Source organism: uncultured Cellulomonas sp. (genome assembly GCF_947494015.1).
In the GTDB taxonomy this organism is placed as follows: domain Bacteria; phylum Actinomycetota; class Actinomycetes; order Actinomycetales; family Cellulomonadaceae; genus Pengzhenrongella.
Genome location: NZ_CANLTL010000016.1, coordinates 1 through 57,218, shown reverse-complemented (window position 1 = coordinate 57,218; position 57,218 = coordinate 1). Strand labels below are relative to the sequence as shown.

52 protein-coding genes and 3 pseudogenes (1 of these 55 running past the window's edge) are annotated in these 57,218 nt (G+C 70.8%); 31 read left to right on the top strand and 24 right to left on the bottom strand.

Features of this window, described 5'->3' with window-relative positions:
• From Q0840_RS16195 to Q0840_RS16155, 10 genes are all read left to right on the top strand, one after another.
• Positions 1-349, top strand: partial view of a hypothetical protein gene (locus Q0840_RS16195; protein WP_298461277.1) — the 3' portion only. Its footprint begins 65 nt before the window's first position; the window shows 349 of its 414 coding nt (coding positions 66-414); the start codon falls outside the window, past its left edge; the stop codon is at positions 347-349.
• Positions 350-1,775: 1,426 nt separating this feature from the next.
• Positions 1,776-2,534: a hypothetical protein gene (locus tag Q0840_RS16190; RefSeq protein ID WP_298461274.1), complete on the top strand. Its 759-nt coding sequence runs from the start codon at positions 1,776-1,778 to the stop codon at positions 2,532-2,534.
• Between the two features lie 173 nt (positions 2,535-2,707).
• Positions 2,708-3,082 (top strand): hypothetical protein, encoded by a 375-nt coding sequence (locus tag Q0840_RS16185; RefSeq protein ID WP_298461271.1) that lies wholly within the window; start codon positions 2,708-2,710, stop codon positions 3,080-3,082.
• The gene (locus Q0840_RS16180) at positions 3,079-3,960 is read left to right on the top strand and encodes a hypothetical protein (RefSeq protein ID WP_298461268.1); all 882 of its coding nucleotides are present in this window, start codon (positions 3,079-3,081) and stop codon (positions 3,958-3,960) included. Before Q0840_RS16185 ends, Q0840_RS16180 begins: the two co-directional genes overlap by 4 nt.
• Positions 3,961-3,983: 23 nt before the next feature.
• Positions 3,984-4,343 carry a holo-ACP synthase gene (gene acpS / locus Q0840_RS16175; protein WP_298461265.1) on the top strand — a complete coding sequence of 120 codons (360 nt, stop codon included), beginning with the start codon at positions 3,984-3,986 and terminating at the stop codon, positions 4,341-4,343.
• Positions 4,336-4,704 (top strand): helix-turn-helix domain-containing protein, encoded by a 369-nt coding sequence (locus Q0840_RS19105; protein ID WP_367183143.1) that lies wholly within the window; start codon positions 4,336-4,338, stop codon positions 4,702-4,704. The genes acpS and Q0840_RS19105 overlap by 8 nt, the downstream gene beginning before the upstream one ends.
• Positions 4,701-5,822, top strand: a complete 1,122-nt coding sequence (locus Q0840_RS16170) for an ImmA/IrrE family metallo-endopeptidase (protein WP_298461262.1) — start codon at positions 4,701-4,703, stop codon at positions 5,820-5,822. Before Q0840_RS19105 ends, Q0840_RS16170 begins: the two co-directional genes overlap by 4 nt.
• On the top strand, positions 5,822-6,493 hold the full coding sequence (locus Q0840_RS16165; protein ID WP_298461259.1) for a C1 family peptidase: 672 nt from the start codon (positions 5,822-5,824) through the stop codon (positions 6,491-6,493). The genes Q0840_RS16170 and Q0840_RS16165 overlap by 1 nt, the downstream gene beginning before the upstream one ends.
• A gap of 10 nt (positions 6,494-6,503) precedes the next feature.
• Entirely contained in the window at positions 6,504-7,103 is a 600-nt protein-coding gene (locus Q0840_RS16160) for a hypothetical protein (protein ID WP_298461256.1), read from the top strand.
• A gap of 16 nt (positions 7,104-7,119) precedes the next feature.
• On the top strand, positions 7,120-8,112 hold the full coding sequence (locus Q0840_RS16155; RefSeq protein ID WP_298461253.1) for a thymidylate synthase: 993 nt from the start codon (positions 7,120-7,122) through the stop codon (positions 8,110-8,112).
• Here Q0840_RS16155 and Q0840_RS16150 read toward each other — a convergent pair.
• From Q0840_RS16150 to Q0840_RS16115, 8 genes and pseudogenes are all read right to left on the bottom strand, one after another.
• Positions 8,084-9,142 (bottom strand): nucleotide kinase domain-containing protein, encoded by a 1,059-nt coding sequence (locus tag Q0840_RS16150; protein WP_298461250.1) that lies wholly within the window; start codon positions 9,140-9,142, stop codon positions 8,084-8,086. The genes Q0840_RS16155 and Q0840_RS16150 overlap by 29 nt on opposite strands.
• Positions 9,143-9,343: 201 nt before the next feature.
• A pseudogene (locus Q0840_RS16145) lies at positions 9,344-9,592 on the bottom strand (glutaredoxin family protein); the annotation flags it as partial.
• Between the two features lie 14 nt (positions 9,593-9,606).
• A complete protein-coding gene (locus tag Q0840_RS16140; protein WP_298461247.1) occupies positions 9,607-10,005 on the bottom strand; it encodes a hypothetical protein in 399 nt (132 codons plus the stop codon).
• On the bottom strand, positions 10,002-10,562 hold the full coding sequence (locus Q0840_RS16135) for a hypothetical protein (RefSeq protein WP_298461245.1): 561 nt from the start codon (positions 10,560-10,562) through the stop codon (positions 10,002-10,004). The genes Q0840_RS16140 and Q0840_RS16135 overlap by 4 nt, the downstream gene beginning before the upstream one ends.
• Before the next feature lie 85 nt (positions 10,563-10,647).
• Positions 10,648-10,917: a hypothetical protein gene (locus Q0840_RS16130; protein WP_298461243.1), complete on the bottom strand. Its 270-nt coding sequence runs from the start codon at positions 10,915-10,917 to the stop codon at positions 10,648-10,650.
• Positions 10,918-10,920: 3 nt separating this feature from the next.
• A complete protein-coding gene (locus Q0840_RS16125) occupies positions 10,921-11,316 on the bottom strand; it encodes a DUF6573 family protein (RefSeq protein WP_298461240.1) in 396 nt (131 codons plus the stop codon).
• 484 nt (positions 11,317-11,800) lie between these two features.
• The gene (locus Q0840_RS16120) at positions 11,801-12,841 is read right to left on the bottom strand and encodes a DUF4192 domain-containing protein (protein WP_298461236.1); all 1,041 of its coding nucleotides are present in this window, start codon (positions 12,839-12,841) and stop codon (positions 11,801-11,803) included.
• Positions 12,842-13,358: 517 nt separating this feature from the next.
• Positions 13,359-14,957: a ParB N-terminal domain-containing protein gene (locus Q0840_RS16115; protein ID WP_298461233.1), complete on the bottom strand. Its 1,599-nt coding sequence runs from the start codon at positions 14,955-14,957 to the stop codon at positions 13,359-13,361.
• Positions 14,958-15,564: 607 nt separating this feature from the next.
• Between Q0840_RS16115 and Q0840_RS19100 the strand changes: the two genes are divergently transcribed.
• Complete coding sequence (locus Q0840_RS19100; protein ID WP_367183146.1) at positions 15,565-16,125, top strand: restriction endonuclease; 561 nt, start codon at positions 15,565-15,567, stop codon at positions 16,123-16,125.
• A 208-nt stretch (positions 16,126-16,333) separates the two neighbouring features.
• On the opposite strand, the gene Q0840_RS16105 is transcribed toward Q0840_RS19100, so the two are convergent.
• Positions 16,334-17,077, bottom strand: a complete 744-nt coding sequence (locus Q0840_RS16105) for a DUF6308 family protein (protein ID WP_298461227.1) — start codon at positions 17,075-17,077, stop codon at positions 16,334-16,336.
• Between the two features lie 303 nt (positions 17,078-17,380).
• Here Q0840_RS16105 and Q0840_RS16100 point away from each other — a divergent pair, with 303 nt between their 5' ends.
• A complete protein-coding gene (locus Q0840_RS16100; protein WP_298461224.1) occupies positions 17,381-18,508 on the top strand; it encodes a hypothetical protein in 1,128 nt (375 codons plus the stop codon).
• A gap of 187 nt (positions 18,509-18,695) precedes the next feature.
• Here the strand turns inward: Q0840_RS16100 and Q0840_RS16095 are convergent, their stop codons facing one another.
• Complete coding sequence (locus Q0840_RS16095; RefSeq protein ID WP_298461222.1) at positions 18,696-19,712, bottom strand: DUF4192 domain-containing protein; 1,017 nt, start codon at positions 19,710-19,712, stop codon at positions 18,696-18,698.
• Between the two features lie 535 nt (positions 19,713-20,247).
• On the opposite strand from Q0840_RS16095, the gene Q0840_RS16090 reads away from it, so the two are divergent.
• Positions 20,248-20,592, top strand: a complete 345-nt coding sequence (locus tag Q0840_RS16090) for an Lsr2 family protein (protein WP_298461220.1) — start codon at positions 20,248-20,250, stop codon at positions 20,590-20,592.
• 385 nt (positions 20,593-20,977) lie between these two features.
• On the opposite strand, the gene Q0840_RS16085 is transcribed toward Q0840_RS16090, so the two are convergent.
• The 11 genes from Q0840_RS16085 to Q0840_RS16035 all read right to left on the bottom strand — a co-directional run bounded on the left by Q0840_RS16085 (position 20,978) and on the right by Q0840_RS16035 (position 31,264).
• A complete protein-coding gene (locus Q0840_RS16085; protein ID WP_298461217.1) occupies positions 20,978-21,919 on the bottom strand; it encodes an ArdC-like ssDNA-binding domain-containing protein in 942 nt (313 codons plus the stop codon).
• A 539-nt stretch (positions 21,920-22,458) separates the two neighbouring features.
• On the bottom strand, positions 22,459-22,788 hold the full coding sequence (locus tag Q0840_RS16080) for a hypothetical protein (RefSeq protein ID WP_298461214.1): 330 nt from the start codon (positions 22,786-22,788) through the stop codon (positions 22,459-22,461).
• Between the two features lie 31 nt (positions 22,789-22,819).
• Positions 22,820-23,206, bottom strand: a complete 387-nt coding sequence (locus tag Q0840_RS16075) for a hypothetical protein (RefSeq protein ID WP_298461211.1) — start codon at positions 23,204-23,206, stop codon at positions 22,820-22,822.
• Positions 23,206-23,862 (bottom strand): ParA family protein, encoded by a 657-nt coding sequence (locus Q0840_RS16070; protein ID WP_298461208.1) that lies wholly within the window; start codon positions 23,860-23,862, stop codon positions 23,206-23,208. Before Q0840_RS16070 ends, Q0840_RS16075 begins: the two co-directional genes overlap by 1 nt.
• A gap of 231 nt (positions 23,863-24,093) precedes the next feature.
• Entirely contained in the window at positions 24,094-25,806 is a 1,713-nt protein-coding gene (locus Q0840_RS16065) for a MarR family transcriptional regulator (RefSeq protein ID WP_298461205.1), read from the bottom strand.
• Positions 25,807-26,116: 310 nt separating this feature from the next.
• Positions 26,117-26,350, bottom strand: coding sequence for a hypothetical protein (locus tag Q0840_RS16060; protein ID WP_298461203.1), 234 nt, complete (start codon positions 26,348-26,350; stop codon positions 26,117-26,119).
• Positions 26,351-26,430: 80 nt separating this feature from the next.
• A complete protein-coding gene (locus Q0840_RS16055; RefSeq protein ID WP_298461199.1) occupies positions 26,431-27,879 on the bottom strand; it encodes a chromosome partitioning protein ParA in 1,449 nt (482 codons plus the stop codon).
• A complete protein-coding gene (locus tag Q0840_RS16050) occupies positions 27,876-29,399 on the bottom strand; it encodes a hypothetical protein (protein ID WP_298461196.1) in 1,524 nt (507 codons plus the stop codon). The genes Q0840_RS16055 and Q0840_RS16050 overlap by 4 nt, the downstream gene beginning before the upstream one ends.
• Entirely contained in the window at positions 29,396-30,442 is a 1,047-nt protein-coding gene (locus Q0840_RS16045; protein ID WP_298461193.1) for a M23 family metallopeptidase, read from the bottom strand. The genes Q0840_RS16050 and Q0840_RS16045 overlap by 4 nt, the downstream gene beginning before the upstream one ends.
• Positions 30,442-30,984 (bottom strand): hypothetical protein, encoded by a 543-nt coding sequence (locus tag Q0840_RS16040; protein WP_298461189.1) that lies wholly within the window; start codon positions 30,982-30,984, stop codon positions 30,442-30,444. Before Q0840_RS16040 ends, Q0840_RS16045 begins: the two co-directional genes overlap by 1 nt.
• 28 nt (positions 30,985-31,012) lie before the next feature.
• The gene (locus Q0840_RS16035; protein ID WP_298461187.1) at positions 31,013-31,264 is read right to left on the bottom strand and encodes a helix-turn-helix domain-containing protein; all 252 of its coding nucleotides are present in this window, start codon (positions 31,262-31,264) and stop codon (positions 31,013-31,015) included.
• A 165-nt stretch (positions 31,265-31,429) separates the two neighbouring features.
• Here Q0840_RS16035 and Q0840_RS19095 point away from each other — a divergent pair, with 165 nt between their 5' ends.
• The 11 genes and pseudogenes from Q0840_RS19095 to Q0840_RS15980 all read left to right on the top strand — a co-directional run.
• Entirely contained in the window at positions 31,430-32,173 is a 744-nt protein-coding gene (locus Q0840_RS19095; RefSeq protein ID WP_367183142.1) for a DUF6668 family protein, read from the top strand.
• The gene (locus Q0840_RS16025; RefSeq protein ID WP_298461185.1) at positions 32,170-32,451 is read left to right on the top strand and encodes a hypothetical protein; all 282 of its coding nucleotides are present in this window, start codon (positions 32,170-32,172) and stop codon (positions 32,449-32,451) included. The genes Q0840_RS19095 and Q0840_RS16025 overlap by 4 nt, the downstream gene beginning before the upstream one ends.
• 56 nt (positions 32,452-32,507) lie before the next feature.
• A complete protein-coding gene (locus Q0840_RS16020) occupies positions 32,508-33,206 on the top strand; it encodes a hypothetical protein (protein WP_298461183.1) in 699 nt (232 codons plus the stop codon).
• Entirely contained in the window at positions 33,203-34,657 is a 1,455-nt protein-coding gene (locus Q0840_RS16015; protein WP_298461181.1) for a hypothetical protein, read from the top strand. The genes Q0840_RS16020 and Q0840_RS16015 overlap by 4 nt, the downstream gene beginning before the upstream one ends.
• 4 nt (positions 34,658-34,661) lie before the next feature.
• Complete coding sequence (locus Q0840_RS16010) at positions 34,662-36,152, top strand: SCO6880 family protein (RefSeq protein WP_298461178.1); 1,491 nt, start codon at positions 34,662-34,664, stop codon at positions 36,150-36,152.
• Between the two features lie 11 nt (positions 36,153-36,163).
• Entirely contained in the window at positions 36,164-37,876 is a 1,713-nt protein-coding gene (locus tag Q0840_RS16005; protein ID WP_298461175.1) for a hypothetical protein, read from the top strand.
• Positions 37,876-39,939: a type IV secretory system conjugative DNA transfer family protein gene (locus Q0840_RS16000; RefSeq protein WP_298461172.1), complete on the top strand. Its 2,064-nt coding sequence runs from the start codon at positions 37,876-37,878 to the stop codon at positions 39,937-39,939. Before Q0840_RS16005 ends, Q0840_RS16000 begins: the two co-directional genes overlap by 1 nt.
• On the top strand, positions 39,936-40,397 hold the full coding sequence (locus tag Q0840_RS15995; RefSeq protein ID WP_298461169.1) for a DUF4913 domain-containing protein: 462 nt from the start codon (positions 39,936-39,938) through the stop codon (positions 40,395-40,397). The genes Q0840_RS16000 and Q0840_RS15995 overlap by 4 nt, the downstream gene beginning before the upstream one ends.
• A gap of 329 nt (positions 40,398-40,726) precedes the next feature.
• Positions 40,727-41,057 (top strand): annotated as a pseudogene (locus Q0840_RS15990) (PadR family transcriptional regulator).
• 291 nt (positions 41,058-41,348) lie between these two features.
• Positions 41,349-41,963 (top strand): hypothetical protein, encoded by a 615-nt coding sequence (locus Q0840_RS15985; RefSeq protein WP_298461166.1) that lies wholly within the window; start codon positions 41,349-41,351, stop codon positions 41,961-41,963.
• A gap of 134 nt (positions 41,964-42,097) precedes the next feature.
• Positions 42,098-42,275, top strand: a pseudogene (locus Q0840_RS15980) (IS3 family transposase); the annotation flags it as partial.
• Between the two features lie 55 nt (positions 42,276-42,330).
• Here Q0840_RS15980 and galE read toward each other — a convergent pair.
• Positions 42,331-43,299: a UDP-glucose 4-epimerase GalE gene (galE, locus tag Q0840_RS15975; protein ID WP_298461163.1), complete on the bottom strand. Its 969-nt coding sequence runs from the start codon at positions 43,297-43,299 to the stop codon at positions 42,331-42,333.
• A gap of 92 nt (positions 43,300-43,391) precedes the next feature.
• Entirely contained in the window at positions 43,392-44,090 is a 699-nt protein-coding gene (locus Q0840_RS15970; protein WP_298461160.1) for a TSUP family transporter, read from the bottom strand.
• Between the two features lie 291 nt (positions 44,091-44,381).
• On the opposite strand from Q0840_RS15970, the gene galT reads away from it, so the two are divergent.
• Together galT and galK are read left to right on the top strand one after the other, a co-directional pair.
• A complete protein-coding gene (galT, locus tag Q0840_RS15965) occupies positions 44,382-45,533 on the top strand; it encodes a galactose-1-phosphate uridylyltransferase (protein ID WP_298461157.1) in 1,152 nt (383 codons plus the stop codon).
• Positions 45,530-46,780 (top strand): galactokinase, encoded by a 1,251-nt coding sequence (galK, locus tag Q0840_RS15960; RefSeq protein WP_298461154.1) that lies wholly within the window; start codon positions 45,530-45,532, stop codon positions 46,778-46,780. Before galT ends, galK begins: the two co-directional genes overlap by 4 nt.
• A 200-nt stretch (positions 46,781-46,980) precedes the next feature.
• Here the strand turns inward: galK and Q0840_RS15955 are convergent, their stop codons facing one another.
• Positions 46,981-47,997 (bottom strand): LacI family DNA-binding transcriptional regulator, encoded by a 1,017-nt coding sequence (locus Q0840_RS15955; protein ID WP_298461151.1) that lies wholly within the window; start codon positions 47,995-47,997, stop codon positions 46,981-46,983.
• 258 nt (positions 47,998-48,255) lie between these two features.
• Here Q0840_RS15955 and Q0840_RS15950 point away from each other — a divergent pair, with 258 nt between their 5' ends.
• The 5 genes from Q0840_RS15950 to Q0840_RS15930 all read left to right on the top strand — a co-directional run.
• Positions 48,256-49,140 (top strand): carbohydrate ABC transporter permease, encoded by an 885-nt coding sequence (locus Q0840_RS15950; RefSeq protein WP_298461420.1) that lies wholly within the window; start codon positions 48,256-48,258, stop codon positions 49,138-49,140.
• 107 nt (positions 49,141-49,247) lie between these two features.
• Positions 49,248-50,075, top strand: a complete 828-nt coding sequence (locus Q0840_RS15945; RefSeq protein WP_298461417.1) for a carbohydrate ABC transporter permease — start codon at positions 49,248-49,250, stop codon at positions 50,073-50,075.
• A gap of 66 nt (positions 50,076-50,141) precedes the next feature.
• Entirely contained in the window at positions 50,142-51,476 is a 1,335-nt protein-coding gene (locus Q0840_RS15940) for a sugar ABC transporter substrate-binding protein (RefSeq protein WP_298461147.1), read from the top strand.
• Between the two features lie 82 nt (positions 51,477-51,558).
• On the top strand, positions 51,559-53,607 hold the full coding sequence (locus Q0840_RS15935) for a beta-galactosidase (RefSeq protein ID WP_298461146.1): 2,049 nt from the start codon (positions 51,559-51,561) through the stop codon (positions 53,605-53,607).
• A 296-nt stretch (positions 53,608-53,903) separates the two neighbouring features.
• A partial coding sequence (locus tag Q0840_RS15930) for a glycoside hydrolase (protein ID WP_298461144.1) occupies positions 53,904-57,218 on the top strand: 3,315 nt, incomplete at its 3' end.

The following is a 57,218-nucleotide window of genomic DNA, read 5'->3' as shown; positions in this document are numbered from 1 at the left end:
CGTGACCCCGGCTGCTCAGGCATGGACCGCCGGTGGAGGAAATCTCCTCTACGAGTTCACCGACCAGCGCGAGAAGACCACCATCGCCGCCGCAACAAGGTCGGTCTCCGGATATGACGAAATGGTGACCGACGCGCAGGAGAACTGCGCTGCACACGCAGCCTACTACAAGCGGTACAACTACCTTTCCCCGACGACGGTGTTGCTCCAGATCGGGATGACGAATCAGAATCTGTGCGGCTATCGCGGAACTGGAGGGTATATGGGCAGCCAGGGCAACGTCACCGTGTTCGGCAACTTCAAGGCTGTGACTTCTGTGTACCCGCTGTACCACCAGATCCGGGGCTGATCGTCCCTCAGCAGGCACGACGTAGGTTCCGAGAGCATTCGTCGATCTGCCCTCACATCACATCCTGACGTCACCGCCGGTAGGCGTTCGCGCCGTCGATGGATGCTGCGGTGGCCCAGGATCGGCACCCGATGGGTGTTGGCGACCGCGAGAACACGAGCGGGCAGCCGGGTCGCCGGCGTGAGCGTGCGACTGGTCGAACGACGTGCGCCACAAAGGCGTGGTGACTGTCGCGCCTGGCGGCTCGCTCGGTGCGTCGATCAGGCTGATAGGCAGGAAACCCCTCTCGCCGCCGGCAGGGCGCTCCGTTGCGTCCTGCCGTAGCGGCGGGTAGCGCCGCGTTCGAGCCACCACACCAGCCGCCAGGCGTCGACGGGCGAGCTCTGGCGACGCTGGGCAGGACCGGCCGCACGGGGCACGGGGCACGGGGCACGGGGCACGGATCAGACCTTGTCGGCGACGAGCGTCCCAGGCGGCGGCCAGGTCGGTCACGTCGTCAACTCGTGGGTGCTCGAGCACGAGGGACGCCCGCCGCCGGAATCGCGGGGCGTTCTTCGACGCGACCACGTCGTCGTCGTCCAAGTCGGACGGTCTCTCTAGCTCGTCGCTGGCCGGTGGCGGTGGCGTCGATGGGGTCGCGTCATGGTGACCGAGCCCAAGCAGCCGTGGTGACAGGCGACCCGGACCGCGAAGGCCGGGTTCTGGCTCGGGGGATTCTGGTTGCTGTTCGACCTGTTCGAGTGGTTGACGCTCGTTCCCGATGGCCGGCCCCTTTGGCGATGGCATGCCTCTTCACCTTGCTCGGAGCGGGCTACGTCGCAAGCTCAATCGCGCTGCTTCGCCGGCCGGCGTGCTGCTCAGACGGTGCCGCGCGCCTGACGCGCTCGGCGGCAAAGACGATTCGTCTTCGGCGGTCTTGAGACGCTGGCGCAGGTGGGGCGGCGCTGAGGTGTCGGCCAGGGGAGTGGCCTCGGAAGAGCCACGGGCTGTTGGGGTGGGCGGCTGTCTGGTCGTGCCCCGGCTCGGTGAGGAGCTGGCGCAGCGGTCCGTCGAGCGGCGGGGGCAGGGTGATCGGACTCTGACCGACGGTGACGGTGACCAGTTCCTCGTTGACGCGTGCGTTGTCCCAGGTGGAGCGGACCACGTCCTCGATCTGTTGGCCTAGGACCAGCCACTTACACCCCCTTCTGGTGATCCTGCATCTTTTTTGGCCGCCCGCATCGGCATCAAGCAGCGGATCACCGGCGAGGTGGGCGCTGGCGATGGTGTCGAGAGCCTCGTCGACCGCTGTCCTCAGTCGGCTCGTGGCTAGCCCCTCGTGCGATCGAAGGACTTCCGGGCAAAGTGAAGCCGCCGTGGCGCCTAGGGCGCCTCCGGCGGCTTCCGAACCCACGAGGGGAATCTGCACTCAGGCTAGCATGCCAGCGTGCTGACGCTCCCATCTCAGGCCGAGCAATCTGCGTTCGTCGCTTCGCTCGCTCCGCAGCGGCTCCGCGCGTTCAGACGAGCGACCGGGGGCAACGACCGTCGAGCGGTCGAGCTGTACCTGATCGACGCGGAGCTGGCCTCACTGATGCACGGCACCATCCGGGGCGTGGAAGTGTTGCTGCGGGAGCGGATGCACCGCAGCCTAGTTGCCGCGTTCGACGACCGGTGGTACCTGACTCTGCAATCCCAGTTTGACCTCAAGACGAAGCGGAAGATCGACGAGGCCGTCACCCTCGTCGGCCGGAACAACGCCGGCAAGGTGATCGCGCAGTTGATGTTCGGCGCCTGGACGGGGCTGCTCAACGCAGGAGGCCCCATGACAGGCGTTCGCAACGCTGCGATCGCCGACTACGAGACCGCTCTGTGGAGCCCCGCCCTCCGCAACGCCTTCATCGGCTCGCCTACACGAACCCACGTCCACGCCCTTGCGCAGAGCCTGAACTGGGCGCGCAACCGGATCAACCACTGCGAGCCCGTTGTCTTCGGCTTCCCTCAGCAGGGTCAAGGAGCGCCGGGCCGCCAGCAGCGCAAGTCCCCCGAACGCGTGGTCGCAGACGCGCGCACGTTGCTCACCCTCCTCGACGTGGATGTGGCCGCGTGGATGACTCGATGGCACCCGCTCGACCGGTTGATGCGTGATCCACTCGCCCAGGATGCACTCCCCCGGACCTCGCCAACCATCGACCTGCTCACCTAACTGGACAGCAACGTGTGCTCTCAGCCGCTGCAGCACAACCCCCGCACCCACAGCCGCGAAGTCGAGGCCACTAGGCGGGGTCGGAACTGACGAGCAGCGCGCCGTGGTGCCGTGAACCACGCGACGTCGTCGTACTACTTGACATGGGTGTCGGATAATCCGACACTCATGTCGTGACTCGAAGCGCTCAGCCTGCGAACGCGCAGCCAACGTTCGACCTCGGGGTCGACGCGTCGGCTGGAGCCGTGGGCGGTGTGGTCCACGACACCCTCGGTATGCCGATGTCGCTACGCGCGGCGAAGGCGATGACGAGAAACTCGATTCGGTCAGCGCTGGACCGGACCTTGGCGAAGTTGCACCACGACGTTGTGCCCGGCGTCGGTGCCGGCGATCCCATCGACTCGATGGAGGTGGTCTTTCTCATCGGACGCTTCTATCGGGACCTAGATCGCAAGCAACTCGACTTGAGCAAGGTGCGTCGCAGTCGCTGGTCGAGTCTTGAAGGCGTTGCTGACGTCCTTCACGAGGAAATGAAGGAGTTGCGATGAGCATGTTTATCACCGCGGATAGCATCTCGGACGCATGGGTGGAGACGCTGGAGTCCGTTAACAGCGAGCAGGGTGGCACAGCGACGCATCTCATGGTGACTGTTAGTTCTCCCCAACAGGGCGACGACCCGACTGTGAGTAGTGTCATCAACCGTGTGCTGCTTGAGCGCGACAAGCATGGCGTGCTGACGGTGGCCAACACGTTGTTCCCAATATCGCTCTACAATAATCCGGGCTTCTCGTGGTCGCCTGAACTCACGCCCGACGACGGCGCCGCTCTAGATGAGGCGGCCGCGGAACTTTATGCCGCATATCTGGACTCGCTGCCGACTCTAAAGCGGGTTCGCGCGAACAGCGGAGGGACATACTTCGCGCGCATGGTCTCCTGGCCAGGCAAGACTGCGACGGGAACAAACCAGCTGAGCAATCGCATCGAAGCACTTAGGAAGGAACGCAGCAACAGGCGTCGAGCATCGAACGCCAGTGATATCGCCGTAGCCGGTGAGGCCGATGGTGCCGATGAGGCGGGCGTCGGGGGGTTGCTCGAGCAGTATGCCGTCTCGGACACCCGCACGCGTGGGTTTCCGTGCCTAGTGCACATCGACATCAGCGTCCGCAACGGGGCACTTTCCCTGCTCGGCGTCTACCGGCACTGGCACCTGATTACACGCGGCTACGGAAACCTCGTCGGTCTCGCGCGACTGCAGCAGTTCTTGTGCCAGCAGACCGGCTTTGCCACAGGAGAGCTCGCCATCGTCGCCGGCCATGCCAACGCCGAACACAGCGACTACTCGGGCCGATCAGGCGTGCGAGCAATCCTTGACGAGGTTGCGACGGCTCGTAGTAACGGGACAGCTCAGGGCCTGGCATCAGCATGAGCCCGCTAACACTGCGCACGGGCGTGGACCTGGTCGACTGCTCGCGCATCGAGCGGATGCTTCAGGAGGATGACGGCTTCCTCGCGATCGCGTTCACAGCCTACGAACAAGAGGAATGCGGAGTGGACGCAGCGCGCCTTGGTGGGCGCTGGGCAGCTAAGGAAGCGGCTATGAAGGCTCTCGGGCGCGGCATCGGCTCGATCGCTCCTCAGGACGTCGAGATCCAGTCCGACTCCGAGGGAGGGCCCACGCTCAGACTCACTGGCTCGGCACAGCGCCGCGCCCAGGAGTTGGGAGCGACCAGTTGGGACGTATCGCTGAGCCACGAGAGTGGCTTCGCGGTGGCGTTCGTGATTATGACCATCGGAGGACCTTGTGTCTGACAACGAGCAGCGCGTGGTTGCCGCTCGCCTACGCGAAGCGAGGGAATCACTCGGGCTCACACAGGGAGAAGTCAGTGGGGCGTTGCAGATTCCGCGGACGAGCGTCCATGCCATCGAGGTCGGGAAACGAGGCGTGTCCGCTCTTGAGTTACGCCGGTTGGCAAGGCTGTACCGACGCAGAGTGGAGTGGCTACTCGGTGAGGATGAGGCCCCGGTGGCCGCCGCGGACGGTGCCCTGTACCGAGCCACGCAGGACTTGTCAGCCGACGACAAAGAGCAGGTGTTGCGGTTCGCCCAGTTCCTGGCCGCCGGATCGGTCCCGCGGGGCGCGCGCCCAGGTAGCGGAGGGAAACGGCCGTGACCCGGATCGGCGCAGCCCAGGCTGCGAATAACGCGCTCAACACGCTGGGCATCGATCAGGCGAGTCCGGTCGACCCTTTCGAGGCGATCGAAAACAGCGGCCTGGTGCTGGGGTTTAAACCGATGAAGGACCTCTTGGGAGTGATCCTGCCCGGAGACCCCGGCGGAGTGCTCATCAACAGCGAGCGACCCGCCTCGCTGCAGCGCTACACCGCAGCCCACGAGCTCGGCCACTGGTACCTGGACCAGGACGTGCTCCGGCTCGAGACGGACGACACGATCGTTGGGCACCATCCCCATGACTCTCGTGAGCTCGACGCACAGACCTTCGCTGCTCATTTCTTGATGCCGCTAGAGCTCCTCTACTCGACCGCCCGCCGGTACGGCATCCGCCGTGGGAGCGAAGTAGGTCCGGAGCAGCTGTACCAGGCGGCGCGAGACATGCATGTCAGCTATGAGGCGGCGGTCCGTCAGTTCGTCAACACCAAACTGGTCTCCCCGGGCAATCGTACCGAACTCCTCAAGGCCCGTCCGATGCTGATTAAGCGAGCTCTCGCCGACGGCTTAGCGCTGCCTGACCCGAGAGGAGACGTGTGGGTGCTCGACCACCCCGACGAGCGCGTGAGCGTCGAGGCGTTCGTGGGTGATGCGATTGTCCTGCGGCTGCCCGAGCGGCCAAGTACCGGGTATCGGTGGTGCGTCGAACCTTCCCTGGATTCGGCGACCGTTCACCCACTGCGCCCGCCTCCGCCGAGCTTTGACGACGGGCAGGCATTCGGCGGCGCCACTCGGACCACGGCAGACGTCATCACGATGCCCTTCACCCAGACGCATTCAGAAGTCATGACACTGCTGGGGGATGAGGTCTCGCGTGGGCCCTATGAGCCAGGCCTGACCGCTGTGGGCGGTACCGTCACGCGCCTGGTCGCCTATGGAGCCGGCGCGCCAGGGCGGGAGTCGGTCCGTCTCAGCGAGGTGCGGCCGTTCCAGCCCGAGGAGCGTGTGGCCAGGCTGGAGGTCTCCGCGCTCGTACGCGGGACCCCAGCGGTGGAGTTCCGGCGCCGCCTGATTGAGGAGTTCTTGCGCGAAGAGGCCGCTGTCAGCGAGTGGGATGATTGATGCCACGAGATATCGACCTACGCGGGCTCGTCGGCGACACCATCCTCGATCAAGGCTACCGCCCGACCTGCGTCGCAGTCGCCACCTCGGCGGCACACGAGGCACTGATCGGAACCCCGGCGGCGCCGAGCGAGGACCTCGCACCAGAGGCCTTGTGGTGGCACGCGACTCGTGCCGGCCTCACCTCCGCGGCGGGCATGCTTCTGCGCGACGTCGGGCCCGCGCTGAACGGGCCGGGACAGCCCGAACTGACCAAGTGGCCCTACAACCGTGCATTAGGCGCCGGGACGGAGAACCCTCCCGACGATCTGTCCGATCCACCTTGGCACCGTGCCCGCCTCGACGATCTGCCTTTGCTCCACGACGGTGTCGAGCAACCGATCGAGGATGCTCTAGACACCTCGTACCCGGTCATCCTCATCCTGGAGGTCACCGATCAGTTCTACAACCCCGATGAGGACGGCATCGTGGCTTTACCCGGCGTCAGGGCAACAGCTGGCGGCTACCACGCCGTCGTGTGCGTCGGAGCAGCGACGCATCCCATCCACGGTCGCATGCTGTTGGTCAAGAACAGCTGGGGGCCGGTTTGGGGGCTGGGGGGCTATGGCTGGCTTCCCCTCGCATACCTGGTGGCGTTCGCTGTCCAGGCCGCACGCGTACTTGAGACCTAGGAGACATGAGATGACCGCGCCGACACTTAAGCCGGGCACCCTCGTGGTGCTCGAAGGACTGGACAAGACCGGCAAGAGCACGCAGTCCGACGCGCTCCGCCACGTCCTCGACCCGACGACAACCGTGCACGTGCACATGCCCAGCGGCCTAAGCACTTTCACCGACGAGACGTATTCGATGCTCGAGTCGCCCTACCGCGCACCAGCGTCGGGTCTCGCCAAGCAGCTTGCTCATCTTGCGTGCCACGCCGAGAGCGTCCCCCACATCCTCGAGGTACTGCAGACCCGCGCGGTCGTGCTGGACAGGTGGTGGTGGTCCACTCTTGCCTACGGCTGGTACAGCGGCGCCCTGCCCGCAGCGGGCGTCTCCGAGGAGGGCTTCAAGAATCTGATCGATAGCATTTGGGCGCCACTACCGGCTGCCGTCGTCTTCCTCTTTGACAAGCCCTATGCGCCCGATGCCAACAATTCCGACCCGATTCTGGATGGCTACCAGCAACTTGCAGCACGGCACCGCACCCTCACTTCACGAGTGCCGCAGGGAGACCCCCAGGACATCACCCGGCGGATCCTCGCCGAGCTAAGCCAGCGAAGTTTGCTGGTCGACTAGCACCCAGGGACGTCACATGCCAGCCTTCCAGAACATCGATGCAGCGTTCGTCGGCATGCTCCAACGTGTCCTGCACCACGGAGAGGCCGTTGAAAGCCGCAACGGGCATACCCTCGAGCTGGCCGCCCAGACGATAACCATCGAGCATCCCACGCAACGTTTCTTGTTCTCACCTGGCCGCAACAACAACCCGTTCGCCGCGATCGCGGAAGCGATGTGGGTTATCGCGGGACGCAACGACCTCGCCTACCTGACCCCCTACCTCAAGCGAGCTCCGGACTACTCCGACGACGGCGGCCTTACCTGGCGCGCCGGCTACGGACCACGCCTGCGCGACTGGGAGGGAATCGACCAGATGTTCGAGGTCTACTCAGCCCTAACCGCCTCGCCGGGATCCCGGCGCGCAGCCGTGTCGCTATTCGACCCCACTAGCGACTACCGCAGCAGCGCCGACGTGCCGTGCAACAACTGGCTGCACTTCCTCGCTCGCGACGGTCGACTCGACATCAACGTGGCGGCTCGCAGCACCGACATCTGGTTCGGCTTCTCCGGAATCAACGCCTTCGAATGGAGCCTGCTGCTGGAGATGATGGCGCGCTGGCTCCACCTGGAGCCAGGGGTGCTGACCTTCTTCACCTCCTCCCTGCACCTCTACCGCGAGTACGAGGGCCGCGCCCGGCGGGTCGTAGAGACGGCCGATCCAGCACGGGAGTACGTCGGCTCCGGCGAGCATCGCTACGACACCGGCTGGGCTCAAGCGACGACCGACCACGAGGCGTGGATGGCCCTTGAGCACCAACTGCGACACGGCGCTGACCTGGACAACTTACACGTGCCGTTCACCGACCCTCTGTTGCTGGGCTACATCCGGGCGATCGATATCTTTTGGGCGTTCAAGCGCGGCACCAAACCGGCCTCACTGGCATCGCGGCTCGAGCGACTCGGGGGCAGCGACCTCGGAGTCGTCGCGTGGGAGTTCATCAACCGGCCGCACGCTCAAGACCATTGAGGTCGAGGACGCCGGAGAACAGGTCGTCTGATGGCGCTTGGCGGCGGTGTGTCAGCGCTGTAACCGCCCGATCGTTGATACCCCACTTGGGCGGAAAAAACGGAGACGGGGCGGGCGCCTGCGGTGTGAAACGTTGCTTAATTCGAGTCCGGCTGCCGATGCCGGTCGCATCGGGGTGTGCGACACGCGCGTACTTGTCAGTCTCGCAAAATAGGTTCTGGCAGTCGATCAATGCCAATGGGCGGCCGAATAGGTCCTGGAAGTCGAGCTCGTACCGCTCGAACTCTTCGCTCTGATGCTCTACGGCCCACCGAATCAGGGATTCGGGATCCAGCCCACCGGTGTCGGCGAAGCATTTTGCTATGCCGCTGCGCGCACCCGGACCTGCGACTACGAACTCGTTCTCGTCGAAGTCGACGAGCGTGGTGTAGTTCAGGTCGATGGTCAGTTGGAACGCCAGGAACGGGCCTAGCGACGGGAACGAGGACAAGATCGCGTAGACCTGCTGCAGCGTGGGCGCTTCGCGAATGCGCTCGGCAGCACCACAGGCCAAGATGTGCTCCGCCAGGCGTAAGTGATTTAGGTGCTTCCGCCGAGCTCCGAACGGCGGTGGTGGAATGATGTACGCAGCGGAGTACACCCTCTGTCCGCGGGCAAGAACTCGCTCGAGTTCCCGATCGATCGCAGCAGGATCGAAGGTTTCCGTCGAGACCACCCCTACAGCATCTTCGATGACGCGCCAGGTCGCCGGCTTGTTGAAGAATCGGTAAAGCAAAGTTCGAAGCAGCAGATCTTCCGCGTCTCGAGAGCCGGAGTACTGGATGCGAATCAGGTCCTGCGAGACCCTATCGGCAGCTCGATAGGCGTTGGTGAAGCGGTAGCTGGACAAGGTGAGGTCGCTCGTCCACGGGGCAGGAACGCCGCTCAGCCGCCGGTGGTAGACCCGCTGACGCTCCGCTGCAACGTGCCAATAACTGCGCAAGACATCTGTAGCCACCACCGTGCGGGTCCCGATTTGGATTGACCTCATCGCGTCCCACGTCCTTCCGTCGTCACTTCGGCACCGCCGTCTTCAAGCCATCAGCGCGGTCGGTGAGGGTCGTGACCGGTGGCGGAAGCGTGCTCACAGCCGCGCCTACCAGACTACGGCCGGCGGGAGCCAGACCCAGCCGGGCCCGGGGGTGTGTCCAGGAAGCGGTGCAGCTCGCTGCCCGGCTGGGCATCTCCCGTCTGCCTGCCTGCCGGCCAGCGCCGCGATCTTCTCGCGGCGGAAGCCGGACCAGTGGTGGTCGGGGTCTTGGTCGACCACCACGACAGGTGCGGTGGAGTGGCCGAGCTCGTCCATGACGTACTCGCGGGCGGCGGGGTTGTCGGTGACGTCGACGACGGTGTAGCCGATGCCGGCTTGGTCCAGTGCGCGGTAGGTCATCTTGCACTGCATGCACGACGGCCCGGTGCTGTAGACGGTGACGGTGAGCATGACCCGGTCCTCCCCTACTGCTCGGCAGCGGCCGACGCTGCGGCGGGGTGGTCGGGGCCGGTGAGGATGGCGGGCAGCTCGCGCAGGACGTAGCCGGCGTGGCGGAGCAGGAACGGGTCGATCTGGCCGGTGGCGCGTGCGTGCAGGCTGGTGGCGGCGTCGGTGTACCTGGTCCGGTTGGTGGCGACGTCGGCGGCCAGGGCGATGGTGTGGGCGACGATCGACTGCACGCGGCCGCTGCCGCCGGTGGGTGCACCGGGGCAGCGTTGGTCGTGGTCGGCGATGACGGCGGCGATGGGTGCGCGGTCGGCGAGCAGGGACAGGGGCACGACCCGGCGTAGGCGTTTGGCGTCGCGGGCGTCCCAGAGCATCTCGCGCACGACGTCGTCGGGGGTGCGTTCTTCGTCGCTCATGCCGCTCTCACCCCGGTGTGCAGTCGGTGTCCGTGGGTAGCGTCCCAGGCCGCGGCGAGGTCGGTCACGTCCACGTCCGGGTGCTCCAGGACGAACACACACAGGCGCCCGGTGGCGGCGACCAGCTGCGGGCCGTGGTTGTGGGTCAGCCATGCGGCGACGAGCCGGGTCGGCAGGGCAGCGGCGCGCTCGGTGACGGGTAGGGGGTTGGTGACCGCGCGCAGGTCCAGGGCGGCGCGCATGCGGGTGTCCCAGTCCCACGACCCGATCGCACCGGCTGTCCGGGCCAGGGCCAGGGTGTGCGGTCGGTCGTCGCCGGCGGCTGCTCCTGCTGCGGCGCGTCGCCGCAGGGTGTGGGCGGCGTACTGCCCGGCTGAGGCGGTGCGGCGGGCGGCCTTGTGCCCGGTGTGGATGCGGGTCTGCCCGTTCTCGGCGGCGGCCCATGGTTCGGGGTCGACGTCGGGTGGTGTCGCGGCGGTGCGGGTGAGCTCGAGCATGGTCAGGATCGGGTCGGCCCACTGTGCGGGCAGGGGGGCAAGGCGTCGGCGGGTGCTCATGGCTGGTGTCTCCTCGAGGTGGTGTGGGGATGGCCGGGTGAGGGGCCGACCGGGTGGTCGACCCCTCCCCCGGCGTCGGGTCGGTCTAGGTGAGTTCGGTGAGCATCACGCGGGCGGCGTACTCGGTTGGGTCGGTCCCGGCGTCGTACTCGTCGCGGTAGGGCTGGTCGGGTAGGTCCGCGTGGGTCAGGCCGACGTGCCGGCTGATCGTGGCGTCGAGCATGAACAGCCACAGGCCGAACTCCGGGTCTCCCCCGTTGTCCTCGACGTACTGGCGCCACAGGGCGGGGCGGGCGGCGAGGCGGGCGAGAATCTGCGCGCGACGGTCGGCGTCGAGGTTCGCGGGGTGGGTCATGGGTCAGTCCTCCCCGGGGAGCAGGATCGTCACGACCGGCTCGGCTTCGTCTCCGGGGCCGATGTGCAGGTCCAGCGCGGTGAGCACCGGCACCTGCGCGCCGGGCTGGTTCGGGATGCGCAGGACGTGGAAGCCGGCCCGGTCGGTGTCGCCTCCCCGGGTGGCGGCCAGGTGCGCCATGGTCAGCACGTCCCACAGGCGCCCGGTGGGGTCCTGGTGCGCCCCGTGCGCGGGGTCCCACGTCACAGCCTCGTTCGCTGCCGCGGCGGTCAGCGCGACCGGCACGCGGAATCCGGCCTCATGGGCGGTGGTGGTGACGTCGACGAGCACGCCATCACGGATCGCATCGGCCCGGCTGTAGGAGTAGATCGGGGGTCCGAAGAAGTCACCAAGAGTCACGGTGGAGACCAACCTTTCGCCAGACGCAGGGGGTACGGCCCGGTGGCCGACACTTTTTTTGCCCTTCCTGGCGCTGTGATCACCGCCGGCAGTCAGCGCGCGGGAGTGCCACCCGCAGGGCAGCGGGGGAAACGACTTCGGCCGGATGAGAGCGAAGCGCCAGCCGGGGTCGTTGGCGGAGCTGGTGGGCGGAGCCCACTTGCGCGTAGCGCGCGCCGGCGATGATGGCGAGCCAGGAAGGGAAAACAGCAAACGTCGTTTACAGCCGCCGGGCGCGCAGCGTCCGGTGTCCGCGCACCGGCGCTCCGTCGCCGGTGCCGTGGGCGCACCTGGGCTCGAGGCCCGGGGCGACCGGGCGTGCGCCGGCCCGCCAGGGCCGGCGAGCAGCTGGTCGGGCTCGACGCCCGACCGGCTGCCCCGCCCGCCCGGTGACGACCGACCGATCCCACCCACGCGGGGGGGACCGGCCGGTCGCGGCCGGGTGTCAGCGGGTGCGGCGGACCCAGCCGGGCGGCAGCCCGGCGGCGAGGACTTCCCTGATGAGCACCGCGAGGCGGTAGGTCGGGTCGGCGGCGAGGGCCTGGTCGACCAGGACCCCGGCCTTCGCGCCGTCTCCGGACCACCACGCCAGGACCGCCAGCAGGGTGAGCGGGGCGGGGGCGCGGTCAGCGGCGCTGTGCGCAGCGACCTTCGTCAGCAGCGCGGCAGCGCGCTCGGCGGCGTCGCCGGGCGGGACCCCGTCGCCGGACTGGATGAGCGCGGCCAGGGCGCGGGTCTGGGCGCCGGTGGCGTCGTCGCCGGTGATGATGCGGTCGGGCAGGTCGGGGTCGGTGTCGGGCAGGACCGAGCACAGGATCGCGTCGCGCAAGATCACGTCGGCCAGTGCGGCGCCGATGACTCCGAGCCCACCGGGGCGCACGTCGTCGGTGCTCAGGACGGCGCGCCAGGTTGCCAGGCCAGATGCCCGTGCGGCGGTGGGCTGCGTGGTCCAGCCGTCCAGCCATGCGCGGGCCGCCCGGTCGGCGGCGATCCGCTGGGGCTCCGGTGCAGGAGTGACGCCGAGGGCGGCCCGGTCGGGGGCGACGACGCTGCCTTGGACGGTGAGGGTGGCGGCGACCTGGGTGCTGGTCAGGTCGGCCAGGGGGCGACCGTGGGGCGGGCAGCAGTCGGGGTCGGTGCAGTCCAGGGACCGGTAGCCGGTGCTGGTCACGGTCCACGCGGACGCGGGCAGGTCGTGGGCGTCGGCTGCGGCGGTCAGGGTGGCGGTCGCGGCCTGGGCGGCGGCGGTGTCGTCGGTGTAGGTGACCACGACGATGCGGTTCGCGTCGTCGGCGAGCAGGTGCCGCACGATGGTGGGGGCGGCCTGGTCGGTGTCGGCCAGGTCGACGCGCACGATCAGCCCGACCCGGCCTCGGTCCCCGCGCAGGGCGACCGCGACGATGGACTCGGTCGGGGTGAAGCCCAACTGGTACGGGATGAGTGCGAGCAGTTCGCGCGGTTCGGTGACACGGATGGTCTCGGTCATGGTGACACTCCAATCGCAAGGTGCGGGGTGATCGGCCCGGTGGCCGACCGTTTTTTTGCCCCTCCTGGCGCTGTAATCACCGCCGGTATGAGGGGCCGGAGCGCCACCCGCAGGGCAGCGGAGGAGACGAGGTCGGCCGAGCTCAGTGAGCGCAGCGAACGCAGGCCGGGCTCGTCGGGGGAGCTGGCGCGCGTAGCGCGCTTGCGCGGAGGTCCCGCCGGCGATGATGGAAAGCCAGGAGGGGAAACAACCAACGCGGTTCACAGTCGCCGGGCGCGCAGCGACCGGTGCCCGCCTGCACCGGTGCTCCGTCGCCGGTGCATGAGCGCCGCGCGCGGGCGATGGTGGCCGGGTCGCGCAGCGGGCTGGTCTCCGGGTGCGGGGCCGGGACGGCCCCGCAGGCGCCGGCCCGCCAGAAACGGCGCGCAGCTGGTCGGGCTCGATGCCCGCACCGGCTGCCCCGCCCGCCGGGGCGACCGCCCCGCCCTTGGGGTGGGCGGGGCGGTCGGTTCGCGGGTCAGTCAGTCGGGGCCTGTGAGGAATCCGGCTCGGCGTCGTCGTCGTAGTCGTAGTCGGCGGCGGCGTCCTGGTCGGTGTCGTCGCCGTCCTCGTCGGTCGGGGCCTGGGAGGGGTCCGGCTCGGCGGTGACGATGGCCTCGACGTCGGCCAGGCCGTAGCCCCATGTGGCCAGGGCGGTGAAGTAGTCCCGGTCGGCGGCGGTGACGTTGCGCCAGGTGTGGGTGCCGGTGCTGTCCTCCATCGCGGCCAGGACCAGCACCAGGGTGATGTGCTGGGCGCGGGCGGGGGTCGCGGTGGCGATCAGGACGGGCAGCGGGTCGGGCTGTCCCAATCCGGCGCGCTCGGGCAGCCCGAGCCAGGTCCGGGCCAGGGCGTGCCCGCCCATGCGACCGGCCTTCTCGACGGTCGCCAGGGAGTCCACCAGCCGGGCGGCGACGAACGCCGCACCGTCCTTCGGGGCGGTCTTGCGCTGGGCGAACCCGGCCAGCCAGGTGCGCCGGACGGTCTGCGCGGACTTCCACGCCTTGTTGTTGGCGATGAGCGTGCGCCGCTCGGCCTTCTGCTCGTCGGTCCTCTTCCCCTTCGTGCTGCCGGTGGACAGCGACCCCTGGGAGTAGCGCGCGACGTGCCCGTGGGCCTTGGGGTCGGCGCAGCCGTGCACGACCACGGGGCCGTCGTAGCGGCTGTCAATCCACGCGACCCGACCGGGGCACTCGGCGTGGCTGTCGGGGTCGAGGAACGTCTTGGTGCCCTCGGCGTCCACGGCGGCGAGGCTGGTCAGCGACTCGGGCGTCTCGTCGTACCGGGGCCGGGCCACGACGGTGATGCCCTGGGCGACCAGGTCGTCGGTCAGGGCGGCGATGGCCTGCTGCTCGGCGCGGTCGTCGCGGTACTGCTGGGCGAGGTGGTCGAACCGGGCGGGGTCCTTGACCGCGCACACGGTGAGGTCCTTCTGGCGGCCGGCGTCTCCGTCGAATTCGGCCAGGACGGCGGCCTGGTCGAGCGTGAGGTCGTACCTGGCGGTGATCGCGGTCGCGACCTCGGACGCGGCGACGGTCAGGGCGGTGGTGACGGTGGCCTTCTTGACCCCGGCCCGCTTGGCGATGGTCGCCGCCGAGACGCCCATGAGCGACAACTGCTGGAAGCCCGCGATCCGGTCGGACGCCCCGAGCGCGGCACGGTGGTCGTTCTCGACCATCTGCTCGATGATCCGCCGCGCGGCGTCGTCGTCGCCGTCCACGATGTACGCCGGGATCGTGGGCCGTCCGGCCTCGATCGCGGCCAGGGTCCGGCGCTGCCCAGCCCGCACCCGCAGACCCTCGGCGGTGCGGTGCACCAGCACCGGCGTCAGCACGCCGTGCTGCCTGATCGACCCGACGAACTCCCGGGTCAGGGCGACGTCGGTGCGAACGTTCGCCTCCACAACCAGGTCGCGGGGGTCCACCTGGGACACGACCGGCCCGGCCTGCTCCGTGGTGGCCTCCGGGGCCTCGGCCGCGGTGGCGGTGTCCGCCTGCACCTCGACCACGACGACGGGCGCGTCGGGGACGGTGGTGTCCTGCAGGGTGGGGCCGGGGTTGTACTCGACAACAGTCACGGGTGACGCTCCTTCGCGCCAGGGTGGGTGGCCGACCTGCTGCCGACCGTTTCTTTCGCCCTCCTGGCGCTGGAATCACCGCCGGAATGAGCCCGCGGAGTGCCACCCGCAGGGCAGCGGGGGAAACGAGTTCGGCCGGAAACAAGCGAAGCGCCGGCGGGGCTCGTTGGCGGAGCTGGCGGCGCAGCCGCTTGCACGCAGCGGGCGCCGGCGATGATGGAAAGCCAGGAGGACGAACAAACACCGCTTCTCCGGCAGTCGCCGGCCGCCCCTGGCGGGCGGTGTCAGGCACACCGCGGCGCAGCCGTGGTGCAGCCGTGCTCCCGGCTCCCCCGCGCGCGAGGTGAGGCCGAGCAGCTAGGAGACGAAGTCGAGTCGCTGCGAGCAGTACGGACGGCGGTAGGCGCGACGTCGCGTTGATCGTCGTCCGCGTTTGGGGCCTGGCGGCACTCGTTGTTGGTCCAGCCGACCCGGCTCCCGACGCACCGACGCACCGTGGAGGTCAGCTCTGAGCCCGACAGCTACCGTCTGGCTTGTGGCCAGTAGACCCGAACAGCGTTCGATCCACGGAGATTGGCGAGCCGCTGAGGACGTGGCGGCAGGCTGGATGCGCTACCTGGGCCACGAGGACGCCCGCACCACAGGAGCGGGCGCCGATGGGGGCATCGACGTGTACTCCCGGTCTGCGCTCGGACAGGTCAAGGCCCGGCAGTCGGCAACTTCGCGGCCAGAGCTTCAACGCCTCCTGGGGGCTGCTGGGCGCCGTCAGGTGTCGTTGTACTTCTTCTCGACCGGCGGGTACACCCGCGACGCCCTCACGTGGGCGGACGAGATGGGGATCGCCGCCTTCACCTTGACTGGTGAAGGCTTAGCAATTCCCAACTCCTCCATCGCGAAGACGTCGCTGCACACCGCGGACCGCGGATCGGAGGGCAGCTCGCGCGGCCGCATTCGGGTGCCAGCCGAGCGAGCGGCCACACCGCGGATCCGGGGATGGAAGGCGGTACTCCTCTGCTGGCTGGCGGTGACCAGCGGTGTCATGGTCACCGTGTCGATTGCCGCAGCTATTCATTTGAGGGAGTTCACTGAGCCTATCTGGACCGTCCTCGTTGGTGGAGTCGTCGGAGCGTTTCTGACTCGTCTCGCTTGGCGAGCTCGTGACAGATAGCCGTCGGCAGGCCGCGGCGAGGGGCCCCGGCGCCTGGGGCGCGAACTTCTCGTCGCCTTGGGGCGCGTGTTTCAGTGCTGACGATCGGCGGGGCGGCTCCACCGATGCTGCCGCCGCCAGCGAGGCCCCGGGAGCTGGGTGTCAGGACGGTCAAGTTGCTGACGGTCGCTGACGCCGCAGTGCGCGCTGAGGGTCCCCCCGCCGGGTGTTACTTGCTGGTGGAGGTCTTCACGGCCCATGTCCATAGGGCGGCGTCGAGGAGCCGTAGCCGGCCGGTGTCGGGGTGGACGTCACGGCCGGGTACGCCGGCGCGCAGCTGGTCGGTGAGGTTGTCGATGGCCGTGATGATCTGCCGGTCGCCGACGAGCGCCCGGTACACCTGGTAGTCGATCTGGTAGTTGCCCCTGGTCCCCGACGGGATGAGGCCGAGGTGGTAGCAGACGACGTTGTCGCGGACCGGGAACAGCTCGTGCCGCTTGCGGGCGCAGAGCTTGCTTGCGGTCACCCACGCGTTGGGGTCCTTGGTGCTGGGTTTGGACAGGGCTGCTTTGACGGCGAGGTAGAGCTTCTCCATCGCGAGGAAGTCGTCCGGGCCGGCGACCAGCAGGTCCTTGTGCTCGACACCGGCCAGAGCTTCGAGGATCGCTGGGCGGTGGGTAGCGCCTTCGAGGAGCCGGCGGCTCGCGCCGGGCTCGATCTTCACCGCCATGAGGGTGACCGCGTGCAGGTCGACCGCGGTGATGTCGTTCGGGTCGTTGGGCTGCAGCTCGACGAAGCTCGCGCCCACGAAGTTCCGTGTCCGGTCGTAGTACCGGGCGAGCCGGTCGACCGCCGGCCGTGGCGTGTCGTTGCTCAGCGCCTCCAGGGACTTCTTCGTCGCCTCTGCGATCAGAGCGGGGTCAGCCGCCGGCCAGTTGTCGGGGACCTGCTGCCACGCCTCGAGTTCGCTCATGGCCCGTGATCGTGGCATGTCCCGTTACAGCCTCGCCCGGACCGGTGGCCTCGTCCCGTGTTCGGGCTGGCCGCTGGTCCTGTCGGGCCCGGCCGAACGCGTGCGCTGACGAGCGCGGCGCGTGAGCGGGGAGCGGGGGGTCCGGGTCACTCGCGCGCAGCCCTCTCCCCCGGCGGCGAGGGCCCGGGCCACCACGTGAGCGTGCCGGCGATCAATCTGACGAGCGGCCGCGTTTCGTTACGTTCCGTGTCGTTAAGTTACGTTGCGTTGCGTATGCGCGACAGCCTCGTCTAGGGTGACGTTATGAGCCAGGTCGACGAACGGACGTGTCGCTACCCCGGGTGCGAGCGCGCGGCGGTGTCGCCGGAGGCGGGCGCGACGGGGCGCCCCCCGGGGTACTGCGACGACCCGGGGCACAACCGGGCGGCCGCGTGGCGCGCCCGTCGCGAGGCGGAAGCCGCCGCGACCGGCCAGCCGGCCGCGGCGGAGCAGCGGCCGGTGGACGCGGCGCGGCAGCGCGCGTCAGAGCTACGCGGTCAGGTCAGCGGCCTCGTGGAGCACCTGGAGCAGCAGATGCGCGCCCTGGTCGAGGAGCTGCGGACGCTGGGTGACCCGGACGCTGCGGAGGCGCAGATCGAGTCGGTGACGACCGAGGCGGCCGAGCAGGTCGCCGCGGAGCGGGCGCGCGCGAGCCGGGCGGAGGGCGCGCAGCGCCGCGCGGAGGCCGAGCGCGCGGAGGCCGACGCCGCGGCGGCCGAGCTCGCGGACCGGGTCGAGGCCCTCGAGCGGGAGCTGGGCCAGGCCCACCAGGACCTGGCCGGTGAACGGGCGGCGCGGGCCGCGGACGCGCAGGCGTTCGAGGTCGAGCGGGCGGCGGCGGCCGAGGCGTTGGCGACCGCGCAGGGCCAGGCGGCGGACCTGCGCGAGCAGGTCGCCGCGGCGGCTGCACGGGTGCAGGCGGTGGAGGCCGACCTCGCCTCGGCGCTCGAGCGTGAGGCGGCGGCGGTGGCTGCCGGTGAGCGGGAGCGTGCGGCGGCTGCGGCGGCGACGTCGCGGGCGGACGCCGCGCAGGCGACGGCTGCGGGGCTGCGTGACCAGGTGGAGCGGGAGCGCGCCGAGCGTGAGGACCTGGCCGGGCAGGTGGAGCGTGCCCGGGGCGAGCGTGAGGACCTGGCGGGTCAGGTGGCGCGGCTGGGCGCGGAGCTGGCGGCGGTGTCCGCGCAGCGGGCGGCGGCGGTGGCCGACGTCGAGCGTGAGCGTGAGCACGGCGACCAGCGGGTCGCCGACGTGCGGGCGAGCCAGGGCGGGCAGGTGGAGCAGCTACGGGCCGACGTGGCGGCGGCGCGTGATGAGGCGCGCACGGAGCGCACGCGCGCCGACCGCGCCGAGGCGCGGGCGAGCGGGCCGGGCCCGGAGCCCGCAGGGGCGTAGGCCCGGTTCGTGGGGATGATGGTCGCCGGTCGCGTAGCGGGCCGGTGTCCGCGGGCTCCGCCGGGCCGCCCTGGCGGGCCGGCGAGCTGGCCGGTGGGCGGGCTCGATGCCCGCCTGCCGGCCGCGCGCGCACCGGGGGTGCCGGGCCGCTCCCCCCGGTGTGGGGTCGCGGGCCCGGGCCGGGGTGTTACTGGCGGCGGATCCAGCCGGGGGCCAGGCCGAGGTCGAGCATCTGACCGAGCGTCTGGGCGAGGCGGTAGTCGGGGTCGATGGTCAGGGCGCGGTGCAGGTGCACGTTGGCTTCGGCTCCGGCTCCGTGCCACCACGCGAGGTTCGCCAGGAGCGTGAACGCGGGGGCGCTGTCGGTGTGGGCGGCGATGTAGGTCAGCAGCATCCGGTGTCCGTCGCTGGCGATGAGGTCGGGGGCGACGCCGTTGGTGGGGTCGATGATCTTGGCCAGGACGGCGGCGACGGCGGCGGTGTCGGCCGCATCGGTGACCAGGGCGTCGGCCACCTCGCGCCCTCCGGCGATGTCGCACAGGATCGCGTCGCGCACGGTGACGTCGGTCAGGGCAGCGGCGAGGCGCCCGGCGACCTGAGGGGTGGCGCCGGGGAGGATGCCCGTGGCCAGGTGGCACATCATGTCGCTGCGGGTGCGGCGCCATTCGGTCAGAGCCGCGGGGCGGAACAGGTCGTAGCCGTCGCGGGCTGCGGCGGCGGTGGCGCGGTCGGCGTCGGGGGCGGGGGTCACGCCGAGGTCGTCGCGGCTGGTGCGGTAGGTGGAGCCGTGGCTGACGAGGGTCGCGGCGATGACAGTGGAGTCGAAGTCGCTGACCGGGAACGCCGGGGTGTCGGTGTCCAGGAGCCGGTAGGTGGTGTCGGTGACGTGGAACGTCCCGGCGTGCTCGAGCCCGGCGGCAGCGGTGTGGTCGGTGACGGCGTAGGCGGCGGCGCGGGCGGCGTCCTCGTCACCGGTGTAGGCCACGACGACGGCGCGGGTGGCTCCGTCGGCGATGAGGTGGGCGGTCAGGGTGCGGGCGGCCTCGAAGGCGTGGGCGAGGTCGATGCGGGCGATCAGCCCGACCCGGCCGCTGGGGGCGCGCAGGGACACCACGACGAGGGAGTCGGTGGGGGTGAAGCCCAAGTTGTGCGGGATGAGAGCCAGAAGTTCGCGGGCCTCGTTGACGCGGATGACCTGGGACATGGGTGACGCTCCAATCGCAAGGTGAGGGTGCCCGGCCCGGTGGCCGACCGTTTTTTTGCCCTTCCTGGCGCTGTAATCACCGCCGGCATGAGCGCGTGGGAGTGCAACCCGCAGGGCAGGTGCCGCGGCGAGTTTGGCCGGAAATAAGCGAAGCGCCGGCCGGGCTCGTCGGGGAAGTTGGCGCGCGTAGCGCGCTTGCATGGAGCGCGCGCCGGCGATGATGGAACGCCAGGAAGGGAAAACAACAACGCTGTTCACAGCCACCGACCGCCCCCGGCGGGCGGTGTCGGGCACACCGCGGCGCAGCCGTGGTGCAGCGGTGCACCCCGCTCCCCGCTCGCAGGGTGAGGTCGCGCGGCTAGGAGTCGCTGCGAGCCCGGGTACAGGCGGACGGTCAGGCGCGACGCCCGCGTTGATCGGTCGCTTTTCGCCGGGAGCCTGTACGGGTGAGCGTGAGTAGCGCTGTTGGTCGAGCACCGGGGCGGTAGCGTGACCGGCGTTGGTTTTGTCGGTTCGACCCGAGGATGTGGGTTCTGTGGCACAGCGCACGCAGGTGTTGTTGGTCGATGACGTGGATGGTGTCGAGGCTGACGAGACGATCACGTTCGGCCTTGATGGCGTGGCGTACGAGATTGACCTAACGGCGGACAACGCGACGCAGCTGCGCGAGTCGTTCGCGCGGTGGGTGCAGCACGGCCGCAAGCAGGGGCGCGCTCAGTCGTCGCCCGGTCGGTCCCGGTCAACCGGTCGCACCCGCGGCACGGGCACGTCGTCGGGCGACTCGGCGGCGGTTCGCCAGTGGGCGCAGGAGAACGGGTTCACGGTGAGCGAGCGCGGCCGCATCCCGTCGAAGGTGCTCGAGGCGTACGCGGCCCGCTGAGGCGAGCTGCGTCCTCGAGCGGGGGTGTCGGCGACGGTGGGTCGGTCCCGCCGGCTGGTCGGTGGGTTCTTCGTGCGGTGGGCGGTGACCACGGGGTTCCGCCGGCGCCACAGGCGCCTGTGTGCGGCGGGGATCGACCCGTTGGCGGGTCTGCCCTCGGCGCGGCCGGCTCATGACCACCGGCGGTCGAAGTGGCAGTAGCGGCGCGGGCTAGCGGGCGCTGCGCCCGCGTAGTGAGCGTGACGCTCGACCGGCGCGGGTGTTCCCCGGCGGGGACAGGGTGGTCACCGGCCGCGCAGCGGGTGGTGTCCGCGTGCGCGGGTCGGCGCTCCGTCGCCCGAGCTGCGCCCCCGGGGCGGCGTGGGCCGCCCCGGGGTGTGAGTGGTCAGGCTGCGACAAGGTCGACGGCGGGGCCGGCCGCGGTGATGGGCTGGTCGGGGTCCGGCTCGGTGTCGAGTGCGGCCAGGATGGTGCGGGCGGCGCGGACGACGGTGTCAGCGGCGGCGCGGACCTTGTCAACGTCTCCCCCGGACCACCCGGCGATGTACCCGAACGTGTAGCCGCTGGCGTCGACGTCGCGGGCGGCGCACACGATGTAGGCGACGGACTCGGCTTCGGTCTCGCACCGGTCGCGGCAGGTGGCGTAGGTGGCCAGGTCGGTGACGTGGCCGCACTGGATGTGGCCGAGTTCGTGGGCGAGGGTCTTGACGGCCTGGGCGTCGTCGACGTCGCCGCGCACACGCACGACGTGCGCGACGGGGTCGGTGTAGCCGTTCGCTCCCCCGCACGGCCCGCGTTCGACGGTGTACCCGTGGGCGGTGACCTGGGCGGCGAGGGCGTCCCACAGTCCTGCCGGGGCCTGCCCGGTGAGCAGGGCAGGCCCGGCGTCGGGCAGCGGGTCGCCGTCGGTCTGGGCGACGTCGAACACGTACGCGGCCTTGAAGCCGCGCGGGCGCGGCTTGCCGGGCTTGGTCGGCTCGGCGTCCGTCGCGGTGGGCGGCGCGTCCGCGTCGGCCACGGGGGCGGTGCTGTCGGTCTTCGTGGGGCGGTAGGTGACGGGGGCCAGGATCGCGATGCCCTTCTCGCCCTTGCGGACCTGGCGGCCCAGGCTCTGCCAGGTGCGGAACCCGGCCACACGGGTCGCGTCGGGCCGCTGCACGGCGATGAGCAGCAGGTTCGACAGGCTGTAGTTGTGGAACCGGGCTGCGGTCTTGAGCATGTCGCGCCAGGCGTCGGAGTCGACCAGGGCGGCGACACCTTCGGTGATCTGCTCGTGCATGGCGGCGATCTTGTCGCCGCTGTTCGTCGCGGGGGCGGTGCGGGTCATGGGTGACGCTCCACTTCCCAGGTGCAGGGTGCCCGGCCCGGTGGCCGACCGTTGTTTTGCCCTTCCTGGCGCGGTGATCACCGCCGGCATGAGCGGCCGGGAGCGTCAACCCGTAGGGCAGCGGCGCGGGCGAGTTCGGCCGAGCTCAGTGAGCGCAGCGAACGCAGGCCGGGCTCGCCCGCGGTGGCTGGCGCGCGTCAGCGCGCTTGCGCGAAGGCCGCGCCGGCGATGATCGGAAGCCAGGAAGAGCAAACAAGAACCGTGGTTCGACAGTCGACGGACGCGCAGCGGCCGGCGCCCGGCACACCGCGGCGCTCGGTCGCCGCGGTGCCACAACCGGGGAGGCAACGGGGCCTGAGGGAACCGTTGTGGCCGTGAGCGGACGGCGCGCGCGCAGCTACCGAAGTGGGGCGACGTCGTCGACGCCGAGGTCGGGGCGGGGGTGCGTATCCACCGCAGGGGTGGCGGAAGGATCGGCCGGAGCTGCGGACTCCCCCCCTGTGGCCGGGGTGGTGTCTCCCCCAGTCGGCAACTCAGCGCTACTCGTCGTCGCCGAGCTGTCGGCGGCTGAAGTCGATCGTGGGCCCGCGGTTTGTCGCCCCTCGATCGACCTCCGGCCAAACGCGCCCACCGTCCGCAGGGGCATGCGCGTGCGGGCCACTGGTGTGGATGGACGCTGCGGTGAAGATCCTCTCCACGGCAGACAGTCCAGGCGTGTTGCGGCCGCCGGGAAGGTCGCCGACCGCAATCGGAAGTGTGGGCAGCACCTGGTCGATCGTGACGCTCGCGGGCGTGCTGTCGCCCGGTGAATGCCGAGAGCGGTCGCGGACGTGATCTGGCAGCAGCCGCTCGAGCAGGCTGTCGTTCATGGTGGACGCCTCCTGGCGCGGACTTACAGAGTTACAGACCGACAGACTTGCGTAGTTCCGCCTCGGTAGCGCCGTTGAGGTCGTCGACGTGCTGCAGCAACACGTCGACCGCGACACGGATGAGGGTGTTCTCGGTGATCCGCTCCCCCGCGCCACGCCGTCGCTTGTTGAGCTTCCGCGCGAGGAGCGTCAGTTCGTCGAGCTGGCCGACCTCCAGCCGGGTCTCTTTTCTTTCGAGCTGCAGGTACCGGGGCGCCGCGGGCCGCTGCTCGATGCTGGGCGTGTTGGGCCCTCCGTCGCCTGGACGGGGCGCCGGGTCGGGTACGTCCTGGGAAGACTGGTGGACCGTCGGTGGTTCATCTGCGGCCGCGGCGGCGGGGCTGTCGAGAAGGCTGGTGAGGTTGACGCGGCTTCCCATTACGGCACCTCCACGGTGGCGGGCGTGTTCGTCCAGATCGAGAACAGTTCCAGCGCGACCCGGCGGTAGTCCTCTACTGCCTTGATCGACGCGCGCGTGAGTTCGTACTGGGTCACGACGTCGCCGCGCAGGGGCGCGTCGGCGTGCATCTTGTAGGTCCGGACAACGTTGGCGAACCGCTTGATGCCGGCGCCGTCGAGGAGCGCCTCCGCGTCTACTACCGAGGTGGGCACGCGTGGGTCGACCTTGTTCAGCAGGACCCGGTAGTCGGTCTGTGCCGGCTCGATCAGTTGGCGGATCGTCTGCACGAGCGGGGCGAACGCCAGAGCCATCGGTTCCGTCGGGAGAACCACGAAGTCAGCGGACTCGATCACGGTCCGCAGCACTGAACGAGCTTCCAGTGATCCCGGGGTGTCGACGAACACGACGTCGTATGGCAGCTCACGTAGCCGGGAGAGGTTCGCGGCGTCGGTGTCGGCGGTGAAGTCGAACGGAAGCCGGTCACCGGCTCGGTCGGCCCACCAGGACGAGGACGCTTGGGGATCGACATCGACGACCAGGACGCGCGAGCTTTCGGCAGCGACGGCGGCCATCGACATCGCGGTGGTCGTCTTGCCGGCGCCGCCCTTTTGGTTTGCTACTGCAACGATCCGCATTGAAGGCCTCCTGGTGGCCGAGTCCCGAACTTCCGAACTTCCGAAGTCCAGTAGTTCCGATGTAACGAACTATCGGAGCAACGTACCAACGGACTTCCTAACTATCGGGCTCCGACACTCCGTGAGTCTGTGAGCCTCGGACTTCCTAAGTCCCGCGCTTTGGGACTCTCGGAGTCTGTAAGTACCGCAGTACCGCAGTACCGCAGTACCGCAGTACCGCAGTGCGGGCGTTCATGCGGCTTTGGGGGAGCGCGTGAGCGAGATGTCGTCGGCGCCTGGTGGCCACCAGGCGTCCTCAGGGTCGCCGGTCGGTGCGTGATCCTGGTGGCGGGCGAGCCAGGCGTGCCAGCGGGCGCGCTGCTCAGCGTGCCGACGCACTTGAGCGGCGACATGCTCGAGCGCGCCCAACAACTCCGCGACGACGAGCAGCTGGTCGGGCCGGGCGTGCAGGCGCCCGTCGCGGCGCTCCGCCAAGCCGTAGGCCAGCAAAGTGTCGACGGCGGCGCTGACGGTGGCCCTGGCCATGCCGACCGCCCCGACCAGGGTGGTGATGGTGTTGGCGCGGCGAGCCTCGATCGCTTCGAACACGAACGCGGTCACGTGCCCGAGCTCGCGGAACGCGGGGCGCAGAGCGTGGGCGAGGCCGTTGTCCCAGCGCAGGTCGACGTCGGCCAGGTCGGCGGGGATCGTGAGCTCATACAAGTCTGCGTGCTCACCGCGGGCAGGGTCGACTAGGTCGATCCACCCGCCGGGCTGGTCAGCCAGGCGACGAAGGACGGCGGCGACGGTGGAGTGGTCAGCGCCGACCGCCACGGCGAGGGAGCGGGTGCCGAACGCGACACGCCGGTCACCGGTCTTGTGAGCGGCCTCTCCGAGAGCTCGCAAGACGAACCTCGAGAGGTAGCCGGCCCGCCCGGGGAACCGGGCTTGTTCAGTGCCGCGCAGCAGGGTCCGCCAGGTCCGGATGTGGTCGTGCTCGAGCTGCGTGCCGGGCGGGATTGTGGCCCCCCCGTGTGACTTAGGGCGGCTTGTGTGGGATTTGCGGACGTGGCTGGTTCCTGCCGCGGTGGTGGGTTCGTCGACGTCACCGGCAGCGGCGATGAACCGCTGGGCGGTGTGCCAGTCGCGGGCCAGTGCGCCGTGGCGCTGGGTGGGGGAGTAGCGGGCGTACAGGGACGCCAGGCCGGGCCAGCGGCCGTCTGCCAGGCGCACCGCGACGTCGCGCAGCGCCCAGCCCTGTCGCACCGCGGCGGTGATGACGCTCTGGCGGGCCTCGGACGCCGAGGCGTACCGGGCGGGGTCGTACTGGCCGGTCTCGGCCACCGCCCGCACCCGCGGCGACAGGCGCCCGACTGGGCCGGCGTCGACGTCGGCGGTGGCGGTGGCTTCCGCCCATGGGGCGGGGTCGGTCTGGCGATCGCGCCATGCAGCGATCTGTGGGGCGAGGTCGGACCGCAGGGCCGCCAGGACCGCGGCCGCGTTGGGGCGGCGCAGGACGTCGTAGGCGACGTTCAGCGGGGTGGTCAGCTGCTGGTGGCCACCACTCTTGTGCGCCGACCCCGGGACCCGGATGCAGCCGGTCTTGATCGACCGGTGCGGGCTGGGGTCCAGCGTGGGGTGGGCTGCGGCCAGCGCCTCGACGATCTCGCGGGCGGTGTCGTACGGGATGCGATCGGCGACCGGGACGTACAGGTGGATTCCGCCGTTGGGGGAGACGTCCGAGACGAACCGGGCGCCGTGCGCGGTCAGCCACCGCGCGAGGCGCTCGGCGTCGGCGCGCACGGCGGCCTCACCGGCACGGGAGGCGTCTAGGTCCAGGCACAGGGCAGCGCTGCACCCGTCAGCCCCGTAGACGCGTACCGCGGCGGGTCGCACCGGCAGCGCCTCGGTCAGGGGTCGTTCGTCGCGGGTGCGGTACTCCAGCACCCCGCGCGAGGTGGCCACGCCGATCCGCACGCGGGGCGCTCCGCTGATGAGCGGTGCCAGCGCGCGCCATGCCTGGCGAGCGTCGTCGAGCTCGGCGTTGTGCCCGAGGGTCGCCTGTCCGGGCGAGGCGGCTGCGACACGCGCGGCGCTGGCACCCTCGGGTGCTAGGCGCGGTGTGAGGACGTCAGTTATCGTGGGCTCCAAGCGATACGACGCCCCGCAAGGTGCGTCGAACGGAGCTCTTCACCTCGCGCCGGCAAGCAATGAGGGTGAGGAGCTTTGGGATCAGGCCCGCCCCTTCGGGGGCGGGCCTTCGCTATGTCTGCGGCTAGGCGGACACGTCAAGCACCTCCTGCTGCGCTGACTGCGGCCACCACACCGGGCGACCAGCCGCGTCGAGTTCGGCGTGCTCGATCAAGGCTTCGATGACCGCCCACTTGGGCGCGCCAGTCGCAGCCACGATGTCGTCCAGCCGAGCCTTCGTCGCCGGCTCTACCTCCGCGAACACCGCGACACGTCCTGCGCCCGTGCCACGAGGGCGGCGAGTGGTCTTGAGTGCCATGCCGGAAAACGTACGGATAGGCATAGGGCCACAGTGGGACGCTGTCATGTGCGGCGTGTCGCGGGTCACGGCCGGACCCGTCAGAGGCCGCGGGCAACGGCGGCAGCGGCAGCGAGCCACGCGCGCTGTGTGGCGGCCTGCAGTGCGTCGTAGCGAATGACCCCAGCTTTGAGGGCAGGGTCGAACGGCACAGTGACGACCTCGCGGACGAACGGGCGGAACCCGTCGGCGAGGCGCTCGGCTTCGCTGCGGTCGTCGGCCTTCCACTGGCTGATGACGACGACGGCGCGCTCCGCGAGTCGGGCGGAGTGCTCGTCGCGGCGGGAGAGCGTCTCGAGGGTGAGGCGTGCAGCCTCGGCGCGGTCCTCCATGGTGGTTGCGGGCACGACGAGCTGCTGGGTGAGGTCAATCATGCGGCGCCAGTTCTGGGCACGTGAGGTGTTGCCGCTGTCCATGATGATGAGCCGGTAGTAGCGGGCCAGGACGCTGTGGGCGACGTCGACCTCGTTGCCGGCAATCTCGTGGTCGCCCTGGTCGTCCTCGTCGGAGCGCAGGACGTCGTACCTGTCCTCGGGCTGATGGTGCAGGTACGCCGCGAGGCGGGCGCTTTCGGCGCTGGGGGAGAGCAGGACGTCGGAGTCACGCAGAACGTCCAGCACCGTCGAGCTGTGCGGGCCTTGAACGGTGCGCCAGCCGAGGGTGCCCTGGGACTCGTTGTTGTCCCACGCGACGACGCCGGCGCCGCCGTAGCGGGCGAACACGGCAGCGAGGCAGGCGACGGTCGGGGTTTTGTTAGCGCCGCCCTTGCGGTTGACGACGGCGACGGTGCGCTTGCCGGGCCAGTGCTGGCTGACGGTGTTGATGTCGGCGCGCTCGGCCTGCTCGGCCGGGCTCGGCTCCACGCGCAGCCCTGCCTTGGCCAGCAGCCCTCGCAGGCCCCGGGTGGCGACCTGGGGCGCCGGCTCGGCGACGAGGAAGGACGTCTCGCGCAGGGACCGGCGCGGCGCGGGCGTCTCGACGGGTGCTGTGCGCACCACGGCTGCCTCTGAGCGCGCAGGCGGCGCCGGCGCCGGTGCCGCAGCCACCGGTTCGGCGGGGGTCGGCTCAGTCCGCACAGGGGCTGGGGCGCTCGAGGTGCGGGGATCATCGCGCTGCGGGCGCGGTGCCTCGACGACCGCGACCGCCGCGGGCGGCTGCGGTGCGTCCGAGGACGGCGCGGGGACGACCGAGGCGGCTGGCGCCGCGGCCGGGACAGGAACGGAGACGGCCTGGGGTGCGGGATCGGCGGCGTCGGGCTCGAGGACGTCGATCTCGCCGCTGGGGTGGACACGCAGGTCGTACCGGCCATCGGGGTCGGTGGTGATCGCCAAGAGCGGCTCACCGGCGGCGCGCGCCGCTCGGATGAGGCGTTCGACGACGATCTGGCGTGCGCCCTCGACGCCGGTCCCGTCGAGCTCGTGGACGCCGTCGGGGCTGACGAGGTGCGCGGTGCCGTCGGCAAAGATGGTGGCGCTGTAGGAGTCGGTCATGGCGTGCCTCCGGTGCTGGGTACGGCGTGGAGCAGGTACTGCTCGACCTTGCTCGCGGTGACGTAGGCATGGCTGGGGCTGGTGGCGATGGGGAACGGCGTGGGGCTGTCGGGGGTGGCGAGCTCGTCGACGGGGATCTGCTCGACGACCGCGCGGCTGGCGTCGGTGCTGACGTCGACGGGTTCGCGCTCGAGATCGCCGTAGACGTGCCCGGTAGTGACGACTTCGGGCTGCAGCTCGGCCGGCAGCGCGACGGCGTCGGTCGCGCCGTCGAAGGTGACGAGGACGTGGCCGACCGTGAGCCGTCCGGCGCCCTGCTGGCGCACGCTCTTGGCGCGGGTCAGGTCGGTGTCGGTGGCGGCGTAGGACGCGATCGCACCCGTGGAGACGTCGTGCAGGACCACCCACTGCTGGTCGCCGGCAGCCCAGACGACGATGACGTGGTCCGCGCCGGCGCCGATGGAGCGGACCGGTCGCGGGTCGGGGCCGGGCGGACGGGCAAGGGTGCGCTCGACGGGCTCGGCGCCGGGGACGAGGTCGTACAGGGTGCCGGCGATGCTGACGGCGAGGACGGAGTCGGAGTCGGCCGCGACGGCGCTGGCGCCGACCGGGACGTCGACGAGGTCGAGGGCGCCTTGCGTGATGATGGCGGCGGTCTGGTCCTGGAGGGTCACCAGGGGGGCGGACCCCTCGAAGGACGCGCGCGCTCCGCTCGGCAACGTCACCACGACCGGGGCCGTGGCGCGCAGGCTCGGCGCCGGTGTGGTGGCGGCCGGCTCGGGCAGGGGCCACAGCAGGAGCGTGCGTCCGGCGGTCGCGGCCGCGAGCTCGATCCCGGTGTCGTCGAGCAGGTGCAGCTCGCCCGACCTCGGTGCGTCCTGCCCGGTCCACAGCACGCGCCCGGTGAGGTCGTCGAACAGGACGAGGTCGCCGTCGTCGCGCACGGCCAGCACGTCGCCGCTGGCGGTGGCGACCGGGCGGACCCGCTCGCTGACCGGGACCGCCCAGGTGGCCCGCTGGGCGTAGCCCGGGGGTGCGGGCACCGGCAGGTTCGCCCCGGCTCCGGGCAGAGGCAGAGGCGGCGGCGCGGTCGTGGTGGGGGCAGGGTCGGTCTCCGCGCGGACGGCGAACGCTGCGCCGACGATGCCGCCGCCGAGCACGAGCGCGACCGCGCCGGTGATGGCGGGAACCAGCCAGGCGGGTCGGCCGCCACGCTCGGCAGGGGATTCGGTCGGCAGCTCGAACACCGCGCCGTCGGCTCGCACGACGAGGGGGAACACACGCCCGCCGGGGTCAACTCCGCGAACGCGGACCGCTCCGCGGTCGCCTGGCATCAGGCGAGCCTCGTTGGCGGCGGCTTCCATCGCGACGTCGCTGGGGTTCTGTCCGGGGGCCACCGTGAGCTGCCGTCCGTTCAGGCGTGCGCCTCCGTCGCTGGTGAGCTCGACGGTCAGGACCGGGAACACCGGGACCAGCGTCGGGTCGAACCCGGCGTCGTCAGCCTGCGTGGGCCCACTCATACGGCGACCCCTCGGTCGGCAAGGAACTGGCGGGGATCGACTGACACGTCCCGGCCGCCCGCGGACTGGTAGACCTCGAAGTGCAGGTGGCAGGCGGTTGCGGTGCCGGCAGCACCGGTGCGGCCGATCTGCGTCCCGGCCTGGACCTGCTGCCCGACCGACGCCAGGACGTCACCGGCTTCCATGTGCAGGTAGCGCGTGGTCGTGCCGCCGCCGTGGTCGACCACGACGGTGTGCCCCCCGGTCGAGGTGAAGTAGGTCCTCGCCACGACACCGGCCGCGGCCGACAGGATCGGCCGGTCGCAGCCGCCGCCGAAGTCGACGCCGGCGTGCAGCCGCCACTGCCGGTAGATGGGGTGGAACCGCATCCCGTAGGCGCTGGTGAACGGCCCGGTGGTGGGCCTGGTCCACCCGGTCGCGGTCACCGGGCTGGTGACGGGTGCGGTGTCGGTGCACGGCACCGTCCCGGCTCCCACGGCGATGCCCTCGACCTGGCCGCCGGCCAGGGCGGTGACGATCTGGACCGCGACGTCCCAGTACCGGGCGTAGTGGTGGGGGTTGGCGTTGCGCTGCACGCGGTGGGCGACGATCGTCGGCTCCATGGCGTCGCGCCCCTCAAGGGTGGCGAGCTTGCGGAAGAAGTTGGTGGCCGACGTCGTGGGGTCCATGCGGTCCGCGTAGCTGCCCCATGCGCCGTTGTCGCGCTGCTGGAACAGCCCGCGGCTGTCCGGGCCGACCGCGTCGCCGCGGTCGAGCACCTGGAGCGAGGACTCACCGATCGCGGTCATGACGCCGATGGTCTGGTCTCGCGCGGACAGGTTCATCGCGCGCCCCGCGTTGATGATCGCGGCCGCGTTCGCCAGTTGGGTCGGCCCGTAGGGGCCGACCTGCGCGCCGCCGAGCCCGGCGGCGTCCGCGCTGATCGGTGCGCCGCCGGTGACACAGGCGTTGTTCTCCTCGTCGTCGCTGGCGCCGCCGAGGACGACTACGACGAGCAGCAGCAGCCCGGCTCCTGCGCCGGCAGCGGTCCCCGCACCCCACATCAGTTGACGCCCTCCGGTGGGAGCATCTGCTCCACCGCCCACGGCGCGAACTGCCCGGGACGACTCAGTAGGACCTCGTAGACCCCGGCGTCGGTTGGCACAGCGATGGTCGCGAGGTATCCGGACTCGGACGGCAGGACGGCCGCGGCGCCGGTCACTGCGCTGGCGGGGACGTTGGCCGGGTCGGTGGCGCTGTAGGCGTCCCTGGCCGCGTTGCTCAGGTGCGGGGACAAGCCCGCCCACCAGTCAGCCTCCGGCAGCTCGCGCCGGGCGAACGCGGTCATGGCGGCGGTCGCCACCTCGACCGCCGCGGCGTCGGACGTCGCACCGGGGGTGGGCGACGGCAAAGGTTGCGGGTCGGGCTCGTCGTGCTCGACGTCGTGGTTCGGTGCGACCGGCGACGACGACGGCGGGGCCGGCTGCGCGGTGGCGGCCGGTGGCGCTCCACCGGTCCCGGCGGTGGGGGAGGGGGGTTCGGCCTGGCAGGCGGTCAGGGCGATGAGCGCACCCGTCGCGAGTGCAGCACCGGCCAGACTCCGCATCCGTTCCCCCTCGACCCCTACGGGTTTGCTACTCGTCGTGGTCGGCGGCGCCCGCATCGGGCGGCTGCCACGTCCCGTCCATCACGGCCTCGAGCGCCGATCGCCGCACCCGCCAAGCTCCGGCGACCTTGAACGCCGGGAACTTGCCTTGCCGCATGAGCCGAACCAGGTGCTGCTGGTTCAGACGCAGCACCTGAGCCACCTCCTCAGGCGTCAACACCGGTCCATAAGCCATCAGATCGGGTGAACCGTCCTGAGCGCGGTGGTCCTCGTTGGTCATCCGGACACCTTAGGTCTGGCGCGGGTCACCACGTGATAACAGCAGCAATAACGTACTACAAGTGACTACCACGCCGCACTAGGTGCCCCAAGTGACTGTTTGACACTGAGTCACACTAGACGCGACAATCAGAACCGACCCGATGACTGGGTCATCACGGAACGGGTGGGGGACGGGCTGTTGCGACGACGACGCACGAGCAGTATCGAGCCAGCCTCTGACAACCCGTTCATCCGCCGCGCCCCGCAGCCTGTAGCGGTCGAGGCGCCGCTGCCGACCGATGAGTGGCTGGGCGCCGAGGTCGCCGCCCGAGGCCCGCAGCGACCCTCGGCCACCGCAAGCGGCGCCGCGGCTGGAGCGCTTGCCCGCCGCGAGGTGACGCCGCGCGGCGTCACGGTCGCGGTGGCGGCCGTGCACGGCGGAGCGGGCGCCTCGACGCTCGCGCACCTGCTTGGCCACGGCGCCCACGACGCCGGCGTGAGCTGGCCCGTGGCGGGCGGCTGGGCCCGGCCGCTGCCGGTCCTTCCCGTCGTGCTGGTGGCACGGACCCACGGTGCAGGACTCGCCGCCGCGGAGCGGGTCGCCCGGTCGTGGGCCGCAGGCGAGCTCGGCGAGTCCCAGCTGCTCGGCCTGGTCCTCGTCGACGACGCCCCCCAGCTGACCAAGGCGCAGAAGGCGGCAGCCAAGCGCCTGTCGCAGATGACGCCGCACGGGTGGCACATCGCCTGGCAGCCCGAGTGGCGCGAGGTCCAGACGCCCGCCGCGGATGCCCTTCCGGCGCGGGTGCGCCGCACCCTCGAGCACATCCGCAAGCTCGGCGCGCAGGTCACCGCCGGCGCCGCCCCGACCACCCCCACGACTGATCGGCAGCGACAGGCTGCCGAGACCGAACCAAGGAGCGCACCATGACCGCCCTCACCGCTGCGGCGTACAACGTCCTCACGGGCGTCATCCCGAACCCGACACCGGAGGCGCCGCCCGGGTCCGAGCCGATCCTGCAGGTGCTCAACTGGGTGTCGTGGCTCGCGATCATCGTTTCGGTCGCGGGCTTCATCGTCGCCGCCGGTGGCCTGGCGTTCGCTCACCACTCCGGCCGCGAGATGAACAACTTCAAGGGCCTTGCGTTCGCGATCCTCGCCGCGATCCTCATTGGCGGCGTCGGCGCCATCATGCAGATCTTCGTCTGAGGCCCACCCCGAGGCGCGGCCCGGGTGGCGTGACCACCCACGTGAAGGAGTGAACGATGACCGAACAGTCGCGCGGTGGCCTGGTGTCGATGAACGGCTGGTGGGCGGCGTCAGGCCTGTTCATCCTGCTCGTCATCGTCGGGGTGGCCGTCGTTCTGCTGGGCGGCCCCGACCCCCAGCCGTCCACCGCGGCCCCGACCCCTCCCACCCCGTCGTCGGCACCGTCGACCTCAGCTCAGCCGGAGGAACCGGCCGACGCGCCGTTAACGGCCGCTCCCGAGACCGAGTGGGACCTGTTCTACGACGTCGCCCTCCCGACCTCGCCGACCGCTGGCCCGTCCAATCAGGACGGTCGCCTGTGGTCGGGTTGGGCTCACAGCCCGGAGGGCGCCCTCGCAGCAGCTGCCTACTTGGTGTTCGCCACCGACGCCCCGGAGGCCGCGACCGTGGTTGAGGGCCAGGCGGTGCCTGGCACGCAGGCTCAGGCGTACCTCAACCAGCTCTCGCTGACACCGCCGAGCGAGCCGACACCGGGGACGACACCTGCCATCGGCGGTTTCCGGTTCGTCGACTACAGCGACACGGCCGCCCGAATCGAGCTCCTACTGGTGGCTAACGACTCCGCGGCCTCGATCCCTGTCGACCTCGCCTGGCAGGACGGGGACTGGAAGATCGACCTCGAGACGAGCGGTGGGATACCTAGGGTGACGCGCATTGACGGGACCTCCGGCTTTATCCCCTGGAGCGCGGCATGAACGAGGACGACTGCGCCGGGCCGTTTGGCTCGGCGAAGTGCGTCGTCGGTGACGCGATCGGGGACGCGGCAGGCGCCCTTGCCGGTAGCGCGATCGGCGCGTTCGTGGAGAGCGTCGCCGAGGCCGTGGAGACGGTGCTCATGGTGGTGGCGACCACCTGGATGAACATTCCGTCTCCGGTGGTGGCCGTCGGCAACGAGCCGACCGGCATCATCGCCGCTATCTCGAGCGACCTGTCGTTCTACACGATGGTCTTCGCGATGATCGGGGTGCTGTTCGCTGCCGGGAAGCTCGCGCTCAGCGGGCGCGGCGACGCGGCGTTGCCCGCGGTGCGCATGGTGGTGACGCTCATCATCGTCAGCGCCGCCGGCGCAGCCGTGGTGTCCGCCGCGATCGCCGCAGGGGACGCCTTCGCGCCGTGGATCATCTACCGCGCCACTGGCAAGGAGTTCTCCGACGGGGTGGTCGGCATCATGACCGCCGCCACGATCACCAGCTCGGGCATGGGCGTGGGGCTACTGGTCGGCCTCGCGGCGCTGCTGGGTTGCATCGCGCAGGTGGTGTTCATGGTGTTCCGCGGGGCGATGATCACGCTGCTGATGGCGGTCCTACCGACGATCGCCGCCACCTCTGCCACCAACGGTGGCTCCGCAGCTCTGCGCAAGGCGCTCGGCTGGTTGCTGGCGTTCGTGCTCTACAAGCCGGTCGCCGCGGTCATCTACGCGGTCGGGTTGCTCCTCGTGAACGGCTACCAGGCTCCTGGTGGAACCGGCGAGGAGCAGGCGGCGATCATGTCCCTGCTCATGGGCCTGACGGTCATCACCCTGGCCGGTCTGACCCTGCCGGCGCTGGTCAAGTTCCTGGTCCCGATGGCATCGGCGGGTGTGTCGTCGATGTTCTCCGGCGCGGCGGTCGGTGTCGCGGCGCTTGCCACGGGCGCGGCGGTGGTCAGCATTGGCGGGTCGGCGGCGGGCAGCGCGGCGATGGCGCGAGGCGCAGCCCCGGCCGCGGCGAGGACGGGCGCGGCACCGGCAGCAGCCGGTGGAGCCGGTGGAGCGGCACCGTCGCTCGCACCCGCGGGCGGTGGCCCGGTCGCGCCTGCCGGTGGCGCCGCGCCGTCGGCCGCGGCTGCGGGCGGGACGCCGACCGCCCCCGGTGCCGCCGGGGGTGGCAGCTCGCCAACGCCCGCCCCGGCCAGCGGCGGCAGCGCAACGCCAGGCGCGGCGCCCACCAGTGGTGGCACCAACGGCACGCCCGGTCCGGTGACGCCACCCCCAGCCCCCGCGCCCGCGGGACCGGCTCCGCGCGGTGCGCCGGCCCCTGCGGCGAGCGGCAGGGGCGCGGACGGCTGGAAGTCGGCAGCGCGTAGCGCCGCCGACGCGGCCCGCTCCGGGACGCAGGCAGCAGACGAAGGGGGCGCGGGACCCTCCGGCGCCGCCGTGGAGAGGTGATCGCGTGACAACGACGACCGAGCAGATCACGTACGGCAACTTCCGCCGCGCACGCAAGGTGGGCCTGTACGGGGTCCCTCTTGGCGCGCTGGTGGCGCTCGTGCCACTGATGTTGCTGCTCATCGCGATGGTGTCAACGTCACACTGGATCGGGACGGCGATGACTCTTGTCGCGATGGGTCTGCTGGTGGCACCGGCCGTGCTCCCGACCCGCAACGGCCGCACGCTGTACCAGCGGCTGGCGATCAGGACGATGCACAACCGGGCCCAGAAGCAGGGCCACACGCTGAACGTGGCCGGCCCGGCCGGTCGGACACCGGACGGCAAGTGCCGACTGCCTGGTCTGCTGGCGCCCAGCGAGCTGACCGAGCACCTGGACTCCTACGGCAACCCGTTCGGGCTCATCACGTTGCCGGCGACGAAGCATCACACGGTGGTGATCGAGGCTCACGCGACCGGCAGCGAGTCGGTGGACCAGCACGTGATCGACGCGGAGGTCGCCAACTGGGGCGGCTGGCTGGCGCTGCTCGGCGTCGAGGACGGTGTCGTGGGCGCGTCGGTGACGGTGGAGACCGCCCCGGACTCCGGTCTGCGGTTGCGGCGCATGGCGGTGGGCAACGTCGTCCCGGACGCACCCCAGTTCGCGGTGGCGGTTGTGGAGGCGACGACGAGCGGCACCACGGGAGCGCCGGCGATCACGACCCGGTTGACGATCACCTTCTCTGGGCGCGGCGGTGGCGGCGTGCCGGACCGTTCCGGCGATGAGGTGGCGACCGACATCGGTAACCGGCTGCCTGGGCTGCTTGACGGGCTGCGCACGGCGGGCGCCGGGTCGACGGTGCGGCTGTGCTCGGCGCAGGACATCGTCGACTTCACGCGGACCGCCTACGACCCGGCGGCCGCGCTGGCGATCGAGGAAGCGCGCGCCGGTGAGGGCACGCACCTGACGTGGGAGGAAGCGGGTCCGATCTTCCATCACGACGGCTTCGACGTGTACCACCACGACCGCGCCGTCTCCACGTCGTTCGAGATGGCCGACACCCCGCGCGGGATCTTCTACTCCAGCGTCCTTCGGCGCCTGCTGGCCTCGCACCGCGACATCGAACGCAAGCGCGTCACGCTGCTGTACCGGCCGGTGCCGAACCCCGCCGAGGTGGTGGAGAAGGACATCAACGCCGAGGTGTTCGGGCGGTCGGGGTCGCGCCGGCAGACCGCCCGTGCGGAGCAGAACGAGAAGGCCGCGCGCCAGGCCGCTCGTGAGGAAGCGGCCGGGGCCGGGCTGATCAGGTTCGGGATGATCGTCACGGTCAGCTGCACCGACGCCCAGCAACTCCCCAAGGCCGTCCGCGCGGCCACAGCCCTGTTCGGATCGGCGCGGCTGAAGATGCGTCCCGCACTCGGCAACCAGGCCGTCGCGTTCGCCGCCGGCCTGCCCCTGGGCGTGGTCCTGCCGGAGCACACGATCCTGCCGACCGCTCTGCGCGACGCCCTCTAGGAGACGGACCGATGGCACGCACCTCCCGCTCGACCACCAGCTCCCCGTTCGTCATCACCCCGCAGGACGCCGCCCGGCTGCAGCAGGCCACCAAGCGCTCCACCGCGCGGCGCAGCCTGCGCGGCCTGGACCTGCTCGCGCTGCTGCGCGAGACCGAGAACCGGTCCGCCGCGGCCCGCAAGGAACGAGCGGCACGCCCGGGGCGCCGCGGCTGGTCCGGCAAGGGCGCGGGCCGGGTCAACTACATCGCCGGCCCGTTCGAGGCGCAGGGCACAACCGTGCAGGTCTGCGGGCTGTGGCCGTTCGCCGCAGGCAGCTCCCTGCCGACCGTCGGCGTGCCCCTCGGGCACCACCTGGTCACCGGCGGGACGGTGTGCGGCGACCCCGTGATGTGGTTCCTCGCCCAGCTCATCAACTTCCCCTCGTGCATGATCCTGGGCCGCCCGGGCCTGGGGAAGTCGACCCTGGGGCGCCGCATGGTCTCGGTGCTGGCCGCCTGGGGGGTCATCCCGATGGTGCTGTCAGACCTCAAGCCGGACTACGTCGATCTGATCGAGGCGCTCGACGGCCTGGTCATCCGGGTGGGCCGCGGCCGCGGCCACATCAACCCCCTCGACATGGGCCCGCTCGTCGCGCGGCTCGCCGAGCTGCCCGAGGACAAGCGACGCGAGGCGTTGGCCGAGCTGCGCGGGCGCCGGCTGAACACGTTCACCGGTCTGCTGTCGCTGCTGCGCGGGGACCGGCTGCAGGCGCACGAGAACACCCTGGTCTCGGTGGCGCTGCGCATCTTGGACCAGCGCGGGGGCACTGTGCCGCCGCTGCCGTCCGACGTGTACGCCGTGCTGCAGGAGGGGCCGCTCGAGCTGCGCGCGGTCGCCCTGGACCGAGGCGTCGACGAGCGCTACCGCGACCGCATCGAGCCGCTGCTGGACCTGATCGGTGCCCTGTCCAGTGATGGGCCGTTCGGTGACGTGTTCGCCGGTCAGACCACCACCCCGATCGCGATCGACCGTCCGGTCGCGTTCGACATGTCCTCCATCGACGACGGCGACCTGCTCTTCCAGGCCGCCGCGCAGTCGGTGTGCTGGTCCTACGGGTCGCTGACCGTCTCCGCGGCGAAGCACCTCGCGGACGCAGGGCTGGCGCCGACCCGGCACTACTTCATGGTGATGGACGAGCTGTGGCGGATGCTGCGGGCCGGGTCGTTCATGGTCGACTTCGTCGACGCGCTCACCCGCCTCAACCGCAACCGCGGCCTGGCCCAAGCGCTCATCACGCACACCATGCTGGACCTGAAGATGGCCAACGACGCCGACACCGCGAAGGCGTGGGGCTTCGTCGAGCGGTCGGCCATGGTCTACCTGGGTGGCCTGGCCGCCTCGGAGATGGGGAACCTCGAGGAAGTGTTCGGCATGTCCGGCACCGAGCGGCGCCTGATCGCCGAGTGGGCCGACGAGGGCACCCGTGACCCGGAGACCGGGCGCGCCGCGGCCCCGCCCGGGCAGGGCAAGTTCCTGCTCAAGCTCGGAAAGAAGCCCGGCATCCCGTTCAAGCTGGACCTCACCCCGGTCGAGCTCGACGTCAACAACACCAACCGCATGTGGGCGTCGATGGCCGAACGGGTGACCGCCGCCCGACGGCACAGCATCACCCCCGACGTCGACGAGGCGGAGGCCGCCACGCGCCGCGCCGTCGACGACGTCGCCGGGCCTGGCGACGTCTGATGCGTCAGCCGAACCGGCTCCCCGAGCCGGGCAGCTCCCCACTGCTGCCGCTGCTATTCATGGCGAGCGTCGCGGCCGCCGGGGCGCTGGCCGGCCTGGTGTGGCTGGCAGCGTTCCTCGGGGCGCGCCTTGGTGACCAGCCGGCCCCTGCCGGTGGCGTGGACTTCTGGCTGGACCTGGTCGACGGCGACGTGCCCTGGGGCGCCACCGAGACGACCGCCCTGGTCGCGCTCCTCACGGTCGTGACCGTGGTCGCTGTCGTGGTGGGCCGCGCGGTGCGTGCGGTGTTCACCGGCGGCACCCGTGTGGACTCCAAGGCACGGTTCATGGCCACGGCGAAGGACCTCGCGTTGCTCACCGAGCAGGGCGCGGCCGCCGACGCAGTCCGGCTGGGCGCGGCGCACGCCGGGCCGGGGGTGCCGCTGGGGACATCGGTGGCGCGGGGCGAGCCGCTGCGCGCCCCATGGGAGTGGGTACAGCTGTACGTCATGGGGCCGCGCGCCGGGAAGACGACGTGCGTGTGCGTGCCGCAGCTCATGGAGACCGGCGGGCCGGCGCTGGCGACGTCGAACAAGCGCGACATCGTCGACCTGACCCGCGGGCCCCGGTCGATGAAGGGCCTGGTCTGGGTCTACGACGTGCAGGGCCTGATCGGGGAGCCGCCGACGTGGTGGTGGAACCCGCTGTCCTACGTCACCAGCGTGGAGACGGCCGACGAGCTCACCGACCTGTTCATCACCTCCGCCACCAGCGCCGACGCCCGCCAGGACGCCTACTTCTCCTCCGCGGGCCGCTCGGTGCTCTCCGCGATGGTCCTCGCCGCAGCCGCCGGGCAGCGCCCGATCACCGACGTGCTGACGTGGCTGTACGACGTCACCGACGAAACACCCCTCGACCTGCTGTCGGCCAACGGGTACGGCTTCACCGCGACCGCGCTCGAGGGCGCCATGGAGCTCACCGAGCGCCAGCGCGACGGCGTCTACGGCACCGCGCGGCCGTGGGTGGACTTCCTGCGCAACAAGACCCTCCTGCCGTGGATCACCCGCCAAGGCCCGGACGACGCCCGACCGCAGTTCGACCCGCACGCATTCGCCGCGTCGACCGACACGATCTACCTCGTCTCACGCGAAGGGGCCGGGTCCGGCGCTGCGGTAACCGGCGCCCTGACGATGGCCACCTTGAAGGCGGCCGAGCAGCTCGGCGCGCTCCAGCCCGGCGGGCGCCTGGCGACACCCCTGCTGGCGGTGCTCGACGAGGCCGCCAACGTGTGCCGGTGGCGCGAGCTGCCCAACCTCTACTCCCACTACGGCTCACGCGGCATCATCCTGTCCACCTTCCTGCAGTCCTGGGCGCAGGGCGCCGCCGCATGGGGCGAAGAGGGGATGCAGAAGCTGTGGAGCGCCACCAACGTCAGCGTCGTCGGTCCCGGCAACGCCCAGGACACGTTCGTGCGCGGCGTCTCTGAGCGCATCGGCGACCACGACGTGCGCACCCGCAGCGTCAGCTACGCGGCCAGGAGCGGGCGCAGCGCGAGCTCGTCGATCCAGCGTCGACGGCTGTTCGAGGTCGCTGAGGTCATGTCGCTGCCGGCGGGCCGCGCGATCGCGTTCAGCACCGGGATGCCCGCGGTGCTGATGAAGCTCGACCACTACTCCACCAAGCCCTACGCCGACCTGGTCACCGAGTCGCGCAACTTTTACGAAGCCCAAGCCGTCGCCGCCGGCGCGCACGTTCCGCTGCCCGCGGCCTCACCGTTCGAGGAGCCGCCGGCTCCCGCCCCGGCACCCGAGCCGGTGGAGGCCACCGCAGCGGCGCGAGCGGACGCCGCGCCTCGCGCGTCGCGCGCACCCGGCGTGGACAGCGCCCGCACCCTGGAGGCGACCGATCTGGACGCACCGCTGTCGGGGTGGGCCCCGGTGAGCATCGCCCCGCCGCCGCCACAGCCGCCGGTCGCCGCCGCGGCGGCCGCCGGCGCGCTGCGGTGGAAGGCCGCAGCCGACGCCGCCCGTGCCCGCGAGCACCAAGCGCAGCACGACGACGCAACAGAGGGGAGACCACCATGACCACACCACCTGCCGCCGCCGGCCTGACCGACGGCCGCGACCCGTGGGGCGCGGACGCCGGCGACAACACCGACGAGGCCTCGGCCGGGGCGCAGGAACGGACCCCGGTGTACGAGGACGTCGTCACCTGGGTGGAGCAGATGATGCTTCCCCACTACCGGCGCCCGCTGAACAGCGACACCCGCTGGTGCGCGTACTGGTGGCAGCACACCGAAGCAGTCGCACGGCTCGAGGCGTGCTGGCGCGCGTGGGAGCACCTGCGCTACGAGGGACCGACCGGGATCGCGGTGTGGTTCCGGGACTACTTCGACCCGATGATGGGCCAGCTGACAGGCCGGGAGGGGCCGTTCCACGCCTGCCGCACCGACAGCCGTGGCGGGCATCAGGTAGCGGAGCTGTGGCCGTCCGCCCCGGCACCAGCTGAGTTATTCCGCGGCATGACGCACCCCGGGGGGTAACGCCCCGAGGTTGGTGCAGCGGCGAGTCGTAAGCCCCCGACACGGAGGGCGGCGGCCTGGTGGCCGCCCCTTCGGTTGTGCGCGCCGTGGTCAGCGCGTCAACCCGCTGCGCTGGCGCTTACGCCCGTGCCACGGCTGGCGGGGTGACTCGGAGACACGCCAGAAGTGATCTGCATCGCGGTTGGCGTGCGCGTTACCCACGATCGACGACACGCGGTGTCATGCCCCATGCAGTAGTGCGGGATCCGCAGTACTGTGTGCACCGCGGGTGCCGCAGGGAGTGCCCGCACCAGGCATTTCCCGGCGGTGGGCGGGGGAGTGGATGTCGCGTGGACACCACGCAGCTACTCAAAGGCGTACTCGACGTCGCGGTCCTGGCCGTCGTCGCCGACGCGGACAGCCACGGGTACGACGTCGTGCGCCGATTGCGCGCGGCGGGCATCGAGCAGGTCGGCGACGCATCGGTGTACGGCACGCTGCGGCGGCTGTACGCGTCTGGAGCGCTGACGTCGTACGTGGTGCCGAGTGATGAGGGTCCGCACCGCAAGTACTACGCCGATCAATGCCCAAGGGCAGGCGATGCTCGAAGCCCAGCGCAAAGACTGGGATGAATTCGCGGCGACCATGACGCGCCTGCTCAGCACCGAGGAGGGTCGATGACCGCCATGGACACCGGCGCCACAACGGACGTCGCCCAGTACGCCGAGCAGGTGCGCGCCTCGCTGCTGACCTCGGCCCTGATCAGGTGTAGACGACCTGACCGACGGGCTCGAGGCGAACCTGGCCGACGCGCTGGCTGATGACGGCCGTGCACGTCGCGGCGGACTTGTCGACGAGTTCGGCTCCCCGGACGTCTACGCCACCGAGCTACGTACCGCCGCCGACCTCGCCCCCGCGGCGCAGCAGCGCGATGGCACGCTGCGCACCGCGCTGGCCGCCCCGTGGCGCGCGGTGAGGGACATCGACCAGGCGGCGCTTGCGCGGATGCGGGCCACGCGCTGGTTCCCCGGCGTCGAAGGTCTCCTCGCCGCACTGCGGCCGGCGTGGTGGGTCCTGCGCGGGTGGACGGTCGCTTACCTGGTGCTGCAGCTGACGGACGTCGAGCCGTACGCGCTGTTCTGGCTGCCGTTGACATTCGCCGCCTGGGTGGTGCTCGTCGCGGCGGTCGTCGCCAGTGCGCAGTGGGGACGGGGCCGGTGGCAGACCGGCCCCCGCTGGGAGCGGCTGCTGAAGTTGGTGAACGCCGCGACTGCCGTCGCGAGCGTCGTGCTGCTGCTGTGGGTTCCTAGCGCGCAGCGGCACGAGCTGGCGTCGTTGCGGGCGGCGGCGAACGCACAGCCCGTGGACGGGGTCATCGCTGGGGGTGAGCGTGCGACGAACCTGTTCGTCTACGGCGCTGACGGCGAGCCGGTCGACGGGGCGCAGGTCGTCGACCAGGACGGCCGCGCGGTCGCCACCGAGCCGCACGGCGGTGACCTGTGGGCTCAGAAGCAGTACTGGCCCGACGGTGCTGACGAGCCGCTCTTCTATATCGGCGCGCCCAGCGCGGAAGGCGTCCTGCGCTGAAACGTCTTCCCGTTGCGCAGCGCACCCGAGGGGGCGTTCGATCTCGACATGGTACTGGGAGACGAACGTGCTCCGGCTCGCAGAGTGTTCGGTGAGAAGCGCGCTTTGAACGGCAAGAAGGCCGGCCCACCGCGCACGACGACCTCGTCGGACGACAGTTCCGCGCCGACCGGCCAACCGTGTGTCTGCGGGACATCACCGAGCACCCCACCGGGCCGGGCAAGGGCCTACCTCTGCGCGATCAAGGACGTGTACTCGGGGCGGATCGTCGGGTACTCCATCAGCGACCGGATAGAGTCTCGGATCGCGGTGACACCCTGGTCAGCGCCGTAGCCCGCCGCAAGGGTGCTGACTGCCCGGGCCGTCGTTAGGCGGTCTGCGCCCGCTGCCGAGCCTGCCATGCGCTCGCGGCCATCTCCCGCAGCGTGTAACGCATCTGCCAGTCCAGGTCTCGCGCGGCCAGCTCCCCGGACGCGACGATCCGGTCGGGGTCTCCGGGGCGGCGGGGGCCGATCTCGGGCTCGAAGTCGATGCCCGTCACCTCCGCCATTGTCTCCATGATGTGGCGCACCGACGCCCCCTGCCCGCTACCGAGGTTGTAGACGCGCTCCAGCGGGCGGCCGTCGGCGAGGCCGCGGGCTGCTGCCACGTGGGAGTGGGCAAGGTCCGCGACGTGGACGTAGTCGCGCACGCAGGTCCCGTCCGGGGTGTCGTAGTCCACACCGTTGATCCGCGGCGTCCGGCCGGCCACGAGCGCCTCGAGCACCAGCGGGAACAGGTTGTGCGGGCTCGTGTCGTACAGCTCGGGCGAGCCAGATCCCACCACGTTGAAGTACCGCAGCGAGGTATGCCGGAGTCCCGTGGCCACCCCCTGGTCGCGCAACAGCCACTCGCCTATGAGTTTGCTCTCGCCGTACGGCGACTCGGGGCTGGTGGGCGTCTCCTCGGTGACGAGGTTCGTGTGCGGGATGCCGTAGGTCGCGGCGCTCGAGGAGAACACCAGGGCGTCGACGCCGACGTCGGCCATCGCCTCGAGCAGGTGGACGGTGCCCGTGACGTTCTGCTCGTACGTGTGCAGCGGGCGCTGCACACTGACCCCGGCGTACTTGAACCCGGCCAGGTGCACGACGCCGGTCACGTCGTGCTCTGTGAGCGCGTGCCGGACCAGTGGGGTGTCCAGGATGGAGCCGCGGACGAGGGGAACGCTGGCAGGCACGAACGCCTCGTGGCCGCTGGACAGGTCGTCGAGCACGACGGTGTGCAGTCCGACCTCCCCGAACGCCTTCACCACGTGGGAGCCGATGTACCCAGCACCACCGGTCACCATCCAAGTCATGACGCGACACTACCGAGACCGGCCCGTGCGGGCGCGATTCCACGCCTGCCGCGACTGCCTAACCGGCCACACGCACACCGAGGCGAGTGGTCTCAGCCCGATATCTCCCATGCCTCAACAAGGAGCATCAGTGCGCCCGAGGTGGCGAGGACCAAGACGAGAGTGCGGACTGTCCCGGCGCTGATACGCCTACGGAACGGCCACGCCGCTCCTGCCCCAAGTACCAGACCAAGACCCGCCCACACCCACCGCGGCTCCCCCACGGGCAGCCCGAGCGCGCCCAGCGTCACGACGTTCAGCGGCATGGCGTAAGCCTGCAGCGTGGCGGCGCTGACCGCCGGAGCCCAGCCGCGGTGAGCGACGAACAGCGCCACTGGCGGTCCGCTGACGCCCCCGAGCACATTGAGTACCCCGCTCGCAGCGCCGGCGGCGACTGCCCCGACAGGAGCGTCAACCCAGCGAGCCCGCCAGCCGGAAGCGATGAGCACCACCCCCAGCAGCACTGCCGCCCCAGCGGTCGCCGATACCCAGGCACTGCTCAGGCGCGTCGTCAGCAGAAACGTTGGCACGACCAGCAGCGCTGCAGGAACGAACAGGCGCAGGGCGTCGCCCCACCGCACCAGGCGGTAAGTGCAGGTGAGCAGCACCACGTTGAGCACCAGTGACATCGTCACGCTCAGGCGCACCGCATCTGTTGTACCAAGCGTGAGCGCGAGCAGAGGCCCAGCCACGAGCGCGAAACCCAAGCCGCTGAGCACTTGCGCAGCAGCCGCCACTCCCACCACGAGCACAACAAGCCACCACACATCCCCGGCTAGCACCGTGAGATCGTGCCAGGCGTTCGGCCTATACGCCCCGACGGGCATCGGCCTCGACTGACAGAAGTCCCCGGCTCCCTGTGAATAATACTGTTCGAGCAACCGGGGCCTCTCGAGCTCATCGACGTCGCCGCCGGATCACCGGCCGCGGTGCGACCCGATCCCGTCCAGCCATGCTCACACCCGCACCGACGCCTCCACCCTTGCCCGACGAGGAGCACTGTGATCCCGCATGCCGCCCGTATCCGACGCACCGCCACCCGGATGGCGGACGGTCGTGAGCTGATCTACTTCGACGACTCCGAGCCGTACGTCTCGGGCGGCGCGACCCGCCGGCTGGACGACCCACGCCCGCTGCCGGACCGCTTCGCGCCGGTCGTCGGCGAGGACGGGGTGGCGCAGCCGGTGACCGGCCCCGAGCTGCGCCGCGACCCGCTCACCGGGGACTGGATCCCGATGGCGGCGCACCGGATGAACCGCACCTTCCTGCCGGCCGCGGACTCCAACCCGCTCGCACCGGCCCGGCCGGGCTCGGCGTACCAGGACGGCGAGATCCCGGCGGAGGACTACGACGTCGTCGTCTTCGAGAACCGGTTCCCGTCCCTCATGGCCATGCCGGGCGTGCCCGACGAGGTGACCCTCCGCGACGGCGAGCCGTTGTGGCCGACGCGACCCGCGAGCGGCCGGACCGAGGTCATTTGCTTCAGCCCCGACCCCACCGCGTCGCTCGCGTCGGTCAGCCCGACCCGGATGCGGACGATTATTGAGGCGTGGGTGGACCGCACGACCCACCTCGGCGCGCTTCCCGGGGTCGAGCAGGTGTTCCCGTTCGAGAACCGGGGCAAGGAGATCGGCGTCACACTGCACCACCCACATGGGCAGATCTACGCGTTCCCTTACCTCACCCCCCGCACGCTAGCGACGCTCGGCCAGGCCCGCGCTCACCACGAGTCAACCGGGCGGCTGCTCGGCGCCGACGTGCTCGTCGCCGAGCTGCGCAGCGGTGAGCGCGTCGTCCTCGAGTCCGAGCACTGGGTCGCCTACGTGCCGTTCGCGGCGCGCTGGCCGGTCGAGGTGCACCTCGTCCCCCGCCGCGACGTCCCGGACCTGCCGGGCCTGACCGACGCCGAGCGCGCCGACCTGGCCCCGGTCTACCTCGAGCTGCTGCGCCGCCTCGACCGGTTCTTCGTCGGCGCCGACGAAGAACCGGTGACGCTGCCGTACATCGCCGGCTGGCACCAGGCGCCGGTACGCGAGGGCCGGGAGCTGTCGCGGCTGGCGCTGCAGGTGTTCTCCGTCCTGCGCGCGCCCGGCAAGCTCAAGTACCTCGCCGGCGTGGAGTCCGGCATGGGTGCCTGGATCAGCGACACCACCCCCGAACGCATCGCGACCCGACTGCAGGAGCTGGCCCGATGAGCCGACACGCCGCTACCCCGGCGACCTGGGTCGACGCCTGGGAACCCGCCATTGGCGCCGAGCGCGCCACGGCCGCCTTCCGGACCCGCTTCGACGCGGAGCCCGACGGCGTGTGGTCCGCACCGGGCCGCGTCAACCTCATCGGGGAGCACACGGACTACAACGGCGGCTTGTGCCTGCCGATCGACCTGCCGCACCGTACCTACGTCGCGTTCCGCCGGACCACGGCCGTGGCCGCCGACGACGCCGTCGTCCGGCTCGCCTCCGCCCAGGAGCCGGACGCCGGGCTGTGGTCCTCCGCGCTGGCCGACGTCCGGCCCGGACGCGTCCAGGGGTGGCCCGCCTATGCCGCCGGGGTCGCCTGGGCGCTGGCCGAGGACGGGCACGCGATCGGCGGCTTCGACGCCGTCGTCGACTCCTGCGTCCCGTACGGTGCCGGCCTGTCGTCGTCGGCCGCGCTGGAGTGCGCCGTCGCCGTGGCCCTCGATGAGGCCTTCGGCCTCGGCCTTGCGGCCGACGCCGGGCGCGCCCGCCTGGTTGCGGCGTGCATCCGCGCGGAGAACGAGGTCGCGGGCGCCCCGACCGGTGGGATGGACCAGTCGTCGTCCCTGCGCGCGCAGGCGGGGCACGCCCTGCTGCTGGACAGCCTGGACCAGTCGGTGCGGCACGTGCCGTTCGACCTCGCCGCCGCGGGGCTGGCCCTCCTCGTGGTCGACACCAAGGCGGAGCACCAGCTCGCCGACGGCCAGTACGCCGCCCGGCGCACCGCCTGCGAGGCCGCCGCACGGCATCTCGGGGTCGCCACGCTGCGCGAGATCGCACCCAAGAGCCTCGACGACGCGCTCGCCCGGATCACCGACGACGACCAACCCACCGAGGTCACCCAGCGGCGGGTGCGGCACGTCGTGACCGAGATCGCGCGCGTCGAGAGGTTCGTGGCCCTGCTCGACGCCGGCCGCGTCCGGGACGTCGGCCCGCTCATGGACGCCTCGCACGCGTCGCTGCGCGACGACTACGAGGTCAGCGCCCCCGAGCTGGACGTCGCAGTGGACGCGGCCCGCTCGGCCGGCGCGCTCGGCGCCCGGATGACCGGCGGTGGCTTCGGCGGCTCAGCGATCGCCCTCGTCGAGGTCGGCGCGATCGACGCCGTCGCCGAGGCCGTCGCGCGCGCCTTCGCCGACGCCGGCTTCCACCCCCCGGCCTTCCTGGTCGCCGAGGCGGCGGCCGCGGCGGCCCGCACCGCCTGAGGCGACCTGCGCCACTGACCTCAGGCCAACCGGCTCCAGTTCATCAGCGGCGGCGGCATCGACCGGGGCCCAGGGCGCTCGTCGCCTGGGGCGTCGATCACCCGGCGCGCCAGGTGATCGACGCCCGCTACGACCCGCTCATGAACACCTAATCGACCGGTTCCGCGGGGGCGGTTCCTGAGTCCGGCCTGGACCGGACGTCAGATGTCGCCGGTCGCCCGGCGACGGCCTGAGCTCGGCGGGGGAGCGGTGCTTTGGCGGACCACGAGCTCGACCGGCACGACGGTGTGGGCGTCCCTGAGGTCGGCTCCCTCGTTGACCTGTCGCATGAGCAAGTCGACGAGGCAGTGACCGATGGCGTGGAAGTCCTGCGCGACCGTGGTCAGCGGTGGCCAGAGGTAGGACGCGAGGGGGATGTTGTCGAAGCCGACGACAGAGACGTCGTCGGGCACGCGCGTGCCGGTCTCGTGCAGGGCGCGGATCAGCCCGGCGGCCATCTCGTCGTTGGCGCAGAACACCGCGGTGACCGACCGATCGCGGGCGATCTGCCGGCCCTGCTCGTACCCGGACTGCGCCGACCAGTCGCCAAGGTGCAGCGGTGGCACTGGGAGCGCGGCGTCCTCGAGGGTCGCACGCCACGCCTCGATGCGCAGCTCTGCTGGTCCAGAGTCCGCTGGCCCCGCGAGGTGGTGGACGGTCCGGTGGCCGAGGTCGAGCAGGTGTTGCACGGCGAGCCGCGCACCGGCGGACTGGTCGGCGCCGACTGCCGGGTGGTGACCGATGAATCGCGAGTCCGACACCACGACGGGCAGGCGTGGAGGCAGCGCGAGCGTGGCCGGGGTCGCGGTCTCGGCGCGGATAATCACGAGGCCGTCGATGGCCTGGTGGGACAGTTGCGCGGCGGCCGCGCTGACGTCGTCCGACGACGGGCTGCGCACATCCACGAGGCTGACGGTGTAGCCCTCGGCACGTGCCGCGTCGACGACGGCCTCGACCGTGCGGGACTCGCCGGTGCGGGCCAGCCGGTGGGCGATCACCCCGATGGTGCGGAAGCTGCCGTAGCGAAGCGCCCGTGCAGCCGTGTTCGGGGAGTACCCGAGCTCAGTCATTGCCGCAAGGACCCGGCGACGCGTCTCGGGCCGCACGCTGTCGGCCCCGGTGGAGACCCGGGACACCGTCTGCCCGGACACGCCCGCGAGCGCGGCGACGTCTGCCATGGAGGGAGCCGGTCGGCTACGCGTGGAGGACGGCGTCCGTGCCGTTGGTTCTTCGGTCTCTTTCACCGCCATGGCTTCAGAGCATAGGGACAGCCAGCCGTCATGAACGACGTAACCAAGCCGTGACCTCTCTTGGAGGCACCTTGCCTTGACACCGCACCGGTCGGAGTGACAGCCTCGGGACGCCTGTTTACGTAAACATGCACTTGTCGGCAAAGGAGCGGATCTGTGGCACCGATCGTCCCGGCGCAAGGGCTGATGGCCCCTGCCCGGCGCAGCAACCCGCGCTCCTGGCAGGGCTGGGGCTTCGTCGGCCCCTTCATGGCCGTCTTCGCCCTGGTCTTCCTGGCGCCGATCGTCTACTCGCTCTACATCAGCGTCTTCCGCCAGCAGCTCGTGGGCGGCACGTCGTTCGTGGGACTCGAGAACTACCAGCGCGCCCTGAGCGACCCGCTGTTCTGGTCGGCGCTCGTCCGCGTCTCGCTGTTCCTGCTCGTCCAGGTGCCGATCATGCTCGGGCTCGCCCTGCTGGTGGCGCTGGCCATCGACAGTGGGCGGCTGTACGGAAAGAGCTTCTTCCGCATCTCGATCTTTCTTCCGTACGCGGTGCCGGCCGTCGTGGCGGCCCTCATGTGGGGGTTCATGTACGGCACGCGGTTCGGCCTGGTGGGTAACCTCAACGACGCCCTGGGAACGACGTTGCCGGACCCGCTCTCCCCGGGCCTCATCCTGGCCTCGATCGGCAACATCGTGACCTGGGAGTTCGTGGGCTACAACATGCTGATCTTTTACTCCGCCCTGCGGGTCATCCCGACGTCGCTGTACGAGGCGGCGGAGATCGACGGTGCGGGTCAGTTCCGGATCATCCGTGCGATCAAGATCCCGGCGATCCGTGGAGCACTCGTCATCGCGGCGATCTTCTCGATCATTGGCAGCTTCCAGCTTTTCAACGAGCCGAGCATCTTGCAGAGCCTCGCGCCGAACGCGATCACGACGTCGTTCACGCCGAACCTCTACGCCTACTCGCTGTCGTTCTCGGGGCAGCAGTACAACTACTCGGCGACGGTCGCGATCATCATGGGCCTAATCACGATGGTCATCGCCTACGTCGTGCAGCTGCGCGGCATGCGCAAGGAGGCGTGATGACCACGACCACCGCTTCCGCCACCACATCAGCGGGCCGCCGTGGCGCCGGCCCGCTGCGCACGAGGTCGCGACGCGCGCACAGCGTCGAACGCCCCCGCCGCAGCATGGTGCTGACCGTCGCCACCGGTATCGTGCTGATCTACAGCCTCGTCCCACTGGTGTGGCTGGTCATCAACTCGAGCAAGACACAGGCGAGCCTGTTCGGCTCCTTCGGCCTGTGGTTCAGCGGTGACTTCGCGCTGTGGGACAACATCGTGCAGACGCTCACCTATGACGGCGGCATCTTCGTGCGCTGGCTGGCGAACACGCTGCTCTACGTGGTCGCCGGTGCGGGCGGCGCCACCGCGCTGGCGATTATCGGCGGGTACGGCCTAGCCAAGTTCACCTTCCCCGGCAAGCGCGCGGTGTTCGCCATCGTGATCGGTGCGGTGGCCGTGCCCGGGACTGCACTGGCGGTGCCCACCTTCCTGATGTTCAGCCAGATGGGTCTGACCAACACGCCATGGGCCGTCATCATCCCCTCGCTGATCTCACCCTTCGGGCTCTACCTCATGTGGACCTTCGCCGCCGAGGCGATCCCCACCGAGTTGCTCGAGGCAGCCCGGATGGACGGCGCCAGCGAGGTGCGCACCTTCGCCCAAATCTCCCTGCCGCTGCTCGCCCCCGGCATCGTCACGGTTCTGCTCTTCACGATGGTCGCGACGTGGAACAACTACTTCCTCCCGCTGATCATGCTGCGCGACCCCGACTGGTACCCGCTCACCCTGGGCCTCAACGCGTGGAACGCACAGGCCGCCACCGCCGGCGGCGAGGCGATCTTCAACCTTGTCATCACCGGGTCCCTGCTCACCATCCTCCCGCTCATCGCGGCCTTCCTGCTGCTGCAACGCTTTTGGCAGTCGGGCCTCGCCGCAGGCGGCGTCAAGGAATGACCGACCACCACTTCACCTCACCCCCGTCGAGCCTGCCTTACCACCCACCATCGGAAGGAATTACCCATGAATGTCAACCACCGTCGCGCATTGGCGCGTGGCACCGCACTCGCCGGGGCACTGGCCCTCGCACTGACGGCCTGCGGGTCAAGCGGCGACAACGCCGCCGCCCCCGCCCCCGGGGATGCGGAGTCCGTGCTCGAGGCTGGTGGTGAGATCACGGTTTGGGCGTGGGAGCCGACGCTCGAGGCGGTCGTCGAGGACTTCGAGGCGGAGTACCCCAACGTCGATGTCGAGCTCGCCAACGTCGGCACCGGGAACGACCAGTACACGGCCCTGCAGAATGCGATCGCCGCCGGCGACGGCGTCCCGGACGTGGCCCAGGTCGAGTACTACGCGCTCCCGCAGTTCGCCATCGGCGAGTCACTCGCCGACATCGGCCCGCTCGGCGCTGCCGAGCTCGACGGCACCTTCACCCCCGGCCCGTGGTCCGCGGTGCAGCAGGCTGACGGCATCTACGGCCTGCCCATGGACTCGGGCCCCATGGCACTGTTCTACAACGAAGAGGTCTTCACCAACCTCGGCCTCGAGGTGCCGACCACCTGGGACGAGTACCTCGAGGCGGCCCGCGCCATACACGCAGCCGACCCCAACGCGTACATCGCCAACGACACCGGGGACGCCGGGTTCGTCACCAGCATGATCTGGCAGGCAGGCGGGCAGCCGTACGCCGTCGACGGCACCGATGTGACGATCGACTTCACGGACGAGGGCACGGCGAAGTTCGCCGAGACGTGGCAGACGCTCCTCGACGAGGACCTGCTGGCGCCGATCGGCTCGTGGAGCGACGAGTGGTACCAGGGACTGGGCAACGGGACCATCGCCACCCTGACCATCGGCGCCTGGATGCCTGCTAACCTCGAGTCCGGCGTGGAGGCAGGTGCCGGTAAGTGGCGCGTCGCTCCGATGCCGCAGTGGGAGGCGGGCGCGAACGCCACCGCGGAGAACGGCGGCAGCGCCCTCGCCGTCACCGAGGCCAGCCCCAACAAGGAGCTGGCATACGCCTTCGTCGAGTACGCGAATGCCGGTGACGGGGTGCAGACCCGCGTCGACGGCGGCGCGTTCCCGGCTACCGTAGCCGAGCTCGAGTCCGAGCAGTTCGTCAACAAGGAGTTCGAGTACTTCGGTGGCCAGAAGGTCAACGAGGTCCTGGCCGAGTCCGCGACGAACGTGGTTGAGGGTTGGCAGTACCTGCCCTTCCAGGTCTACGCCAACAGCGTCTTCAACGACACCGTCGGACAGGCCTACGTCGGCGAGACCACGCTGCAGGAGGGCCTCGCGGACTGGCAGCAGCTCACCACCGACTACGGCAACGACCAGGGCTTCACCGTCGAGAACTGACGCACTGTGACGAGGGGCGGGACGGCAGGCGCCGTCCCGCCCCTCGTCACGCCCCCGCAGCAGCACCCACCAGGAGGACGCCATGCCCACCCCCGAGACAGAGCGCACGTGGCTGCGCGCCACCGGCCCCGAGGGCCGGCGGATCGCCTACGGCGCCGACTACAACCCCGACCAGTGGCCACGTGAGGTCTGGGACGAGGACGTCGCGCTCATGCGCGAGGCCGGCGTCACCGTGGTGTCGCTGGCGATCTTCTCGTGGGCGAGGATCCAACCGGCCGCTGACCGGTGGGACTTCGGGTGGTTGGACGAGGCGATGGACCTGCTCCATGCGCACGGGATCGGCGTGGACCTGGCGACGGCGACCGCGTCGCCGCCGCCGTGGCTGACCACCGCGCACCCGGAGATCCTGCCGGTGACCCGCACCGGGGAGACCGTGTGGCCGGGCGCTCGTCAGCACTGGCGTCCGACGTCGCCCGTCTTCCGCGAGCACGCGCTGACGCTCGTCGAGGCGATCGCGACCAGGTACGCCGACCACCCGGCGCTCGTGGCATGGCACGTCAACAACGAGCTTGGGTGCCACAACGTGTATGACTACTCCGACGACGCCGCCAGAGCGTTTCGCCGGTGGCTGCAGGACCGCTACACCACCATCGAGGCGCTCAACCACGCCTGGGGCACCGCGTTCTGGTCCCAGGCGTACAGCGATTGGGCGCAGATCTTGCCGCCGCGGCTGGCGGCGTCCCATCCGAACCCCACGCAGCAGCTGGACTTCAAGCGGTTCTCGTCCGACGCGCTCAAGGACCACCTGCGGGCCGAGCGGGACGCGCTGCGCCGGATCACCCCCGGCGTGCCGGTGACCACGAACTTCATGGTCATGGGGGAGACCAAGGGTATGGACTACGCCGACTGGGCCCGCGAGGTCGACTTCGTCTCCAACGACCATTACGTGCTGCCCGGGCCGCAGAGCCTGGACGAGTTGTCGTTCTCCGCCAACCTGACCGGGCACCTGGCCGGCGGACGCCCGTGGTTCCTCATGGAGCACTCGACCAGTGCGGTGAACTGGCAGCCGGTCAACGTCGCCAAGAAGGCTGGCGAGATGATCCGGGACTCCCTCACCCACGTCGCGCACGGCGCCGACGCGGTGTGCTTTTTCCAGTGGCGCCAGTCCGCCGCAGGGGCGGAGAAGTACCACTCGGCGATGGTGCCGCACGCCGGGGTCGACAGTGACGTGTTCCGTGACGTCGTCGAACTCGGTCGGACCCTGGCGACGCTTCAGCCGGTCGCCGGCTCGCGGCAGGCACCGGCGCCGGTGGCGATCCTCTTCGACTGGCCGTCCTGGTGGGCCAGTGAGCAGGACTCCCACCCCACCGACCGGCTGCGGTACCGCGCGGAGGCGCTCGACTGGTACTCGGCGCTCCTCGCCGCCGGGGTCCGGGCCGACGTCGTGCCCACCGGCACACCACTGCGCGGCTACGACGTCGTCGTGGCACCCGTGCTGCACGTCGTGCCGGACCGCCTCGCGCAGGAGCTGGCCGACTATGCCGCGGGCGGTGGCCACCTGGTGACCACGTACTTCTCCGGCGTGGTCGACGAGAACGACCACGTCCGCCTCGGCGGGTACCCAGGCGCCCTGCGGTCCGCGTTGGGCATCCGGGTCCAGCAGTTCGCCCCGCTGCTGGACCATGAGCAGGTCCGGCTCGACAACGGCACGGTCGGCTCGGTGTGGAGCGAGCGCGTCGACCTTGTCGACGCGGACGTCGAGGTGCTGGTGCGCTACACCGACGGTGAGACGGCGGGACACCCGGCCGTCACCCGACGGCGCCAGGACGCCGGCTCGGCGACGTACGTCTCGACGCGGCTTGGTCCGCAAGGACTCGAGCCCGTCGTGGGAGCCGTCCTAGAGGCGGCCGGTGTGCGCAGCGAGCTGTCAGCCGACGTGCGAGGACGCGTGGAGCTGGCCGTGCGGGCCACGCAGGACGCCACGTTCTGGTTCCTCGTCAACCGCACGGCCGAACGCGTCGAGGTGCCGGACATCGCCGGCGAACTGCTCCTGGGCGTGCGCGAGGAGACATCTTCCGTGTCAGGGCCGGTCGTACTTCAGCCGCGCGGGGTCGCGGTCGTCCGCCGGTAGCGCCCGGTCACGGACGGTTGACGTCAACGCGACCGCCCACCAGGATGGCGACGTCAACATTCCGTGACCGGCCGACGTGCCGGCCCACGGCCAGGCAGCCCAATGGGGGGAGTAGGCGGATGTCACCGTCGTCATCAGCGCGAGGAAGGGTGGTGGCAGCAGCCACCGTCCTCGGATTGGCGGCCTCCGGGCTCGCTGCCACGGTAGGTGCGACCGCCGCAGGTGCGGCCGTCCCCGGAGACTCCGCCTCCCAGGCGGTCGTGGGTGAGGTAGCAGCAGCCGAAGGTGCCGTGCCGGTGACCGTGACGCCCAACCCGTCCTACCGTGCGAGCGACCCGTTCGAGGGCTGGGGGACCAGCCTGGTGTGGTTCGCGAACGCGACCGGCGACTACCCGGCCGACGTCCGCGAGGAGCTCTACCAGAAGGTCTTCGGCGAGGACGGCCTGAACCTGAACATCGCCCGGTACAACGTCGGCGGCGGCAACGCTGTCGACGTCGACAGCGACGCCTACATGCGTCACGGCGGAGCGGTCCCGGGCTGGTGGGAGCCGGACCTGGACGGCGACGGTGACACCGACGAGGCCACCTACGCCAACCGCGACGCCTACCGTGCGGCGTGGGACGCCGACGACGACTCCTCGTACGACTTCAGCGCCGACGCGGCCCAGCGGTGGTGGGTCGAGCGCCTCGTCGATGACGAGCAGATCACGCACTGGGAGTCGTTCAGCAACTCCCCGCCGTACTTCATGACCGAGAGCGGTTACGCGACCGGCGGGTTCGACTCGAGCGAGGACCAGCTGCGGCAAGACAGCATCGACGCGTTCACCGGCTACATGACGAGGGTGAGCGAGCACCTCGAGGACACCTACGGGTTCAGCTTCGACACCATCGACCCGATGAACGAGCCGAACACCGACTACTGGGGTACCTGGTTCGACGCCGAGGGCAACCTGCTGTGCTGCCGGCAGGAGGGCGCCCACATGGACCCCGCCCTGCAGGCCCAGGTCATCGAGTCCCTCGCTGAGCGGCTGGCCGACCCGTCGACCACGACCGACGCCGTCATCTCCGCCCCGGACGAGACCAATCCCGGCACCTTCGTCGAAGACTGGTACGGCTGGACCGACGCCGCCCGCGCCGCGACCGCGCAGCTCAACGTGCACACCTACGGCACCGGTGACCGGGTGCAGGCGCGCGACATCGCCAAGACCGCGGACAAGCCGCTGTGGATGAGCGAGGTCGAGGGCGACTTCAGCGGCGTGGACGGGCTTGACCTGGCCAACATCGACAACGGCCTGGGCATGGCCACCCGCATCGTGGACGACCTGCGCGAGCTCGAGCCGAACGCCTGGGTGTTCTGGCAGCCGGTCGAGGACCTGTGGAACATGGAGGTCGTCGAGACCGCCAACTGGGGCAGCATCTACATCGACTTCGACTGCGACGAGAACGGCAACTCCGCGCGGCGGATCGCGGCGGGGTACGAGGACCCGTCGTGCGAGGTGCTGACGAACGCGAAGTACAACACCGTCCGCAACTTCACTCACTACATCGCCCCCGGGGACCGGTACATCCCGACCAGCGACCCGGCGACGACGGCGTTCGTCAAGGGTGACGAGTCGGGCGCGACGTTCGTGCACGTCAACGCCTCGACGGACGCGCAGGCGCTCACCCTGGACCTGTCGCTCTTCGGCTCCGTCGCGGCGGACGCCACCGTGACCCCCGTGGTCACCACCGCCCCGACGACCGAGGACCTCGAGGCGAACGCGCTCGTCACCGGTGACCCGGTCGCCGTCGACGGCGCAAGCCGCACGGCCACCCTGACGGTCCCGGCCAAGTCCGTGACCACCTTCCTGGTCGACGGCATCAGCGGGGTCGCCCCCGACGCTGCGCCGGCCGACGGCGAGCCCCTCCTTCTGCGTGGCGTGGGCAGCGGCCTGCTGCTGACCGCCGACGGGACGCCCGCGGCGACGTCCATCGCACCGCTGGCCAGCACGGCGGCCGGTGCGCAGGGCCAGGCGTGGACGCTACACACGCTCTCCGGGGCGGGGACCAATGAGCGCACCGTGGTGATCACCGACGGGTCCGGGGCCGTGCTGGCCTCCGGGCCGGACCACACCACCACGCTGGTCGAGTCCAACCTCGAGACGGCTAGCGAGACCCCTGCGCAGCAGTGGATCCTCAACACGACTGACGGCCAGCACTACGGGCTGCTTAACGTGGCGACGACCGAGCAGCTCGAGGTGGGCGGTCAGGCCACGACGCCGGGCAGCGCGGTCGGACTGTGGGCGAGCAGCACGGGCGGTCACCAGGCATGGACCTTCCTGGACACCGAGCTCGAAGGGGTCGGCGCGGTCCAGGCGGCCACGGCCACCGGGACCGCCCCCGACCTACCCGCGACGGTCGAGCCGCAGTACCCGTGGGGCGCCGGCACGCCGGTGGCCGTGACGTGGCAATTGCCTGGCGCGGACGCGTGGGCGCAGCCAGGCACGGTGAGTGTCGTCGGGACCGGCACGGACGTGTTCGGCACGGACTTCACCGTCACCGCTCTGGTGGACGTCGGGGACTTTACCGTGACCGATCCCGTCTCGCTCAGTGCGTACGTCGGGTCCGCGGTCGCCGACCTGCGCGGCCAGGCGCCGACCACGGTCCCTGCGCACGTGGGCACCAGCCCCCGGGCGTTTGACCTCCCGGTCACCTGGGACTGGAGCGGCGTCACCGACGCGGCGACCGCCCAACCTGGTGTCGTGATGGTGCCGGGCACCGCGGACGCCGGCGAGACGACCCTGCCTGCCTCCCTCGCGCTCGTGGTGACCGCGGCCGGCCGGGTGAACGCGGCGGTGCTGCCGGCCACCACGGCGGCGGCGACGTCCACGGAGAGCGGGTACGACATCGACCGCACCCGCAACGGTGTGACGAACGACAAGGGCTGGTCCAACTGGCGCTCGGGCGGCCAGCGGGAGCAGGACACCCTGACCTACACGCTCGGCGCGCCGGCCCAGGTGGCCGGGATGACGGTGTACTTCTACCCCGACGGGTCCGCCCCGTCGTGGGCGCGCAGCTACGTCGCGGAGTACCGGGCCGCAGACGGCACCTGGGTGCCGACGACCGACGAGCCGCAGCCGGTGGCCGTGCCCGCCGCGGGCGCGCCGGTCGTGGAGATCGACCTGGGCGGGGTCCGGACGGACGCCGTGCGGGTCGTGCTCAACCCGACGCTGCGCGACGGGGCCCCGGTCCACATGACCGTGTCCGAGGTCGAGGTGGACGTGCTCACACCGACCCCGTCCGCAGTCGCCGAACTCGGCGCCCTGCGGGTCGGAGGAGTCCCCGTGGAGGGCTTCGCCCCCGACACCGACGCGTACACCGTCGAGGTCGCCGCGGGCGCCGTGCCGGTCGTCAGCGCCTTCGCACTCGACCGGTCCGCGTCGGTGACCATCGAGCAGGCCACCGCGGAGCAGCGCCGGGCCACGGTGACCGTCGTCTCGGCCGACGGGTCGGTCACCCGCACCTACGTCATCACCTTCACCACGGCCGGTCCCGAGCCGCGGCCGGTGCCGGAGTTCGTCGACGTGAGGGCGGGTGATGCCTTCTACACGGACATCCGCTGGCTCGCCGAG

Coding starts and splice junctions, on each gene's coding strand:
- Q0840_RS16180 (WP_298461268.1), top strand. CDS start 3,079: ATGAGCATGTTTATCACCGCGGATAGCATCTCGGACGCATGGGTGGAG.
- Q0840_RS16165 (WP_298461259.1), top strand. CDS start 5,822: ATGCCACGAGATATCGACCTACGCGGGCTCGTCGGCGACACCATCCTC.
- Q0840_RS16160 (WP_298461256.1), top strand. CDS start 6,504: ATGACCGCGCCGACACTTAAGCCGGGCACCCTCGTGGTGCTCGAAGGA.
- Q0840_RS16155 (WP_298461253.1), top strand. CDS start 7,120: ATGCCAGCCTTCCAGAACATCGATGCAGCGTTCGTCGGCATGCTCCAA.
- Q0840_RS16150 (WP_298461250.1), bottom strand. CDS start 9,142: ATGAGGTCAATCCAAATCGGGACCCGCACGGTGGTGGCTACAGATGTC.
- Q0840_RS16140 (WP_298461247.1), bottom strand. CDS start 10,005: ATGAGCGACGAAGAACGCACCCCCGACGACGTCGTGCGCGAGATGCTC.
- Q0840_RS16135 (WP_298461245.1), bottom strand. CDS start 10,562: ATGAGCACCCGCCGACGCCTTGCCCCCCTGCCCGCACAGTGGGCCGAC.
- Q0840_RS16130 (WP_298461243.1), bottom strand. CDS start 10,917: ATGACCCACCCCGCGAACCTCGACGCCGACCGTCGCGCGCAGATTCTC.
- Q0840_RS16120 (WP_298461236.1), bottom strand. CDS start 12,841: ATGACCGAGACCATCCGTGTCACCGAACCGCGCGAACTGCTCGCACTC.
- Q0840_RS19100 (WP_367183146.1), top strand. CDS start 15,565: ATGCGCTACCTGGGCCACGAGGACGCCCGCACCACAGGAGCGGGCGCC.
- Q0840_RS16105 (WP_298461227.1), bottom strand. CDS start 17,077: ATGAGCGAACTCGAGGCGTGGCAGCAGGTCCCCGACAACTGGCCGGCG.
- Q0840_RS16100 (WP_298461224.1), top strand. CDS start 17,381: ATGAGCCAGGTCGACGAACGGACGTGTCGCTACCCCGGGTGCGAGCGC.
- Q0840_RS16095 (WP_298461222.1), bottom strand. CDS start 19,712: ATGTCCCAGGTCATCCGCGTCAACGAGGCCCGCGAACTTCTGGCTCTC.
- Q0840_RS16085 (WP_298461217.1), bottom strand. CDS start 21,919: ATGACCCGCACCGCCCCCGCGACGAACAGCGGCGACAAGATCGCCGCC.
- Q0840_RS16080 (WP_298461214.1), bottom strand. CDS start 22,788: ATGAACGACAGCCTGCTCGAGCGGCTGCTGCCAGATCACGTCCGCGAC.
- Q0840_RS16075 (WP_298461211.1), bottom strand. CDS start 23,206: ATGGGAAGCCGCGTCAACCTCACCAGCCTTCTCGACAGCCCCGCCGCC.
- Q0840_RS16070 (WP_298461208.1), bottom strand. CDS start 23,862: ATGCGGATCGTTGCAGTAGCAAACCAAAAGGGCGGCGCCGGCAAGACG.
- Q0840_RS16060 (WP_298461203.1), bottom strand. CDS start 26,350: ATGGCACTCAAGACCACTCGCCGCCCTCGTGGCACGGGCGCAGGACGT.
- Q0840_RS16055 (WP_298461199.1), bottom strand. CDS start 27,879: ATGACCGACTCCTACAGCGCCACCATCTTTGCCGACGGCACCGCGCAC.
- Q0840_RS16050 (WP_298461196.1), bottom strand. CDS start 29,399: ATGAGTGGGCCCACGCAGGCTGACGACGCCGGGTTCGACCCGACGCTG.
- Q0840_RS16045 (WP_298461193.1), bottom strand. CDS start 30,442: ATGTGGGGTGCGGGGACCGCTGCCGGCGCAGGAGCCGGGCTGCTGCTG.
- Q0840_RS16040 (WP_298461189.1), bottom strand. CDS start 30,984: ATGCGGAGTCTGGCCGGTGCTGCACTCGCGACGGGTGCGCTCATCGCC.
- Q0840_RS16035 (WP_298461187.1), bottom strand. CDS start 31,264: ATGACCAACGAGGACCACCGCGCTCAGGACGGTTCACCCGATCTGATG.
- Q0840_RS16025 (WP_298461185.1), top strand. CDS start 32,170: ATGACCGCCCTCACCGCTGCGGCGTACAACGTCCTCACGGGCGTCATC.
- Q0840_RS16020 (WP_298461183.1), top strand. CDS start 32,508: ATGACCGAACAGTCGCGCGGTGGCCTGGTGTCGATGAACGGCTGGTGG.
- Q0840_RS16015 (WP_298461181.1), top strand. CDS start 33,203: ATGAACGAGGACGACTGCGCCGGGCCGTTTGGCTCGGCGAAGTGCGTC.
- Q0840_RS16005 (WP_298461175.1), top strand. CDS start 36,164: ATGGCACGCACCTCCCGCTCGACCACCAGCTCCCCGTTCGTCATCACC.
- Q0840_RS16000 (WP_298461172.1), top strand. CDS start 37,876: ATGCGTCAGCCGAACCGGCTCCCCGAGCCGGGCAGCTCCCCACTGCTG.
- Q0840_RS15995 (WP_298461169.1), top strand. CDS start 39,936: ATGACCACACCACCTGCCGCCGCCGGCCTGACCGACGGCCGCGACCCG.
- galE (WP_298461163.1), bottom strand. CDS start 43,299: ATGACTTGGATGGTGACCGGTGGTGCTGGGTACATCGGCTCCCACGTG.
- galT (WP_298461157.1), top strand. CDS start 44,382: ATGGCGGACGGTCGTGAGCTGATCTACTTCGACGACTCCGAGCCGTAC.
- galK (WP_298461154.1), top strand. CDS start 45,530: ATGAGCCGACACGCCGCTACCCCGGCGACCTGGGTCGACGCCTGGGAA.
- Q0840_RS15955 (WP_298461151.1), bottom strand. CDS start 47,997: ATGGCAGACGTCGCCGCGCTCGCGGGCGTGTCCGGGCAGACGGTGTCC.
- Q0840_RS15950 (WP_298461420.1), top strand. CDS start 48,256: ATGGCCCCTGCCCGGCGCAGCAACCCGCGCTCCTGGCAGGGCTGGGGC.
- Q0840_RS15945 (WP_298461417.1), top strand. CDS start 49,248: ATGGTGCTGACCGTCGCCACCGGTATCGTGCTGATCTACAGCCTCGTC.
- Q0840_RS15940 (WP_298461147.1), top strand. CDS start 50,142: ATGAATGTCAACCACCGTCGCGCATTGGCGCGTGGCACCGCACTCGCC.
- Q0840_RS15935 (WP_298461146.1), top strand. CDS start 51,559: ATGCCCACCCCCGAGACAGAGCGCACGTGGCTGCGCGCCACCGGCCCC.